Origin of the sequence: Okeania sp. KiyG1 (genome assembly GCF_014132355.1) — a bacterium.
Classification (GTDB): domain Bacteria; phylum Cyanobacteriota; class Cyanobacteriia; order Cyanobacteriales; family Microcoleaceae; genus Okeania.
The window spans coordinates 1-57,671 of record NZ_BLZO01000042.1; the positions used below are offsets into that span (position 1 = coordinate 1).

A 57,671-nucleotide genomic window follows, 5' to 3' on the forward strand; every position below is an offset into this window, starting at 1 on the left:
ACTTCATAAACATTAATTGGTTCATCTCTACCTTTAACAGATGCTCGGTCTAAAAACCTAATTTGATATTTTTCTGGATTTTTTAAACCCTGAAAAGCTGATTCAGAAATTAACAAAGAAACTCCATAATATTTAGTTAAGCCTTCCAAACGAGCTGTCAAATTGACATTATCAGAAAGTGCGTCTCCCGACATCCGAGTTTTCTCTCCCACTATACCCACCATCATGTGACCCCAATGAATACCTACCCCAATTTTAATGGGAAATAAACCTTGATCTTGTAGAGTTTGATTATATTTATGTAATTTATGAAGCTGAGAAATAGTTGATTGTAGAGCATCATCAACACCATTCGGAAATACTGCCATAATGCCATCTCCCATAAACTTAATAATCAAACCATTGCGATCGCGAATTTCTGGGGCAACTTGTTGTAAATAACCGTTAACAAAAGCAAAAGTTTCTTGAGCTGTCATCTTCTCAGATAGGGTAGTAAAAGAACGAATATCAGAAAAGAAAATTGCCATTTCTTTACAAACTCGATCGCCTAAATTAACATCAATAATATTTTCTTTAGAAAGTAATTTTACATATTCGTGGGGGACAAAACGTCCGTAAGCATTAGTAATTTTTGATAATTGAAGATGAGTTTTAAGTCTAGTTAATAATTCATCTTTGGCAAAAGGTTTAGTCAAATAATCATTGGCACCAAATTGAAAACCCATGACTAAATCAGCTACTTGATTTTTAGCTGTTAACATTAAAATTGGCAAAGTTTGGGCAGGATATTTTTCCCGAATTTTAGCGCAAACTTCATAACCAGACATATTAGGCATCATTACATCTAGCAAAATTAAGTCTATATTTTCTTCTTTATCTAAAGCAGCTAAAGCACTTTTTCCATTTAATGCTTGGGTAACTTTGTAGTTATTTGCTGTTAAGTGATTTTTGAGAACTTGAATATTTATTGGTTCATCATCAACAATTAAAATGTGGAAATTACCATTAGCAAGCTCGGTTTTAACAGAAGTAATTTCTTGAGGTGTTTCTACTAGCTCTACAAGATGAGGAGTAATTTCTTGAGGTGTTTCTACTGGATCTTCTACAAAATAACGAATACTATTGATGGTGGCAGTAGTGGAGGTCTCTGCTACAGATTCTTCTGAAATTGGTAAGGTAAAGTAAAATTTGGAACCAACACCAACTTCAGACTCCACCCAGATATGACCGCCGTGGAGTTCGACTAATTGTTTTGTGACTGCTAACCCTAAACCTGTACCGCCATATTTTCTACCTGTGGAACCTTCTGCTTGTTCAAAAGAGTTAAAGATGCGGTTTAGTTTATCAGCGGGAATACCGATACCACTATCTGAGACGACGATCCTGACTTCTTGAGATTCCTCTATATTTTGATTGGAGTATTCTCGGGCCTGAATTTGCTGATGGGGGTTTATAGAATTTTTGCTAATTACTTCTGCCAAAATTTCGACCTTACCAGACTCAGTAAATTTAATAGCATTGCCAATTAAGTTATAGAGAATTTGTTGTAAACGGTTTTCATCGGCATAGACGGGGGGTAAGTCTTTGGGAATATTATTTACTAACTGTAGATATTTATTTTTGCTGACCAAAAATTTATTTAAGCTAACTACTGTCTCTACTACTCCATAAACATTAATAGCCCTAGTTTGTAATTCTAGTGTCTGGTGTCTGATTTTAGAGAAGTCAAGAATGTCGTTAACAAGATTAGATAGACGACGAGCACTAGAAACTATCATGCTTAAGTTAGATTGAATGAGTGAATTTAGTTGTGCTTTATCTCCTTCCAAAAGAAATTCGCCAATACCAATAATGCCATTGAGGGGGGTTCGGAGTTCGTGGGAGGTGTTAGCTAAAAATTCGTCTTTGAGGCGGTCTAGTTGTTTGAGTTGTTCATTTTTTGCTTCTAAGCTTTCAAAGGAATTTTTGAGTTGGTTTGCCATAAGGTCGAAAGAGTTGGCAAGTTCGCCTACTTCATCGTGACGGTGAATATTGAGAGGGTTTTCCCATTGGCCTGCAGCAATTTCTTTCGCAGCAGTATTAAGTTGTAAAATTGGTTGAGTAACCCAGTGAGTAGTGGCTATTCCTACCAATATAGATATCATCAAAGCGCTAAAACTTAATAAAATAGTGGTCTTGGTATTGGCGTTTATTTGTCCCATGAAGTCATTTTCAGGAACGACTACAACTATTAACCAATCAAGACCTTTACCATCTTTAACTGGCATAACTCTGGTATAATACCAAGATCCATCAATTAGAAATTTAAGCTTGCGATCGCTATGAATATTTTTAAAATCACCAAAATGTTCTTTTAACTTTTCGACAGTAGCGCTGAGTGTAGGGTCATTACTTTCAATGGCAGGTAGACGTTCGATCTTCCGCTTTTTGCCCTCTTCCGTAATGATAAATGGTGTCTTAATTTGAGAACTGACGACTAAATCTCCCGATCGCTCCATAATAAAACTCTGTCCGTTAGCACTAATATATAAGTTACTCAGGAAACTTGTGACTTGCACCAGGGTTGTTTTATTTGAGAGGACTCCCACAAACTGCCCACTTGAGTTGAAAATAGGTCTGACTGCTGATATGTCTAAGGAAGTATTTTCACGGGAAAAGGAAGCAAAAATTGGACTCCAGGTTGGTTCGCCTAGCTCCTTTGCTGCTTTATACCATGGGCGATCGCGAGGATCGTAAGCTTTTCCTTTTAAATATTCGCTGATATTACCTTGATTATTAAGTAAGTAAGTTTCCCGAATAGGTTGAGTCGCAAAGTTACGAATTTTAAAAAGAATATCTCCATTTTCTAAACGTTCAACCCCGATAAATTCTCCTTCTTCATTGCCAAAGAAGAGATAATCTTCTAAATCTTGTTCTTTTACAACTTGCCAAAAGTAAAGTCTCAGAGCAGCAAAATCATCAACATCTAAATTTTCACTTTCTATGGCATCATTAGTTACTCTTAAAACTTGATGGGATTTGTTTAGATATCCTAAAACGTGCTGTTCAATACCACTGCTAATTTTGTGGGTTAACTGGTTAGCAAGGTTATCAACAGTTTGTCGCCCATTGATCAAAGAAAAATATCCCACTAATCCCACAGCACCAAAGATTTGTAGAACAAAAGGGACAATGAGGACAGTTTTCAGGGGAAGTTTGCTAAACATTTTGCCCAGGTTAAAGGATAAAGTTTTAAATATAAAAAAGTTTTGGAATATTCTATAAACTTTTATATAAAGTTAAACAGTTAAAAAGTTAAAAGTAATACAAAATTCAAGCCAAGGTAGTTACATCTTAATTTGTGATTTATTCCTACCATAAAAAATCTATATTTCATAAAATCTAAAAATTCAACCTTTTTTGTTATGTTTTTATTTTCCTGTTCCCAGTTAAGTTTTCCCTGTATCGTGACTGTAGCAATATTTTATGAAATTTGTCTAACATGGTTAATTTTGGATTAAACACTAGCCTTTAAGGTGAGAATATCTTCAGCAATTATACTGAAAAAAATTTAAAACTTCCACTTTGTATAGACCACCAATTAGGGTTTGCTGAATAAATTGGTTGGTGGGAGTAGGACACGGAGACGCACCAGACGCGGGGACACGGAGACGGCGGAACAGGCAATGGTTTCGCCATTTTATGTGAAGAAATTTTCTTGAATTTCAGCAGAAAATTTCAGCATTTTGAGGTAAATAAGAGCCAATAACTCAGGAGATAAATTGAATATAAAAAGCTCCATTACCTTAACTAAGCTGACTTTTAGCTTTATTCAGCAAACCCTAATTACAGTCTTGAATAAGAAAATAGTGCCGCTACCCAGAAGTTAAAAGTCATGCATTTAAAAGCGAGTGCTAATTTGCGAGGTTTCCTAAAGTGTGAATATTCATCAAAAAGGAAGAAGGAAGAAGGAAAAAGCGATTTAGCTAAACCGCCGTTGAGCCTCACACCATAATTTTAAAGAGGAGTATGAGATGAATCAGCGGCCAATTGAATAGGTTCGATGCCCATTCAATTTGCACGCTATCCCAGCAGAAGCTTTCGCCCTAGTTGAAAAACTTGTATGATTATATTGCAATAACCCCGGAAATTTTCCACCATGGGGACTGCCTACCAATATAAATTAAGGCCCAATAAAAAACAGTTAGCCACAATAGAAATGTGGTTGGAATTGTTGCGTCGGCAGTACAACTATCGGTTAGGTGAAAGATTCTCATGGTGGTCAGAAAATCGCTGTCCAGTTAATGCTTGCCCCAAGGTAGATGCCAATTCCTCAACTAAGAGACCATCCAGATTATTACTCTCAAAAAAAAGATTTAGTCAATACCAAAGACAAATTTCCAGAATATAAGCTAATTCATTCTCAGGTATGCCACGACTGCATAAAACGGGTAAAACTTGCCTTTGATAGATGGTTGAAAGCAGACAAAAATGGACATAAATTAGGGAAACCAAGGTTTAAGGGAAAAGGTCGTTATCGTAGTTTTACTTATCCTCAAATCAAGCAAGACTGCATTCAAGAAAACAAGATCAACTTGCCAAAAATAGGCAATATAAAGTTAATTCAACATCGGCCGTTACCTGATGGTTTTCACTCTTAAACTGTGACGATTAGTCGTAAAGCTGATGGTTATTATATTACTTTATCCCTAGAAGATAAATCAGTTCCAGCTTTAACAACTAAAGTTGAACCTACATTAAAAAATACTCTCTTGATTGATATGGGGCTTCATGAATTCTTAGTAACAAGGGTCGGAGAATCTGTCCCTATACCTCAATACTATCGCTCTTCTCAGAAGCGATTAAAGACCCTTTAGATAGTTATTTATATTGTTTTTCCCTTTTTTTCAATATTTATCCCTTCTTCCTTCTTTCCTCTTCCTTCTTTCATACGGACGCCCTTATGCAACGTCCCTACCATTTGTAACAAACATTTATCACGCTTGGTATTAGAAACTTGATGGGTAAAGATAAAATTTGTTATGGCAGAAGGAAGGACTGAAAGACCAAAAAATCTTGTGTTGTCTGAGTTTTAAGTTTTCGATCTGTCCTCACCTTTCCTTTGACTACCAGATCATTTTTTGACTTTTATTGAATAAAGTGTTATTTATAGTATTTCCAAAATTTCACCCTCAAGCTGATAAGCTTTTGACTTTAAAATTTTGACTTTTGACCGGAATATTTAGGGCTTGCTGATTAAATCTCAAAGTACTGGTAAATAAAGGTATTGGCCTTTTGATCGTAGAAAAAACTGTGCCTGTTTCAATTCACTTACCCTCAAAAAGTGAGTATGCGTGGGGTGAGTATGGCAGGAAAATCTCCCGAACAATTATTCCTTCTACTTTCGAGCGTCTTCCCACCCTTACCACACGAACCAACTCCCCACATTCCCCTCCACCGGAGGGGTTAGGGGTGGGTCCCCACCCACCCACGCTTCGCTTTTTTCAGCAAACCCTATTTATGGGATTTCCAAAATTTCACCCTCAAGCTGATAAAATTTTAACTTTATAACTTTTGACTTTTGACTTTTGACTTTTGACTTTCATCCCTGCATAACCATTAAAAAAATTGATCTTTAGTTTTGATCCCAAGAAAGTCTGTGTAAGAATTCCCTAGAAGGTTTGTTCCAGCTCTTGGCCCGACATTGTTGGTCGCTAGTCATTTACGCGATCGCGAAAGCAACTCAATGGCCTTGCAATATTGAAGGACCTTATCGATGGCCAATGGAATTGTTCACCTGGGGTAGCGATCGCTGATTCAACGTTAGTCTGTAAAAAAGTCAAACTCAGTAACTTAAAGATTAAATCTGGATATTTATGAAGGTTAGCGCGGTAAAAAATTAACAGTAACTGTTAATAATCAAATAGAACGAATTTAACATTAAATTATTAACAGACAAAAAATATCTCAGCGGAGTAAAATCTATAGTCTTTCTAGTTGCTATAGTTGGAATTATTTCTTTTCCTTGACTTGTGACTAATTGCTTCCAAGGTTAGCCTTGTTTTTTCTTTTATCTGATAAATAATTCCTTGATAATAAGCGGCTATTTTAGATTTATCGGCATCAGATGAAAAAACTTCACTGGTATTCTCGCTAGACTCACATATTATTTGAATTGACTTTAATTCTTCTGTGCAACATTGCAGCTTTTCTTCTATTTTTTCGTAGTGGTCGATTTTCTTTCTGAGGTTAGAAACCCTATTCTCGCTCTGCTTAAATATCAGAGGAACAGCCACAAAAGATAAATTAGCTAACAAGCTGAGAGATAAAGCTGCAAGTCGTAAAAAGTTGGATTGACTGAATTAACTGACTGTCACTACCCGAAAAAACCACAGAACTTTCAGGTTTTGCCGTACCTTCAGGAAAATATTCAATAGTCCGGAGTTTTTTATTTTGCTTCGGGTGTTCCCATTCGTTGTATTCCGGCCTTGATTTCTTCTCTTCTCTCCAACCTTTACGGTCTTGAGTAGACACGATAGGATAGTTAGTTTTGAGCTTAGAATTACTGCCTTTCCGGTTAATCAACGACGGATAACCTGTTTGCCATTCCTCAAACCATTCATCAAAGGTGACAGCATATCCTAACCTTAAAGACAGTTCATCATGCAGCGCTTTGATAGCTGAAGCTTGCACTGCCACAAGTGGAGCTGTGCCTGACAAATACCTAGGATGATTTCCATAAGGCTCGTCGAGGCGAGCGCTACTGCTGTATCTCCAAACCTCAAAATTAGGCAGTTCTTCAGGATTATCATTGCTTAACAATCCTTGCTGTAATTTCAATTTAGCCATGCTCTCCTCCATCTTCTCAATTGTGGAGCGAGTATAACTCTTAGGGATTCCTGTAGCCATTTGCGACCTCTTAGTAATAAACGTATTCAACAGATTGACGGAACTGTTCCCAAAACCCTGACAGTAATCCTTCTACCAAGTCTTGCAATTTTTGATCATTAAGCTCCTCAATCCGTTTTTCTACCACACCTTGAATAGACCAAGGTTTGCTTCCCTTAGCTCCCCAGTTAGTGATTGCATTATCCAACTGAGGAAACTTCCCCTTAACCTCCTTCGGTAAACCTTGCCAAAAATTCTTAATTCCTTGCCTCCCCTTCATAAAAGCTTGCTTAATAGCAATAGTCCGAAAATCTGATAATAAGGAAAATCTGGATTTCCGGGGAAACTCATCCATGCACCGACTTTTAGTGTAAACTGCTCTATCCTTTTCCTTATATCCGGACCCCAACCTATTAATACTATTGGAGGTCTAAGACCTTGCGCCCCTGTCGGCATGGTCATAATCGTTGTCGCCAACTCAATTCCGACTCCAGGGATACTTGGGCGTCGATAAACTGATTCGTACCGACTTTGGGGCCTGTAGTCGTGAACTTCATCTGTTCCAGGAGCGTAGTGCCCCGATGCATTGGCAGTGCGCCCTGTGCTAAATGTACTGGAATGCGAGGGAATAGTTTTAGCGCCTTAGAGAAATTACTCAAAACATGGTGGGATATGCCAAAAGCGGTGGATGGATTGCCAACCTTCCTCCGACAGTCTGGATGGTCAGCTCTCCGGTGGTAACGTTGGTGCGCTCTACCTCAAATTTTTGGCCTTTGAGTTTGACCTTGTGGGAGTCGTACTTATTTGTAGTTACTTCGATCCATTCCCCGGCCCTGACTGGTGTGGCCATCTACTCTTCCTCCTCGGTGTCGCGATCGCAATTCCACCGAACCAAATCAAGAGTTATGAAACAGGATTGTTTGAAGCGTCAAATTATGAGGTTTAGCAGTTTGGGATTTATTCGGCCAAACCTCTAATTAATTCCAAAAGCTAACATGGCTAAAATCTCCTTGGCAGTTAAATTTAACGTTAACTGACAAAAATCTGACATAGAGTATCCATCTAGAGCGCGTGGGGGTTTCTATTATGCTGTCCCCCCCGCTTCCTTAAAGATATTTGGAGGTAATTAATGACTGAAAATGACTCAGTGGAAAATTTTGTGACCATTGATAAAGATTCTATAGCTATTTCAGCTAGTTATCTGGCTAAACAATTAAGTCTTGTTGAGGGCAGTCGCAATCATAGAGCTTGGGATATTTATAAAGAGATTGTCGCAAATTCAGGAGTTCACCATAATTTCGATGGGTCAGTCGGACAACAAAAGGACTTGATACAAATTGCCACCTTTGCTTTATCAGCAGTGGAGTGTTTTGAAGAAGCAGTAGAGGACTATGACAGTTGATGGCGATCGGGAGGTTTTGGGACTCAAATTATTTTGCACTCGAATAGACGTACCCGATTCTTTTCTCGATCTAGAAATATTGCTGAAGTCTCAAGATTACAGGAGGACGATGTCAAGGATAGTCCCTTATTGTCTCAACAATATTTACGGATGTGTAGTTGAACAGCGATGGGAGAAAACGAAGAAAACATACCGCAAACAGAACCTTTGACACCACCGCAGGAAGACAATACACTTCCTGGCGATGGCAGACGGACAAAGTGGCGATCGCTACCACAGGAACACCTTTATTTAGCTCTTGTTGCTTCTGCTAGATTGCTGCAATTTTTCTGGTTCTAGCCGTGCAAAAACTCGCGCAAATGTATCATGAGATGGAATGCCATTAGGGAGTTCTAAAAAACTTTTTAGCCATTCATATTTAGACTCACCATAAGCTTCTATATCTACCCATGTATCCGCGCCACAAATTACAGCACAAATCGTAATTATCATAATCTCAATTAATTTATGACCTTTAGTTCTATCTACCCTTGGGTATTCTAGTTTATTAAAATACTCATAAATACTCTTTTTGGGCTGGAGTTTCATTGTGAAACTTTTCTATTATTACTAGAATAATTCTCCTCAATAAAACTCTAATATTCAGTTTTAATTAGTTTGTTTTCAGTATTAATTATGAAATTTATTTGATAGTTTTGACGGTTGAAAGTTTGGGTATTTTTTGATGGTGATTTGAGAAGCGATAGACTGGAAGTCCGCTTTCCTACGGAATGCTACGCAAACGCGTTGGCGGAGCCTAGCGGCAGCTATATCGCATAGTCTCCATTTGAAATTATCTCCTTGGTCATTTGTCAAAAAAATTAGATGCGTTTTCCGTGCTAACCCTTCCTGGGAGGGGAACTCAGGAGTAAACCCACCCCTAACCCAACCCACCCCCACCCCTCCCAGGAGGGGATCTAGGAGGGAAGTCAGGAGGGAAGAAGAAGGAAGAGGATAAGAAATTTTTTCCTGAACGCTATTAAAAGGATATTAGACTTGTCGCTAAATAAAACCTGAAAAGTGGCGATCGCAAAATTGTCAAATCGTGGGTTGCACCCATCAATCTATGCTACCATCAAGTAGAAATTCCAGAGTCCTACAGCAGTTAACATGGTAGCGATCGTCTAAATCTTTGATCCGATTTCTGTAGATTGCTGTTGTTGCATTGTATCTTTTGACACCTGATATCGTGTGTTCACACTTGACACGAACTCTACTTTTTTCTCTGGGGGAATTGTTTCTGTTTGTCTGTTAATTCTTTCTTTCTCGGCTTTTTCGTGGGTCAGCTTGATGTTAACAAATTCTTTCTGTAATCCCGCGATTGCCTGAATCAACATGAATTGTCACTTCCAAAACGCACAAATTCTACCAGTTTTTCTTCCAGAAAGTTGCCGAATGCCCATGCACCTTACCCTCTCGTGATGAGTGAAAGCACTAAGACTCTCTTATTCTCGTCTGTCATAATTAAATGTTGACTCGTATGACGCAAATTTTTACCTGAGTAATGATTTTTTTGCTTCTGTTGCTCTTTTGGACGTTGAATTGGCCGTTCTGTGCCATCAATCATTACTTATGCAGGCAGATGGAAATCTGGTAATGAATTCTCCGACGCTTTCCAATTTACGTTCTGGTAAGGCCATTTTTTTTACCAATGACTTCTCCAGTATTGGTTGTAGCCTTAACATCCAACGATGTGCTCGACTGCGGTGTAAGTCAAACAATACTCCGGCCACATCAAAGGTAGGATAGCATTTAAAATAGAACAAAATAAAAAATAGCAATTTTATGAAGCTTGTAGCAATCTGGCTTTTCTACCTCCCCCTCAGGCTCGGAGTCGAGGCTTTTGGGTGGTGGCGTTCGCGGAGCGTGGCGTCAGCCGTATCGCTTCGCTGTTAAGTTGGACAGAAAAAGCTGGCAACAATTCATCAAATGCCTTACGGTTTAGTCCAGTTAATGCCCTTAACAGTCGGTCTTCTTTAAGCACTCGATTGATGTCTAGCATTTTTCCATCTCATCTAGTAATACCAATTCTTACTTTACCTTATTAAGCGACAAGTCTATTATAGAATACTATGTCCAGATGATTACAGCGCTTTTGCTCATTGATGAACCACATCTTCACACATCAAACGTTGTGGGGACGTTCCATGGAACGTCCCTACTCTGGTCTACCCAAATGAAAACCGCTGTAAGTATAGCAACCGCCTGGTTGGTGTTTGACAATTAGTGCGAGCATCTTGCTCGCGTCATAAATCATCATAATTACCCAATGTCCTAACTATAGAACCCCTAACCGTATCTTTGCATGGGGTATGTACTTTTAGCTGCGGTCCTGAGTCTGAGCAAGCTGTGGAAATTCAGGAACGAGAATAGAGGAAAAAGCGGATGCGACCCCGCGCCGCCCGATAGCTTCCCTTGCAGGTAGAAAATGCTCCCATCTCCCCATCCCCCCATCTCCCCATCCCCCATCTCTTTTTAAATAGATCTCAAATGGGTTCTATAGTGGTGACTGCTATATATTGACATCCTCCCGATGCTGCTCTACGAGACAGCGCGGGATTCCCGCTCCATCACTGCTAGAGACTTTCTGTTTCTGCCGCACCCGCCTTCCGAGACTTACTCCCTTCTGGTCTAAAAGCGCGCTCCACAGACTGACACTGCTCCTCCCGCAGCCAAAATATTTACCGAAGCGTTTATATCCATCTAAGAACCGCTATTAAACGGAGATGATATAACGCACTATCTATTAATGTGTGACAGCTCAATTAATGATGCCGTCACACAACCCTACTATAAATAGAGTAAAAGAGAAAAATTAAACGTTGGAATATTCAGGAAATTTAAGAATTAGAACTACATCGTTTCATATATTCCCATCCACGTTGGGGAGAAACGCGATCGCGTCCAATAGTTTTCGCAATCCATTCTGCCACTTTTGGTCCAGTCCAGGTTTCTTGGTCTCTGGGTGGATTTTTAAGTGCTATGCGTAATTGTTCTTGTTGTTCTAGAGTCAGTAAAGCATGAGAAGGATAAAATTTTCGGGTTTTCCGTCGATTTAAAATGGCATTTGGTCCTTGTTGATTGTAATTTTTTACTATATCTTTAGCGTAATCATAGTTAAAACCCAAAGCTTTAGCTGCTTCTTTTATCGTCCAATTTTGAGACACTAACCACAAAAGGTGCCAGCGTCGAGATTCGACTCTATCTCTAGTTTGGAGATAACGTGTTTTGATTTCTATTTCGCTCAGATGAGATTTGAGATAGGCTTTTTTAGGCATCTTTTTCTACTTTATCAGGGAGTAATAAATATTAGTAGCTCGACTCTGGGAAGCAGTAGAACTCTGTTCTGCTCAACGCAATGGCTATCCCAGAAATAGATGACCCTGTAAAGTTTAAATTCACCGTTACAACTGGAGATTATTTCTTTGTTAAGGTAGTAAACCTTTTTGAGCAGTTTAACCGTAATTTTTAATTTACGGACTAACACTTAATCTGAGAAATATCTATTAGTTTTATTAACTTTGCAGTTGTATTATTTACGGTTTAGTTATTTATCTATATATACTATATCATTTTATAATATATGTGTAAATACATAAAAGACTTTATTCAGATAAATTTTTCACTTCACAAAATCTTTACTTTTTTGATGAAAATCTTTATAAAATCTTTATAATGTTCAAATCTGGAAAAGAGGGATTAGGTAGGGACGTTGCATGCAACGTCCCTACAGAGTAGGGGGAAATAATTGATGATTTATGGGCGATAATTGATTGAATTTTTGAAGATCGCGCCTATGTCTAATAGGAATAGCCTTATTTTGAGGAATTGGTAAACTCCTAACTCCTGTAAGTCGTAAATTAAACTTCTCCCTTACCGAATAATTAAGGTAAAAATCCTCTCACTCGCCATGGAGAAACAAGAAAATATTTTCCTTTTATTCAATCCTATCCGTTTTAGGGAGAGGTAATTATCAATTATCCATTATCAATTATCAATTATTGAACTGACTTTACTCATCATACAATAAATAATTATCCAGATTTTATATGAGTAGATTAACCTATCCCACTATTTTTAATAGGTTTATTTGTTTAAGCAAAATGTGCTTAAAAAGCTGAATTTTTCGTTTTTAACTCTCAAAATATTTAGGGTTTTTAGCAAAAATCTGATTATATCAAGCCCGGTAGCATCAGTATTTTCAAGAATTTAGAATTTAGAATGCGCGAATTTAGAATTACCTCTCCTTGAAAAGAAGAGGATTGACTAATCATGAAAATTTTTATTTATTATCCCCTTAAAAGGGGAGGCTTTAAAGCACAATATTTCGGTAAAGGTTCTGGACTGCGACGCAAACCCTGTGGGTCGCTTCGGACGAAAATACGTTTTACTGCGTAATATCATGTCCGGATAATTAGTGATCAAAAAACTTTTTCTTTCTTCCTCTTTCTTCCTCTTTCTTCCCTCCTGACTTCCCCTCCTGGATCCCCTCCTGGGAGGGGTGGGGGTGGGTTGGGTTAGGGGTGGGTTGACTCCTGACTCCTGACTCCTTCATCATCTATTTATAACTGTTCAACCGGACATGATATAAGTCCTAATTAATATTGATAAAAACACTATTCGATTATCATTATATTTTCCCTTTTTCTTTACTCTTTCTTACTTTTTCAAGTTTAAAATATCATCATTATATTTTTTTGGAGATATCTAATACATTCTTAACATGAATAGTTCAACACAAAAATCCTATTATCAAGTCGGTGGTTGTCTCCCCAAAAATTCACCCAACTACGTCAAGCGACAAGCAGATGAAGACTTATATAAAAATCTCAAAATAAGTGAGTTTTGTTATGTTCTAAATTCTCGTCAAATGGGAAAATCTAGCTTGCAGGTTAGAACGATTAAAAGATTACAGCAAGAAGGTATTTCTTGTGTGGCAATAGATATTTCAGAAATAGGTAATAGGGGGGTTACTCCTGAGCAGTGGTATGCAGGTATTCTCCGCATTTTGGAAAATAATTTTAACCTCTCAGAATATGTGAATATTCGTACCTGGTGGCGAGAACGAAATTATTTAGCACCCGTACAACGATTAAGTGAATTTATTGAAACGATATTACTGACAAAAATCCAGAATAATATTGCGATTTTTATTGATGAAATTGATAGTATTCTAGCTCTGGATTTTCCGGTAGATGATTTTTTTGGATTTATTCGGTCTTGTTATAATAAACGTGCCAATAATCAAGAATATAATCGCTTAACTTTTGCTTTGTTAGGAGTTAGTACGCCTCAAGATTTATGTCAAGACCAAAATAGTACGCCTTTTAATATTGGTAGAGCTATTGAGTTAAGTGGTTTTAAATTTGATGAAGCCTTATCTTTGGTGGATGGATTAGTCGAAATTTGTCAGCAACCAGAGGAAGTTTTAAAAGAGATTTTATCCTGGACGAATGGACAACCGTTTTTAACTCAAAAAGTGTGTAAAATTATCATTGAAAATGGAACTGTAATTGTTAATCCCAAAATCGAATTAGAGGAGATAATTAAATCTCAAATTATTCATCATTGGGAGACAAAAGATATACCAGAACATTTGAAAACTATTCGCGATCGCCTTTTCAGAAAGGATGAAAGAATAGTCAGAAGATTAGGGTTATATCAGCAAGTTTTACAGAATGATTGGGCTGGAATAGTTGCCGATGATAGTCCTGAACAAATGGAACTGAGGTTATCTGGATTGGTAGTTAGACGAGATAGTAAATTAACTGTGGCTAATCCTATATATGCTGCAGTTTTTCACGAAGAAATGATTAATGAAGAGTTAGAAAAACTACCTCCTTATTCTACAAAAATTAAAGCATGGCTTCATTCAAACTGTGAAGATAAATCTTATTTATTGCAAGGGGAAGATTTACAATCTGCTTTAGTTTGGGCAGCGGGAAAAAGTTTAAGAAATCAAGATTTTCAGTTTTTGACTACTAGCCAAAGATTAGTTTTAGATGCTCAAATAGAAGCTTTAGAATTAACAAAAATAGAAACTAAAAAAGCTCAGGCAGAAGTTGTCAAAGCACAACAAAAAGCTAAACGTTGGATTTCCATAGGTTCTGCTATCCTTGGCACATCTTTAGTTTTATCAATAGGTTTTTCGCTATTAGCTTATCAAAGATTTCGATTAGCACAATCTAGTCGAGAAATTGAACAAACTGGCACTGATGCTTTGTTATTAGCAATGTTCAAAAAGTCAACAACAAATCAAGCATTGTTGGAAGCTTTACCCAAGGCGATATCTGCGGGACAAAGGTTAAAAGATTTAGTTAATAACAATATTCCTCTAGCAGAATATCCTGCGACTCGACCGATATTAGCATTACAAATGATTCTGGATAAACTTGACGAACAAAAACAATTTGAAGATAGTTTTCTTCAAAAAAGAAAGATTATTCTGCAAGGTCATGAAGGTGCTGTTACCAGTGTTAAATTTAGACCGAATCGAGATATTTTAGCTTCAGCAGGAGTAGATGGAAAAGTAATTATTTGGAATTTTGAGGGCGAAAAAATTGCAGAATGGCAAACGGAGCAAAAATCAGTTAATAGTTTAATTTTTCATCCGAATGGTCAATATTTAGCAACTGCTGGTAGTGATGGTACTGTGAAAATCTGGAATTTATTAGGGGAAAATTTATATGTATTAGAGATATCTCAAACTGAGGTTAATAGTATTAGTTTTAGTGCTGATGGTAAGTATTTAGCAACTTCTGGCATAGATATTCCTATTCAAATTTGGAATGTATCATCGTCTCCTATGACTATATTATCTGATTCAATTTTGAATGATAATGGTTTGATTAGAGCGGTTAGTTTTAGTCCTAATGGAAATTTTCTAGCAACATTAGATGGAAAGTCTACAATAAGATTATGGAGTATATCTGAAAATCAATTCAAAACTCTAGATGTGCAAGCTATTAGTATGAATTTTAGCGTTTCTCAACCCCAGCTTTTACTAACAGCAACATCAAATGGAGTAGTAGAATTGTGGCAGCTTTCTACAGGAAAGTTAATGAACAATTTTCAAAGTTTACATCTGGATACTAAGTTAGTTAGTTTTAGTCCTGATGGAGAGTTAATAGCTACTGTTGGAATTGATAGTATTGTGCGACTTTGGAATTTATCAGGACGGCAAATTAGTCAATTTGAATTTATGGAGAATGTAATTAGTATTAGTTTTAGTTCAGATAGTAAAAAAATTGCTGTTGCTGGTAGTAATGGTAAGGTTTGGCTCAGGTCTGTGGAAGATTTAGATGAACTTTTGAGTAAAGGTTGTCGTTTTTTAGTAGGAAAACCTAACTATTTTATGAGAGTAATTGAATTTTGTCAGAACTAAAATAAAAGGGTGCATCTCAATTTTGAATAAAGCCAAAAATTTATTGCTTTAGGGAACAGGGAACAGGGAACAGGGAACAGGGAACAGGGAACAGGGAATATATAGGAAAAAAGTATTTTTGCAAATATGAGATGTACCCAAATAAAAGGTGTTATACCAATTCTCATGCATTAATGCTATTAGGACTTACGCAAATTAACTTTAAAAACGCCATATGTAGGAGCGTTAGCGGCAGCTCTGCGTTAGCAAATGGCAAAACGCCCTCACTATATTTAGTTTCCATGCGTAAGTCCTGGCTATATTTAGGCAGCACTTCAGTTATTAAGTAATTAACACAGCTTGAATCACCTTTTTACTAATTTGAGCAAATTTAATGTTAATTATTCTTATGTTTACTTCTCCCCCACTCCCCTACTCCCCTACTCCCCTACTCCCCCACTCCCCTACTCCCCTACTCCCCTACTCAAGATACGGGTTGAAAAATTTTTGAGAAATGGTATTAGGTGTTGGATGTTATACAAATCTTATGTGAGGTGGTACAGAATTATAAAAATTACTAAACACTATTATAGATATCTCCAATAATAAAATATAAAATCAATTATCGCAGTCTTATTTATCAATTCTTTCTCCCTACTCCCTCTTTCCTGGAGATGTCTAATTATGTAAAATCAACCGAGCTTGAGATGAGATATAATTGAACCAATATCGAAAATATAAAATACCTACAATTTTCTTTCTTCCTTCTTCCTTCTTATACCAATTCCCATGCATTATTGCTATACTTGGGCAATACTTCAGTTGTCAATTAGTCAGCACAAGCAAAATCACTTTGCATACTAATTTCAGCTAAGTTAATGTTAATTATTCTTATGTTTGCTTCCCCTCCTGGCAGGGGTTAGGGGTGGGTTCACTCCCCCACTCCCCTACTCCCCTGCTAAACAAAATGTAGAAAAATTTTTGAGAAATGGTATTACTTCTTCCCTCTTCCTTCTGCTGAAAAAATCATTCAAAAATAAGCCGAATGGCGGATGTAAAATTGGTAGAGAATGTGCTGAGAAACAAAGAGTTTGAGTCAATATTGAGTTAGTTATTACATGGAGTAATGATAAATTGAATACAAAAACCTTTTTACCACTGTTGAGTGTTTCTTGCTACAAATAAATCAAAAAAAATCCGAGAAAACCCCGATATCTCAGTACAATTATTAAAAAACTCAGTATAAAAAGCGATGACATCATGAAGGAAATATGAAATAATAAAAACCATGTGTATATAGTACTACTCTACTGCTTAATACTGCAAAATTAAATATTATTATTTGAAAGGTTTAATAATTATGTCAGCACCCACTATTGGTTATATTAAGCTAGCAAATACCCTGAGTATAGTCAGTCAAAAGCAAGTTACTGGAAAGTTGAGCGTAGCTCATGGCAATCAAGAATGGCAACTTTATTTCCTATTTGGTCATCTTTTATATGCAAGTGGTGGACTACACCCTACCAGACGTTGGTATAGAGCTGTTAAGAAACATTGTCCTAACTTGAAATTTGAAGTTAATCAGTTCACAAATGTTCAACTATGGGAATATAAATTGTTGCAAACAGCTATTAGTAATAATCAGATAACTTTAAGTCAAGCTAAGACAATTTTGCGCACTATTACTGAAGAAGTTTTCTTTGCTATTATTAGTCAACCAGGTTTAACAAGAAGGTGGCATCCACAGAAACATTCAACTTCTCAAACAACTTTAAATTTACTTTTATCAAGGCGAGAAATTAAAGAAGTTCTTGCTTCAGCAAAAATACTTTCACAATCTTTACAAGATGAAGGTTTATCCCATATTAATCCCGATTTGGTTCCAGTTATCAAAAATAGAGATAAGTTATTAAATCAAGAACACTCAGAGTCTGTTTTGAAGATTGATAAGTTACTCAATGGTAAACTAACAATTTGGGATATTAGATTAGAAATGAAAATGTCATTACAGGTAGTTACTCGTAGTTTATATAGCTTTGAAAAACTCGGCTTAATTTATTTTATGAATGTAGAAGATTTGCTTCCACCTTCGGAAAAAAATCACTTGCCAGCGAGAGAAAAGAGTGTTAAACAAGCAAAAATTGCTTGTATTGATGATAGTTATAGTACTGGTTTTTTATTGGGTAAAATTCTCAAACCACTGGGATATGAAATTTTGCAAATTCAAGATCCAATTAAAGGATTAGTTCTTTTGGAAGAATGTAAACCCGATCTAATTTTTTTGGATTTAATTATGCCTAAAGTTAGTGGTTATACAATATGTGAATTTTTACGAAAAACTACTACATTTCAAGGTATACCAATTGTCTTTTTATCAACTCAAGATAGTATTATCGACCGGACTAGAGCTAGAATTGTAGGTGCTAATGATTACCTGTGTAAATCTTCTTGTCCAGAAAAAATTGTAGAAGTTGTAGAAAAGTATGTCAATCCTAAACATTCTATAAATGAGTCAAAAAGCAGTTTAGAACCAACATATAATTTGACTTTGATGGCTGTAGGAAGCTAAAACTAAATTGCGATAAATTATCAGTTGATTATCCATTAATGGTGATTTCGATCCAAGATTTTGCGGTTGTAAAATCTAGTGTCTCTATATAAACTAGAACGCAACTATCTACCTAATAATAACATTTTCAACAAATATTGCTACATAGGCTATTCAAGGTATTAGGTGGCACAGTGGTAGGTATAAGAAATAAAAAGTGAAGATTTTTCAATTCCGTTAAGCATCTATATTTTACTGTAACAATTTTTCTGGAATTTAGTATAATTTTGCTATATATCGTAAAAATCTTAAAAATTTAATAGCAATAAAGTCATTAAATCAACATTATTAACCTCGATTTTTCTAGTAAAATTTTCAGATACATTAATTTTTTAATAATACATGGCGAATGAAATAGTCTGTAGAGGGTTAAACCCTATAGAAAAAGTTTTATTTTATGATTAAAATAGAAATCAAATTATATAGTAAATATAAAATCTAATAAATATGTTAATAACTGATATAGGATGTAACAAAGTATGGAATGCTTTAGCTGCACTTAGTTACAAGCAAGCAACAGGTAAACTAATATTAGATAATGGCGAACAAAAATGGCAGATTTACTTTTGTCGAGGACAAATGTTGTATGCCACAGGAGGATTACATCAAACTAGGCGTTGGTACAGAACAATTAGTCAACATTGTCAGCATCTAAAATTTAACGCTAGTTTACTATCTACTGAAGAATTATGGGAATATAAGCTTCTTCAACAAGGTCTTACTGAAGAACAAATAACTTTAAAACAAGCTAAAACAATTATCCGTAGTAGCAGCTATGAAATTTTCTTTGCTTTAGCAAGTCAGTCAATTTTAAACCTCGACTGGCAATTAGACCGGGAATTAACATCAGAACTTTGTCCCAATTTAGTATTATCTCCATTAGAATTAAAGGAAGTTATAGAGGCAGCACAAAAACTTTGGGAACGTTGGCAAAAAATAGGTGTTAATGATATTGTTCCAGAACAAGCTCCGGTAGTTAAAAAATCTATAAAATTACAAAGTCGTCTTAGTGAAGAATCTATAGAGGTTCTTACTAATAAATTTAATGGTGAAAATACCCTGTGGGATATTACAACTAAAAAAAGGCAATGTCTAGCCTTAACAACCCGTACTATGTATCACTTTTTTAAACAAGGTTTAATAGAAGTTCGAGCTGTACCAGATTTACCTTCTCCATTGGAACAATTACGCCTAGCTTATTGTTCAACAAATCGTTATAGACCTCTCATAGCTTGTATAGATTCTACACCAACAACAGGTAAATTTTTAGAGCAAATTTTGATGCCTAAAGGTTATAAAATTGAGAAAATTACTGACCCAATGCAAGGAGTAGGATTAATGGCTAAAAAAAATCCAGAATTAATATTTATGGATTTATTTATGCCCGAAGTTGATGGTTATGCACTCTGTAATTTTTTACGGAAAGCTTCAATGTATAAACAAACTCCTATTATTATTTATACTGGACAGGATAATTATATAAATCGGGCTAGGGGATTATTAGTAGGAGCTACAGATTTTTTAAGAAAACCAGCAACCGCAACAAAAATCTTAGAAACAGTAGAAAAGTATTTAAAGTTAAAAAAACAGGAATATCAAAATAAAAATAACCTTTCGCAATCTTTAGCTTTGGCACCTGAATTCTGAAGATACTAATGCCGCTACGGAGAAATTAAAAGTCAAAAGTTAAAAGTTAAAAGTTAAAAGTATTGATTTGTAATTGTTTTAGGATTTTGTAACCAGTTATTTCCGCCATCCTGTACTAATACCAAATTCAAAAAAGTTCGTTACATCTTACAGCAGTTTCCGAAGCTATGAGGTACAGTTGTTTTTATTCTTTTATGTTCCCTGTTCCCTGTTCCCTCAAACCTAAAATTTTGTACCTCATAACAACAGGAAACGCTGTAATTTGTGATTTATTTGAAATAATTTTTTGAGCGTTGCTGAATTGAAGTATGAATGCGCCATTGTTTGGTTCTGGTCAATCCCCCTAAATCCCCCATTTAACAAAAAGCGCAGCATCCTCTGGATTCCCCCTTTCTAAGGGGGACGGGAGGGGGATAAAACGGGGGACTTTTAGAGTTTGATTCCCCCCAAAATTGGGGGGCAAAATAATACTCAGAATTAGCAACGCCATTTTTTGAAATTACTGTAGCGTCAAAGTTTTGAGCCTGTAAAATATTACTTTTGACTTTTGACTTTTGACTTTTGACTTCTAATAACTTTTGACTTCCGTGAAACGTTATAGGTAAATAGAAGGATACACCAGATCATAAAAATACTAATGATAGAATTAATGTCGTCAAAAATGCGCATTGAAAGCGATAGTATGGGAAAAATAGAAGTACCAACAAATCGTTATTGGGGCGCTCAAACTCAGCGATCGCTCATCTACTTCTCTATTGGGCAAGACTACATCCCACCAGAAGTCATCAAAGCATTCGCTATTCTCAAAAAGGCAGTTGCCCAAACCAACCATGAACTAGGCAAACTTCCTGAAGACAAAACAAAATTAATTGTTCAAGCAGCAGAAGAAATAATTGCTGGAAAACTAGATGGTAACTTTCCCCTGCGAGTCTGGATGACAGGAAGCGGCACCCAGTGCAATATGAATGTCAACGAAGTCATCTCCAACCGGGCGATCGAAATTGCTGGTGGAGAAATGGGAAGCAAAATACCAATACATCCCAACGACCACGTTAATATGTCGCAGTCATCTAACGATACTTTTCCCACTGCTATGCACATCGCCTCAGCAATAGCATTACAGGAAAAGTTGTTGCCGAAAGTCAAGAAAATGCGCGATGCACTCCAGGAAAAATCAGAAGTATTTTCCGACATTGTTAAAATAGGGCGTACTCATTTGCAAGATGCAGTACCGTTAACATTGGGGCAGGAATTTTCTGGATATGTGGCACAACTGGATGCAAATATGCAACACATCACTAATGTCTTGCCAAGTTTGTATGAATTAGCTCTAGGTGGTACTGCAGTGGGAACTGGGTTAAATACAGTTAGTGGTTTTGCCGAACTTGCTGCAAAATATATTAGTGAAATAACTGGGTTGCCTTTTGTGTCCGCACCTAATAAATTTGCTGCGTTAGCTGCTCACGATCCAATAGTTATGGCGAGTGGCATTCTGAAGACTTTAGCTTGTTCGTTGCTGAAAATTGCTAATGATATTCGGTGGTTGGGAAGTGGACCCAGGTGTGGGTTTGGGGAGTTGATTTTACCTGCAAATGAACCAGGGTCTTCAATTATGCCAGGAAAAGTTAATCCCACTCAGTGTGAGGCGATGACGATGGTGGCAACTCAAGTAATGGGGTATGATGCAGCGATCGCTTTTGCTGGCGCTCAGGGAAGTTTTGAGTTAAATACTTATAAACCGATGATGATATTTAATTTAATTCAGTCGATTAATTTGATTGCTGATAGTTGCAATAATTTTACTGATTTTCTATTAGTTGACTTGCAGGCAAATCAGAAAAAAATTGAGTTTTATTTGGAACAGTCTTTGATGTTAGTGACAGCTTTGAGTCCGAAAATTGGGTATGATAATGCGGCGAAAGTTGCTAAAGTTGCCCATGAGAAAGAGTTGACTTTGAAGGAAGCTTGTTTGGAATTGGGTTATGTTTCTGCGGAAGAATTTGACGAGATTGTTATTCCTAAAAATATGACTCATCCTGGGAGTTAGGAAGATTTGTAGGTTGGGTAGAACGGAGTGTTAGCGGAGCTTATCCGTTAGGATAAACCCAACACATATTTTATTAATAGATATAGATTTTTGTTGGGTTGCGCTGCCGCTTAACCCAACCTACCAAATTACTGAGAAGTCCTATTTGCTAAATCCAAGCCCCCTAAATCCCCCAAAATTGGGGGACTTAAAGATAGCAAATTGACTCTTGTTCCCCCCAAAGTTGGGGGGCTAGGGGGGCATTCAGTTAGCCGTAACTGAGCGAAAATTAACCGATATAGATGGTGCGTTACATTTCATTAACTACCCTACTGGACTATACTTTAGACCAGAATTTCTCGGTAATTGGTGTTTCCATACACCATTTAATTCAAAAATAAATAATATGACACTTAATGAACTACTCCCTGTTGTTCGGATGCTTTCTTCTAGGGATAAACTCAAGCGAATTCGGATTTTAGCTGAAGAGCTAGAAGCATCTGAAAATATTGCACCTTTAGAACCTTTCAAAACTTATAACTTGCCTACTCCATACAATTCTTTTGGTGTTGGTGAAACTCTCATGGAAGCACTTACTGAAGATAATATAGATTGAAAAATATGCGATTCAAATACTCAACTACTGACCCATCTCAGATGGTAAGTTACATAAGTTCTAATAATAAAAAATAACCATTTCACAGGTTGGGTAGAACGGAGTGTTAGCGGAGCTTATCCGTTAGGATAAACCCAACATATATCTTTATGTTAACAGATACAGGTTTTTGTTGGGTTGCGCTGTCGCTTAACCCAACCTACTAGACTGAAATATTAATGACTGAAACACTGATATTTTATAGTCCACAAGTATCTACATAAGAGAAGAATAGGCCATTAATCGCAGGATACCCAATATCGTAAGGTAAGTGCCCTCTGTAATGCGTGCCCAAATCAAAAGTTAATTCGTTGTAGGTCAACTTTTCATCTCCTTTTCTCCATCCTACTTTCTTGTCAAACTCTTCCACTATCTTTGGATTATACTCTTCTGTTCCATCCAAACTCTGATAAATTTCCTTCTGCACAGAAAAGCCAAATTTACCATCACTATGTTCTACCCAAAGCTGGTCAATTGCGCGGAGAACTGGACACGGAATATTTTTAATTGACTGTTCATCGAGCCAATCTTCATCTTTTCTACTACCAGCTTTTACCATAATTTCGCGAGTTTCCTTATCAGCTTCTTTCCATTTCTTTTGCTTTAGTAGATTTTCTAGGGTAGAGTACCTTAAATTTTGCTGTTTTTCTGGTGGTAGTTTTAGACTTGGTAAAAAAGGGGACAAAATAGTTAGCAAAACTACTATACCTAGTATTAAATAACCTACCTGGATTTTAGATAGGGGATTAAACGACTTTGGACTTTCCTGTTTAGGTATTTTGTCTTTATTAGGTGACTCTGATAAATCTATTTTGCCATCATCATTTATAGGCACTGTTTCTTGTCCTCCTCCACGATACTTCAACTTTGGCGAACGCGCTAACAAAATTGGCTCTCCCTCCATAATTGCAAAAAATTGAGGAGTCATTGTCGGAGATTCTAGCGATACATTTTGACTCGCATATTGATGCAATTCACTAACTGAAATTTTACCGTCACCATCGATATCTGCTTCCCCAGTTTTAATCCCTTTGACTATATATTTTGTATAAATAGATAATTCCGAACTTTCCGACTCAAAAGAACTTTGAGTAGAACTAGAAGACATTAAAATCGCCCTACCTTCACCTCCTAATTCTGCTTTAATATCTATTATATTTTTATCCCCTTTAGAAGTCATTCCATTAGTAAATGCGCCACTATTACAACAATCCAGAATAACAACAATACGTTGAGAGTAACTATCACTCATTTCATCTTGTAAGAAATTAGCCGCAACAGCAGTCCGTTTACTAAATTCGCTCTGTTTTTTGGCAGTGTCAGGAGTCGCTAAATATAGATGGCCTTTTTTACTTAAAACTCCGTGACCAGAAAAATAAAATAGTAAAATATCATCCTTATTACGGTCATCAAATAATTTTTCTATTGCCTCTTCTATATTATTACGATTTATATTATCACCATTGGAGTCGTTCAACACCATAATTTCATCAAAATATCCCATTTTGGGATTACCTAAAACTTCCTTCATTGCCTCAACATCTTTCAGGGTACTAGGCAAATCTGTAAAGTCTGAGGAGTATTTACTAACTCCAACTAATAGAGCTATTTTTGCCATGAAAAAATCTCCTTAAGCATTAAAAATTTTTTCTATTGTTGGTTTGACTTTCTCATACTCCTTATCTAATTCTTCAGCATTACGACCTTCGATGTTCAATTTTATCTCTTTACCGTTTTCTTTAATTTTAATTTCAATATTAATTGTCTTACCATAGAGGCGGTTACTCAAATATCCAACCAAAGCTTTGAGATTTTTAGCATTAATTTGTGCGGTAAGAATGCCTAGTAAAAAACCGCCAAGACTTTTAGCCCCAGGTTCAGCGGTTTCTATTGGTATTAAATCTGGATTTTGTACTCCATTAAACTTTTTTATCTCTGACAAAATATTCCGGGTATCTGTTTGGAGTCTTTCTGGTGTTAATTTTGGATCGGATAGAGTAATTGTTAGTTGAATATTTTCTAATGACATAATGTTTAATTGTTAGTTCTCAGGAATAAAATTACTAATTCAAAGGAGAAATAAACTAGGACAGCAGTTTTCAGGTCTATGAACCACATTACAAAAATGATAATCCAGGACGTTGTCTGCAACCTCCTTACTGTGGTCTACCCAAAATGAAAACCGCTGTAAACAGATAATTAGGATGATTATAACCTTAAATTAGTTCTTTAAGCAAAAATCGTAAATTTTAGGGGTTCTCCAAACCGCCACGATAAAATATTACAACCTAATTTAGGATTACTATATTCTCTGATTAAGATTCTTGAAATTGAGACAATAGGGAGGCAATAACTTGATTTTGATTGATACTTCGACTCTGTTGTAAAGCCTCTTTTAAAACATCTATTACTAATCCTGGTAAAACTATAGATTCTGTAATCCTTTTACTACCACCATCAACCATAGTAAAAGCAATAAGATCTACATTTTTTACATCAACTATCCAATATTCTTTGACTTTTAAATCTTCATAAATTAGCCTTTTTTCACCTTTATCATCAGACAGTGAAGTATTGGCTATTTCTATGACTAAATCTGGGGGTGGATATGTATCTAAATCTACAATAGAAGTTCCCCAGGGAATAATATTGGCATTGTCACCTATATGGTAGGAAATATCTGGTTGTACTTCTTGAAATCCGATTTTTCTATAACTACAATTAGTTAGACCTTTATTGTCAATATTTTTGAGACTACAGAAAATACCAATAGCTATAGAAATAAGTGTATTATCGCTGGCATGGTCGTGACTTACTGGTGACATTTCTATTCTGAATTTTCCTTGAAAATAATAAGATTTTGCTTTAGAGTAAATGGGATTTTCAATAGTTTGAAGATATTCATCCCAAGTAGCTGAAACCCATGTATCTGTTGGAGTTTTTACTTGTAAATTTGTCATTTCAGTTATCAGTTATTAGTTATCAGTACCTCCTACTAAAGTAGGAAACTTCAAATACTGAATTTTATTTTCTCTTGGTCATATCAATTCCATTTTAAATTAGGTTTGAAGACCAAACCTCTACTATAAAATTTTATAACATACTTTTCCTTCCCTATTTAACGTAAGCATTTTCTGCGGAATGCTGCGCAGACAGGTATTAGCTGATGGCTGATGGCTGACGGCTGAATGCTTACTATTTCACAGCTTGCCATAATACACCCAAAATTTGCTCGACATCCCGAATATAAAAATTACTTAAATCAATCTTTAATTCATTTCCTTCTAACAACAAGAACTTCCAAATATCCCCAGTTGTCACCGCACCATAAATTCTATTAATTGCTTGATTTTCCTGTTGATTAAATAATTGTGCTGCTAACATTGTGGCTGCACATTGACCTAAACCGCCCTTAATATCTTCATTTTTAGCCTCAACAATAATTGCTACAGGAGCATTAATTATTAACTGTTCTGGAGAACGACTAATTAGAAAATCACAATACCCATTTAAACTCCGGTCAAAGTCAATATTAAATTCAATTCCTGAGAATAAACTAACTGAATAATTTGCCTGCCTTCTGATTTCTAATAACAAGGGAGTAATAATCATTTCGGAACGAGCTTTTTCAGTATTAATTGCTAAAGCAAGTTCTACAGTTTCTGCCAAAGTTTGAGTGAGAAAATCACTAGATTTGAGGGATTCTACTTGAGCAAATAAATTTACTTGCTCGTGAATATGTAAATCAAATTCTTTTTGGAATTTACTTAAGGTTTTAAAATCACTATATGCCATTTTTTTAAGGAAGAAGGAGGAAGGAAGAGGGAAGAAGGAAGAGGCAAATAATGGTTTGCAATTTTCATCCAGAAGCACAAAGAGAAATGCAAGAATTAGTGAGATATACCCATCGCGGGCAAGATGCCCGCACTACAAGCATTTTATTGTTAATCTCTGTACTTCATATACAACCGAATCTGCTGTATTTACCTCCAATAACTAACTTCTCAAATCTGCCAAAGATGCAGACAAATATAGCATTTATCATAAAGATAAACTACATTTACAATCCCCCTAAATACCTCTTAAAAAGGGGGACTTTCAAAGTTCCCCCCTTATTAAGGGGGGTTAGGGGGGATCTAAAGCTGTACCTCATAAATTAGAGAAGTGCTATATTACATTTTAACTACTTCAGCTTCAGTCTTCTCTGTTGATGATAATATTGAACTAACCTTAACCGCGCGGAACATTCCGAAACGACAAAGACCACTCCCGAATGCCAAACGCATCAATAACAAGGTAGGTACTTCTCGTATAGACTTAATTATCCCTGATAAACCAAAACGAATCATTCCTTGAGGTCTAATTACACCTTGCCAAATAGAATCCAACCAAGAAGGAATAGTCTCCTGCGTCCAATCTGCTGTTACTACCTCCCCTTCCACTAATCCAGTTTCTGCTATCAGTTCCGAAAAACCCTCAATACTAGAAAAAGCAGGATGAGACCACTGCTCTAATAACTGTCGCATTACAGGTTTTTCCCAGAAATTGAGTGGTTTTTGGCGATCGTCTCGCTGATTCCAGTCAGCTACAACCAATATTCCACCAGGTTTTAATACCCGCATCATTTCTTCAGCATATTTAGCTTTATCTGGCATATGAGGTCCTGCTTCAATAGACCAAACTACATCAAAACTATTATCTGGAAAAGAAAGTGCTAGAGCGTCATCTACCTGAAATTTAGCATCAACTCCTTCCGGGGTTAATTCCTGAGCGCGTTGTACTTGTTTAGGACTAATAGTAATCCCTGTAACGTCAAACCCATAATCTTTTGCTAAAATACGGGTGCTTCCACCAATGCCACAACCTACATCTAAAACAGTAGTACTGCGAAATAGTTTATCCAACCCTCCCCATTTCACCATTTCATGGACAAAGTCAGACTTGGCAGTCAAAAAATCTTTCTTCTGTGGTGGCGAACCATAATGACCTAAGTGAATGTGTTCGCCCCAGTAAAATTCTAGGATACCGTCTTGAGTCCATTCATCGTAGGAATTAGCTACCGTCTCAGACGACTCATAACTGCGAGGGGTGAGAAAATAAAGCGCAATACCTACCACCAAAAGTAAAAGTAGAAATCCCAGAAGGTAATATAAGTACATTGAGACCTTTGTATTTGTTTACGATTTTATTTGATTTACTGACTAGCTATTTTAGCAGCTCATCTGAACTCAAGGCAATACGATCGCGACACTTAGTAGAGCAAGAAAAATATCACCTTCTTCAAAATCTTACAGCAGTTTTCTAGTTGATGAGGTACAAAGTTTTATTGCTCTAGGGAACAGGGAACAGGGAACAGGGAATAGGAAATATAAGAATAGTTCTATAAGTGTACCTCACTATCCTCAAAAGTGCTGTAATCAACAAATTAGCTTAATCTTCGTCTTCATCTGGCGGTCTAGTAATAACATCAAACAATATTTTTGCTAAATCATTTTTATTATCAATCTCTTGAACTTCCTCACTTATGGCTTTAGCTTTTTCCAAATCTCCCATCTTGGCAATAATCAATCCCGAAGCAGCATAAGCAGTAATCAAAAGATTAATTTGTTGCTCTTTTTTGCGACTAGCTAATATAGTTTTTACCTCCTGCCAATCATCCGGTAAATTTTCCCGTTTTTTCACTTCAGCAATTACCTTATGTGCTAATTGAAGCGACATTTTCATATTATTTTTATAGAAAAAATAACGATAAGCACCTATCAAAATATCCAGATTTCCATCAGTCTTAGCCAAAGCTTGATTAATATAATTTTCTGATGTCTCAGTATCCTCCCAATTTTCCACCGCCAACATCAATAAACTTTTGACATCTTCAGGCACATCATACCAGGAAAACTTATTTTCTTGAGCTTGCATTTGTTGAACCTAATCACATTAATAATAATTACCTTAAACTAGGAAAAATTGAAAATCTGCTAATCTTAATAACATTTTTACTTCTGTAGGTTGGGTTGAGCTTGCGCCATTCAGAGCTTATCCGGAGGATAAACCCAACAGATATAGTTCAGATAGTAAGGGAGCAAGATGCTCCCACTGTTCTCTTGACCAAAATAATTACAATAGAACGCCATTAAAATGCACCACCACTCAAAAATCATCCTATGAACAATTGCGCTTTATGGGAGCAAGATATGGGAGCAAGATGCTCCCACTGTTCCCTTGACCAAAATAATTACAATAGACCGCCATTAAAATGCACCACCAGCCAAAAGTCCAGCTATACTGAAGATGTTTCCACATTAATCACAACTCTAAAATCTAAAATTACTATGTTTATCCCAGTAGGTTTTGAACAACAGTCGGTCGTCACCTCCCAAGGTAGAATGGTTTACTATACCAACGAAAAAGCACCCTGGAAAACTGACACTGACAACACTGACGACTTGCCAACCCTAGTATTCTTTCACGGTTTCGGCGGTGGGTCATCTGCCTACGAATGGTCAAAAGTTTACCCCGCCTTCGCCTCAGAATACCGTATTCTAGCTCCCGACTTAATCGGATGGGGGCGATCGGAACATCAGGCGCTAGATTACAAAGTAGACGACTATATCGCAACAATTATCGAATTTTTAGAACAAACCTGTCAACCTCCCACCAGAATTATTGCCTCTTCCTTGACTGCAGCAATGATGGTGAGAGTAGCGATCGCTCGTCCGGAATTATTCAAGTCTCTAATATTGACAACTCCCGCAGGTTTATCTGACTTCGGCGACAACTACACCCGTAGTTTTTTTGCTCAACTGGTAAGTACGCCAATACTAGATCGTTTTATTTATAGTGGTGGTGTTGCTACCCCAGGAGGAATTAGAACTTTCTTGGAAAACAGACAATTTGCTAATCCCAGGTTAGTTTATGATGAAATTGTGGAGGCATATTTAGAGTCAGCAACTCAACCTAATGCTGAATACGCTGCTTTATCTTTTGTGCGGGGAGATTTGTGTTTTGACCTATCTTTATATATGAGTCAATTAACAATTCCCACGGCAATTATTTGGGGTAAAAAATCAGAGTTTACAGGTCCAGAAATAGGTCAACGTTTAGCAGATTTAAACCGTGAAGCTGTGAAGATTTTTCAAACATTAGAAAATGTGGGTTTAACGCCTCAATTAGAAGTTCCGGCAGTGACTATTGGGTTGATTAAAAAGTTCTTGAAACAGTTAGATGAAGTTCCGGTTGGTGTAGTTTAGATATTGGGAAAAACCGGGTTTCCAGTAGGGGCGAATGGCATTCGCCCTTATACCAATTTGAAAAAGAATGTTACAAATAGTTTCAAACTTTAGATGTCGAATAATTTGCTGAAATTACTGAATAATCAAGGTTTTGAGCTATAAAATCTTACTTTTGACTTTTGACTTTTGACTTTTGAATTCTGTGCAAGTCCTGATAATTCTTCTTTAACTATATGATTCTTCATAATTATCAATTATCAATTATCCATTATCAATTAAATTCAAATTCCTGCTTGCTGAAAAACTTGTTCAACAGTTATTTCTAATTCTGGCAAAACTTCATCTGCTAAACCTTGTTGCCCACGTTTAGTTTTTGGGGGAGAATCAGGATAAAAAATAGTAATGCTTTTTGCTTGTGAATCAACTATCCAAACCCTCAAAGTTCCTGCATTTAAATAATCAGTGGCTTTTTCACTAAGATAGCCAAAAGATTGACCAGGAGAGATAATTTCAATGGCTAATTCGGGAGGAAACGGACAGAGTTCATCCTCAAATCTTTCTTGGGGTAATTTCTCATAAGAAATATATAATAGATCGGGTACGGGAACCCAATCTTTTCCATTTTTTTGTAGGGAGATTCCCCATTTTATTCCTACTTCTCCTTTTGATTGACTCCAGTTAGTCAGAAGTAGATAAAGAGTACCTGTTAAACGAGAATGAAATCTTTTAGGAGACATTTTAGATTGTATTTTTCCGTCTATTAATTCATAAGTCGTGTCTCTTTCTGGAAGAGCTAAAAACTGTTCTAAATTTATTTGTGTCTGTGTAATCATACATTTTATACCAATTCTTAAAAGCGAGTTTGGTGAGATTTGTCATCCGCCAAAAAATTTATTTCTTGACTTACAGCAGAACCCATCAGTTATCTAAAGATGAATCTAGTTAGCTATTATGGCTAATTAATTAGGATTTGCTAATTATTAATTATCCATTATCCATTATCCATTATCCATTATCCATTATCCATTATCCATTATCCATTATTAATAATATCATTGTAATTTTTTGAGTTGATCTAGAGACTTTTGATACCCCTCTTGATTTCCTTGTTGTTTGAATAAATCGGCAGCTTTTTTAAAGTCTGATCTGGCTTTTTCAATATTTTTGTTACGCTTGTGAATCAAACCCCTGTTATGGTAAGCTTTAGCATATTTGGGATTGAGTCGAATAGCTTGGTTAAAGTCAGCGAGCGCCTTTTCATTTTCTCCCTGCTTGCCGTAAACAAGACCCCTACCGTTGTAAGCTTTAGCATATTTGGGATTGAGTCGAATAGCTTGGTTAAAGTCAGCGAGCGCCTTTTGATTTTCTCCCTGTCTGCGGTAAACAATACCCCTGTTATTGTAAGCTTGAGCATATTTGGGATTGAGTCGAATAGCTTGGTTATAGTCAGCGAGCGCCTTTTCATTTTTTTCTAGGAGAGTGTAAACAAGACCCCTACCGTTGTAAGCTTTAGCATATTTGGGATTGAGTCGAATAGCTTGGTTAAAGTCAGCGATCGCCTCTTCATATTTTCTTTCGCTATAGTGCTTAACAGCCTTTTCCAAGTAACTTTCAGCATCCTGATCGCTAGAATCTTTTTGACTAACGATCGCCTCTGAATTACCAGGAGTCAACCTATCGTCTCCAGTTGAAGAACTTGGAGTAACAATTTCTACTGTACTTATTTCTGCTTCAGATTTACTATAGCCAACTAGAGCTATTGTGATTAATCCAATTATTAGTTTAGTAATATGTTTCATTATGGTTATTTGGTTATTTGGTTATTTAAACATTTTGAGATAGCTTTGACGGAATGCTCCGCAAAGGTTTCTAGAGTTATACCAAATCCGCTTAGAAAAAGGTAGTTTATCCAAATCCTTCTAATCCTTTGGCTTTGAGTATTCAATAAATCTCCTATCTAAACCGGATTTAGTATTATTGTAACTCTCTGAGTTGATCTAGAGAGTCTTGATAATCCTCTTGATTTCCTTGTTGTTTGTATAAGTCGGCAGCTTTTTTAAAGTCTGATCTGGCTTTTTCAATATTCCTTTTACGCTTGTGAATCAAACCCCTGTTATAGTAAGCATCAGCATTTTTGGGATTGAGTCGAATAGCTTGGTTATAGTCAGCAATCGCCTTTTCATATTCTCCTTGGTTATCGTAAACAATACCCCTGTTATTGTAAGCTTCAGCATTATTTGGGATTGAGTTGAATAGCTTGGTTATAGTCAGCGATCGCCTTTTCATATTCTCTCTGGTTACGGTAAAGATTACCCCTGTTATTGTAAGTCAGCCAAAGTTCGGGATTGTTTAGTCTGATAGATTCGTTGTAATCAGCGATCGCCTGTTCATACTCTCCCTGTCTGCGGTAAACAATACCCCTGTTATTGTAAGCTTCAGCATTTTTGGGATTGAGTCGAATAGCTTGGTTATAGTCAGCGATCGCCTGTTCATATTCTCCTCTATCATAGTGATCAACACCCTGATTAAAGTAATTTTTAGCTTCCTGGATTTGAGAAGGAGTAGCATTACCAGAATTTCTAACAGTCCGATTTTCTCCCTGCCTTTGTCTTTCAACTTCTAGCTCTTGCGCTCGCCGTTCAGCCTCCTCACGCTTCCGTCGTTCTTCCTCCAGTTGTTGTCGTTGCCTTTGTAGTTCAACTTCCCGTTCTTGTTTTGCTCTCTGTTCTGCCGCTTGAAGTTGCTTTTGCCTATCAGCTTCTAGCTGTTGCGCTCGCCGTTCTGCCTCCTCACGCTTCCTTCGCTCCTCCTCCAATTGTTGCTGTAATTTAACTTCCTCTCCGTTTAATTCGGCACGTAAAAAATGTTCCATCTTCAACGATTACCAAATATTTCTCCCCTCCAGGGAGGGGTTAGGGGTGGGTCCCCATCCCCACATTCCCCTCCAGGGAGGGGTTAGGGTGGGTCCCCCTCCAGGGAGGGGTTAGGGGTGGGTCCCCTCCAGGGAGGGGTTAGGGTGGGTCCCCCATCCCCACATTCCCCTCCAGGGAGGGGTTAGGGGTGGGTCCCCCATCTCCCCATCTCCCCATCTAATTACACCGATGCTACCGGATTTGATATTATTTCCCCTCCACGGTCGGGGGAGGGGCGAGGGGTGGGTTCCCTATTCCCTATTCCGTCTTTTCTGGAGATGCCTATTTGGACTATTTCATCTCATTTAAACGAAGATCTTGCTGAGGAACAGGAATCTCTATTCCTTCTTGAACAAATCTTTCCTTAATCTGATGAAGAGCTTCATTATATACCCGCCAGTAATCTGAAGTTTTAGTCCATCCTCCTACATACAGATCGACGAAATATTCTTCAAATTTCCATGCAAATGTACTCGGTCCTGGTTGCTCTAATACTAAAGGATGAGATTTAAAAATATCCAAAAGTAATTGCTCAACCTTAGACAAATTCTCACTATAACCAACCCGAATTTGCAAACTAACGCGACGAGTATCTCTGGCACTATGATTAATGACCACACTACCCAAAACTGAGTTATTGGGAATTGTAATAATCTGACCAGTCCAACCTTTTACTTTTGTATGAGCGAGACTGATGGAATCAATGTAACCCCATGTTCCACATAATTCTACTTCATCACCCACATTAAATGGGTTATAGATCATAATCATTAAACCACTAGCCAAATTTCCAATATTGGTTTGCAAAGCAAATGCCAAGATGAAGCTAGTACCACCAACTAAAGCGAGAATTGGACCAAGATTTATTTCCAAAGCAGTCAATGCCAATAAGACACCAACACCAACAGTTGTTTGCCACACAGTTCTGACCAATAATTGACGCAAAGGGTCGGAAACTCCCCCTACAACTCGCAGACTCCTATTAGTAACAAAGCCTAAAATCCCAGCAACAATTACAGAAGTAACCACAATTGCGGAAAAGATACCAATATTTGTGCTCCAACGTAAACCACCTTCTTCTGATTTTATCCAACCAGCTATCCTTAACCACAAACCTTCAGTATCGCTCACATCAATCTCGACACCACTAACAGATTGAATATATTGTCGGAAAGATTCAGCTTTGCCACCTTTACTCTCAAATTCATCCAAAACAGTATCAAAGCGATCGGCAAGAGCAGTTTGTTCCTGTTGAAGCTCAGTGACACCAACTACCAATTGAGTCTTGACTTCCGATGCTTCTTCACTAGAATCTTCGAGTTGCTCAGATAATGCTTCTAATTGTTTTTCTTTCTCTGCTAATTCCTGTTGACTATCGATATCACCTGTATTACTGACTTCATCTTCGATCGCTTCTGCTACTATTTCTAGATTTTGGGTAGCTTCTTCAGTTCCTTCACTTTGTTTTTTAACCTCAACAGCTTCCTCAATAGCTTCTTGAGCTTTGGCGAGTTCTTGTTGTGCCACTTCTAGATTGTTTTCAGCTTCTTCTGCTTCTGGAGAACTAGGAGATGCACTCTTTTTTCTTTCCTCTGCTGCCTCAAGAGATTTTTGAGCTTTTCTATAGCATCAACAGCTTCTTCAGATTTTCGGGTTTCTCTATTTTTGCGTTTGATTGCAATTTCAGCATCGCTAATTTCCTGAACTTTGGCTTTTAGCAAATTCTGCCAAGCTTTGGCTTCGACTTCTAATTCCTCCTGAGTCAGAGGTTTGAGCAAAAGCTTCAGCTCATCCACAGGAATTTCCGGTTCTTCAGTAGTAATTGCTGTTATTGTTGCTAAAGTTTCTGATTCTTGGGAACTAGCTGGAGAAACCCATAACGTTAGAGTGCAAGCAATTACTGTTAGGCAAAATACTTGCCATTGATGCCTAAAAATAGATTTTTCTTTTTCTTCATTAATTAAAATTACGCTTTTTTGAAATATTTACTTTCTCATCAAGCAGCATTATTAGTATTATTCATAATAATTACGATATAACAGGAAAATCCATACTATATTATTTTTAATATTATCTTCCACTACTAGATCTGTGCATTAGGTTTTAACTTGAAAATTCTTACTTTTGACTGTCTTGAGTGCGTCTTGCATTCTGAGAAACCTCAGAATTACGCACTCGATGAATGACTTTTGAATTGAATCTAAACTGACACAGCTAAAACTGTGCATTAGCTTTTCATACCAAGCGTGATAAATGTTTGTTACAAATGGTAGGGACGTTGCATAAGGGTGTCCCTATGAAAGAAGGAAGAAGGGATAAATATTGAAAAAAGAGAAAAAAGATAGATATAACTATCTAAAACGAACTGGAGCAGCTATTTTTAAGCATATCCGAGCAATATCTACCTTTTTGTAGCATTCTTTTTTCACGCTTGGTATAACTTGAAAATTCTTACTTTTGACTGTCTTGAGTGCGTCTTGCATTCTGAGGAAACCTCAGAATTACGCACTCGATGAATGACTTTTGAATTGAATCTAAACTGACACAGCTAAAACTGTGCATTAGGTTTTAACTTGAAAATTCTTACTTTTGACTGTCTTGAGTGCGTCTTGCATTCTGAGGAAACCTCAGAATTACGCACTCGATGAATGACTTTTGACTTTTGAATTGAATCTAAACTGACACAGCTAATACCAAATTGATAAATGTTTGCTACAAATAGTTATGGCATTTTTTATAATTCATGATTTAGGTTTTAGAATGGATTATAGATATATTTAATACTATTTTTAATGTTTAAAATCATTTTTTTAGTGAAATATATTTTATTTAAAAGTCTTTTTATAGTGCTTATTATTCGTAACATTATTTTTAAAAAATGGTATAAAATTGTGCATTAGCTTTTAATACCAAGCGTGATAAATGTTTGTTACAAATGGTAGGGACGTTGCATAAGGGCGTCCCTATGAAAGAAGGAAGAAGGGATAAATATTGAAAAAAAGGGAAAAAAGATAGATATAACTATCTAAAATGAACTGGAGCAGCTATTTTTAAGCATATCCGAGCAATATCTACCTTTTTGTAGCATTCTTTTTTCACGCTTGATATAACTTGAAAATTCTTACTTTTGACTGTCTTGAGTGCGTCTTGCATTCTGAGGTTTCCTCATAATTACGCACTCGCTTTTGACTTTTGAATTTTGAATTGAATCTATAGGTCGAAACGCTATTACTCCATAAGCATCAACAGACAAATATTTTGATGCCGCCTGTTGAATATCTGATGAGTCTAGTGCCTGAATATGTTGAGGATAATTTAGCGCTGGTGCTAAGTCTCCCACTATTGAGTGATAGTAACCATATAAATTAGCTCGATCGCTTGGTGTCTCATTGGCAAAAACAAACCTGTTGGCAACTAATGTCCGAATACGTTGAATTTCTGTTTCTGTCACTGACTCTTGTTGGATAGTATGTATGTGGTGAGCGATCGCTGCTTCTACTTCAGCTAAATTTTCTTCTGGAAGTCTAGCAGAAATATAGAAAACTCCTTGATGACGATGACTCATATTACTCACACCAATAGAATAAACTAAACCTCGCTCTTCTCGTAAGTCACGCACCAGGCGAGATGTTTTCCCTCGACTCAAAATAGTCGCCAATACATCCAAGGTATAAGTTTCATGTAATTGAGTTAACCCAGGTACTCGCCAAAGCATGATTAACCGAGGTTGCTGAAGAGCTTCGTCAACGACTTCATGGCGGACTATTTTTGTAAAAGGTGGTTCTGGGGTTAAATTATTTCTGGGTGGTAGTGGAGGTATTTCTGGAATATTTTGTCTGTTTTCAGCTTCGGTAAATGAGTTGGCAACGATATCAATCAATTCTTCTACTGGTAAATTTCCGACTACAGTGGCAGTCATGGAAGTAGGTTGATACCAGGTATGGTGAAAGTCGCGCATTTGTTGGGGTTGCAGTTGAGAAACAACTTCAACAGGACCTAATACCGGACGACGATAGGGTAATTTTTCAAAGGCGGTTTCAATAGCTTTTCGGTAACAACGACGGTTAGGGTTATCATTTGAGCGCCGAATTTCTTCCAGTACAACAGACCGCTCTCTTTCAAAAGGGTCATCAGCAATACTAGCATTGAGGAGTACTTCCCACTGCAAAGGTGCTAATTTGGCAAAGTCTTTAGGAGCAGTGGTAATGTAAAAGTGGGTGTAGTCTTGGCTAGTGGCGGCGTTCATTACAGCACCTTGTTGTTCCACTAAGCGTTCAAATTCACCACCAGGGAGTTTGGGAGTGCCTTTGAAAATTAGATGCTCGAGAAAATGGGCCATACCATTAATTGGTTCAGACTCAACTGCAGAGCCAACGTTTAACCAAATATTGAGATTAACTGCTTCAACTGGTAAGTGTTCGGCAATGATAGTAAGTCCATTGGGTAATTGGTGGATAGTAGGGGCGTTGAGAGATTCGAGGGTTGGTTGGACTAGGGTTGAGGTCATTCTTGATTTTTTCTGTGGTTTACTTTTCTCAATATATTTCAATATATTAGACATCTCTAGAAAAGAGGGAACAGGGAACAGGGAACAGGGAACAGGGAGAAATAATTCAGGACTCACGCATGAACGCTATTGGTAGGGTGTGTTAGCGGTAGCTTCAAGAATTTAGAATTTAGAATTTAGAATTTAGAATTTAGAATTTAGAATTTAGAATTTAGAATTTAGAATTACCTCTCCTTTAAAACGGATAGGATTGAATAATCATGAAAATTTTTCTTCTCTTGGTCGATTGGATATGGTTAGGAAACCCATCCATCCCTCGACCGCTTTTTATCCTCTTAAAAGAGGAGGCTTTCAACCACAATTTTTCGGTAACGCACAAAGGACTATATCTATTGTTAATGCCTAAGTCCTGGCAAATTTTTGGCGATTTTAGTTGATTTTTATAGCAGAAGGAAGAGGCAAGAAGGAAAAATATTGTTTTGTCTTAGTTTTAGACTTTTGATCTGTCCGCACCTTTTCCTTCGAATACTATCAATATAGTTATACCGATTCCAAAAAATAATCCTATACTTCATTAGAACTTCAGTTATTAAGTAATTAACTTATATCGAATAACTTTTTTGCTACTTTAAGGCAAGTTAATGTTAATTCTTATTATTTTTAATCCCCCTCCTGGGAGGGGTTAGGAGTGAGTTTTATTCCTGTACGGGTAATAGCTTTATAAAAAAACCTTCTCCCTTTGAACCAATATTCCCTTCTGACTTCTGCCCTCTGCCTTCTGCCTTCCTTCCATCAAGGTATAATAGCATTTATCAAAAACTTTTCTACATTTTTTTGAGCAGGGGACCCACCCCTAACCCCTCCCAGGAGGGAGTAGGGGAGTGGGGGAGTAGGGGAGAAGTAAAAGTAAGAATAATTAACATTAATTGGGCTATTTTTAGCAAAAAGGTGATTTTACCTGTTTTGATTAATTAATAACTGAAGTTTGACCCAAGTATAGCGTTACTTTGAGGAATTAGTATAAGTATTCAAGTGAACATGATACTACAACCAAATATTAGGAAATATTGATTTCCCTATCTCTCTGAAAGACTTATTAATTTTCCTGGCAAATTGAATATGCTCTTCATCTTTTTCCACGGGAATAATATTAGCTTTCTGTCCTACCTTAAACTTATCTACTACTAAATTAGCTGCTTCTAAACCCGTCACATAAGCTTTTTCTTGAGACCATGAACCGTGACGGTTAACAATCCAATCTCCACTCATAAATACATTGTCAAAACTTGTTTTAGCAGGGAGTAAATATTGATAACTTCCAGGAAAAAAGTGAGTGACTGCTTCTCTAACTCTAACCACACTTTGGTCAATAATTTCTGCTTCTATAAATTCTGGAATACAAGTTGCTAAATAAGTCTGTACCATTTTAATAATTTCCCCATCACTCAAAGGTAAAAACTGATTAGCATGATAAAAATCTACCTCTACAACTGTTCCTGGTTCATGGCGAAATTCGTCATGTAAAGTATTCAAATCAAAAAATGTCCAACCTGTAGTTGTATCAAATCCAAAACAAGCATTAGAAGCACGAGGAATTGAAATTTTTCGGTCGAACCATAATCTGGTTCCTAATACATCAACTCCACCTAAATTATTAATATTCCTAAATTCTTGACGACTTTGTAGAGCCTCACTCCCTGCCAGAATCTTTTTCATTCCACTAATACCAACAGCAAAAATTACCGCATCTGCCTCAAATATTTGGTCTTCACAAACAACCTTTGTCGCTTTGCCATTATCATCAACAATTAAGTCAGTAACTCGCTGTTTTGTCAGAACTTTTCCACCTAGATTTTCGATATTTTCTACCCAAGGTTTAAATATCATTTCTCCTACAGTACCGCGACACCAAACTACATCAAAATCTGGTTGGTGAGCTAGGATAAAATAATATAACATTCCCAATGCAGCAGCAGCCGAACATTGTTCGCCCGGAGCAAATAAACCAACTAATAACATGGCATTAAAAGCATCATCATATAATCTTTTTGTCACGCCATATTGTTTGAATAATTCTCTTGCTGTTACTGAGTCATATCTTCGCCAAGCTTCATCCGAATTATCAAAATCTATTACAGAATAAAGCAGTGGAAGAGCAGAAAGGCGATCGCTCAAGGGCAATCGTTTAAATTGAGTATAAATAAAAGTACCAAGAGGTGTTGGTAAAAGTGGTAAGTCTTGAAAAATAGGTGATTCTACCTCTAACCCAGCAGGAGAATATTGAGCTGAACGAGTCCAGGGAGTGAATGGATCGAGGTTTAATTTCTTGACAAGAGAAAATATGTTATGGTAGGGATACCAAAAACCATGTATGCCCACTTCTACAGAACGGCCTCCGGGAGTTTTCCAACCAGCGACTAAACCACCGGGATAAGGGCCAGCTTCTAGAAGTGTAACGTCATAGCCATTTTTGGCTAGGTGGTGAGTGGCTCCTAAACCAGCCCAACCAGCCCCAACTACTACTATTTTTGGAGTTTTAATTTCTGTTGTCATACTACTTTTTTAAGTCAAAAATTACTGAATTTTTTAGATTTTCTAGAGCCAATTTTCAGCCTAGTTTTCCAATTTGCTTAATTTTATAGTAGTTGTCAAGGCTGTGCATAAATAACATTTTGAAAGAGAAAGGATATTTCAATAATTGATAATTAATAATTGATAATTACCTCTCTCTAAATTGAATAAGATTGATGCGCTAGGAAAAATTTTTTATTGTTTTTCCTTTAAAAGAGAGGGTTGAAAGCTTAATTATTCGGTAAAAGTATTAGTTAAAAATATCTTAAAATTAATCTCTAGAATAAAAAATTATTCTATGTCATTAAGATATTCAATTTTGTTTAAGTCAAAAATTAATTGTACTAATCTTCCTCTTGAAAACCCTCTATTGAATGATTTCTAACCTCAAGCCTGCGAACTCTACTTCGAGAGATGTAGTTAAAATTAAAAGATAAAGTCTATTTTTTACCTAAATAACACGGGAGCATGAAAGCCATCGTCTTTTAAGCGATGGATGAAAGGCGAGGAGTCGGATTTTAAGGAGATGTGTTTTATTTGACCGAAAAGCCACGTTGAAAGCCCCCATGTTTTAACCGGGGGATGAAAACAACCGAGTCGTTTAGACTAGACAACTAAAGTAGTCCTGTGCTACAATTACTTAGGTGTAAGCCGTCTATACCTCCTTTCAAATGTACTCTTGTCAGCAAGTTTTAGTAGGTAAAAATCCCGAATTAATTGCTATCTTAACATTCTTGTGTGAACAGTCTCACAAGCTCACTAACATGGGAATATATTATGGTCGGCAATTATTTTTTAAGTCTCACAAAACTCTGGGTAAGTATGACTTAGAAAAGGTCTACAAAAAGAACAATCACTATAAAATTTTATATTCTCAAGCAGCACAACAAATATTGAGAACTGTAGCTGAATCATTTCGCTCTTATTATGGTCTTATTATTGCCTATCGTGAAGGAAAAATCTCAGACAGACCAAAGATTCCTAACTACAGAAAAAAAGGGGGAATGGCTACAGTAAGTTACCCCAAGCAAGCACTAAAGCTTAAAGATAATCAAATTAGAATACCACTAGGAAATACCTGTAAACGCTGGTTTGGAGTAGATAGCTTTTTAATTCCAATGCCTAGTAATCTAGAATTTTCATCTCTGAAAGAACTGAGAATATTACCGAGAAATAGATGTTTTTATTGGGAATTTGTTTATGAAAAAGAAGTAATAGTTAAACCTCTATTAAATCAAGAAAATGTCTTAGGAATAGACCATGGTGTCAATAATTGGCTGACCTGTGTATCCAATGTAAATACTAGCTTAATAGTAGATGGGAAACAGATTAAATCAATGAATCGTTGGTACAATAAACAAGTATCAACCATTAAAGAAAATCAGCCTCAAGGATTTTGGTCAAATAAACTAGCTGCCATTACTGAAATTCGTAACCGCCAAATGCGTGACGGTATTAATAAAGCAGCCAGGATAGTCATTAATCATTGTTTAGAAAATTCTATTGGTACAATTGTTTTTGGTTGGAATAAAGGTCAGAAAAATCAAATAGAATTAGGAAAAAAAGTAATTCAGAATTTGTACCAATTCCTACAGCTAGACTCAAAGAAAGAATAGCTCAATTATGTGATGAGTATGGGATTATATTTATAGAAACTGAGGAAAGTTATACAAGTATTGCTTCATTTTTAGATGGTGACTATCTACCTAATTATGGTGAAAAACCCGATGATTGGAAACCGTCAGGAAAGAGAATAAAGCGTGGTTTGTATAGAAGTAGTAATAATTGGTTAATTAATGCAGACTGTAACGGGGCTGCAAATATAATCACAAAAGTAAGCAGAAAGCTAAGGTTAAACTTAAGCCGACTGTGTAGGGGCACTTTGACTTGTCCCCAGAGAGCGTATCTTTGGTCAGCTAAGAAAAAACGAAGCAACACGGATTTATCCTGTAGCGTAGTATCTGCTTAGAATCCCCGTGACTTGAGTCCGGGGAGTAGTCAATCGTTAATTAAAAAAAATAGATAATATCATAAAACCTGTATAAAGTCAAGAAAATAAACATTAGTGTCATACTCAACCCAGAACAGCCGAGAGCTGGATCTGAAGACCTTATTTCCATTTGAACTAGACAACTTCCAGAAAGAGGCGATCGTCGCCGTAAACGCTGGAAAATCCGTAGTTGTTTGTACCCCTACTGGCTCAGGCAAAACCCTAATTGGAGAATACGCTATCTACCGTGCCCTAAGTCGCGGGCGACGAGTATTCTACACCACACCCCTCAAAGCTCTGTCAAACCAAAAATTGCGGGACTTCCGCGACAAATTTGGAGCAGACAAAGTAGGGTTAGTCACCGGAGATACCTCCGTTAACAGGGAAGCATCAGTCCTAGTAATGACTACAGAAGTATTCCGCAATATGCTCTATGGCACTCCCATAGGAGAAATAGGCACATCTCTAGAAAAAGTAGAAGCCGTAGTCCTGGACGAATGCCACTACATGAACGATCGCCAACGAGGCACAGTATGGGAAGAATTAATAATTTATTGTCCACCAGAAATTCAACTATTAGCTCTCTCGGCTACAGTGGCCAACAGCGACCAGCTTACAGATTGGATTAATAAAGTACATGGGCCAACTGAACTTATTTATTCTGACTTTCGGCCAGTACCTCTCCAATTTAATTTTTCTAATAGTAAAGGTCTATTTCCTCTACTGAGCAACAACCAAAAAAGAGTAAATCCTTTGCTCAAGCCTAAAAATCGACATATAGGTAGAGATAGAAGAGAAAAACAATTAGAGCCAATATTGCCGGCAGTATTATCTCAACTCAAAGAGCGGGATATGTTACCAGCTATCTACTTCATATTTAGTCGCCGAGGTTGCGATCGCGCAGTGGCAGAAATAGCACAAGTCAGCAATCTTACTTTGCTGGACGAAACAGAAACTATTCAACTGCAAAATTTAATTCAAAAATTCCTCAATAGTAACCCAGACCTAACTCGCTCTAAAAAACTCGAACCCCTAAGTAAAGGTATAGCATCCCACCATGCTGGAATGTTACCAGTGTGGAAAGGATTAGTCGAGGAATTATTTCAGCTAGGTTTAATCAAAGTAGTATTTGCCACTGAAACCTTAGCTGCTGGAATAAATATGCCAGCTCGTACTACTGTAATCTCTAGCCTCTCTAAACGCACGGATGAAGGTCACAGACTGCTAAAACCATCAGAATTTCTGCAAATGGCAGGTAGAGCTGGACGACGGGGGATGGATGTTCAAGGTTACGTTTTAACTGTCCAAACTAGGTTTGAGGGTGCGAAGGAGGCGTCTTATTTAGCAACTTCAGAAGCTGACCCCCTGGTTAGTCAGTTTACTCCTAGTTATGGTATGGTGCTGAATTTGCTACAAACCCATACTTTGGAGGAAGCAAAGGAGTTAGTCGAACGTAGTTTTGGTCAATATTTATCTACCCTTTCTTTGGAAGCAGAACGCATAGAGATTGAGCAAAAAGAGGCAGAGTTAACTTCTTTGCAAAATAAATTGGGGATTTATGAACAGAATGATTTGGTAAATTTAGAGCAGTTGCTGAGAGATTATGAGAAGATACGAGAAAGAGTAAAGGAAGAAAAACGACTGCTGAAAATTTTGCAAAGGCAAGCGGATGAAAATCGCATTAAGGAGATGTCTTTGTCTTTGTCTTTTGCTCTATCGGGAACTATTATGAGTTTGAAAGGAAAGCACGTTCCTACTGCGAAGAGGTCTGATGCTAAACCTATTGCTGCTGCTTTAGTTACTAAAGTTCCTGGTTCTGGTCAGTCTTCTTATTATGTGTGTTTGGGTAAGGATAATCGATGGTATGTGGTGGCAGCTATGGATGTTGTCGGTTTACACCCAGATGTACCCCGCTTAGTGGCAGTAGAACAGATGGAATTGCCTGCTGAGATAGATTTTAGGTTGGGGCAATGTCGAAAAGCAGATGAAATTTATCTGAGTTTATCTGAACAAATTCCAGAGGTACCTCCACCAATAGATGCTCCTGAAGTTTTGGTACAAATGCAGAAAGTAGCAACGGTGGAAGCAAAGATTCAGGAACATCCGCTCAAGGAATGGGGAAGTCCTCGTATTTTGTTGAAGGGTTGGCGACGAATGGGTATATTGCAGATGGAAATAGGCGATCGCCAAACTGAGTTGGAGGATAAGTTGGCTCGTCATTGGCAGGAGTTTCTCAATCTCATTGAAATTTTGCAATATTTTGCTTGTCTGCATGAAGTTGTCCCTACGGAAATTGGTCAAGCTTGTGCGGCGATCCGAGGTGATAATGAATTGTGGCTTGGTTTGGCGTTGATGTCTGGTGTTCTTGATGAACTGGACCCTCATCATTTGGCTGCTGCTTGTGCTGCTCTGGTGACTGAGATTAGCAGACCTGATAGTTGGTCGCGTTATGATTTGTCTATGGAGGTGGACGATGCTTTGGGTGGTTTGCGTAGTTTACGACATCAGTTATTTCAGGTGCAGCGTCGCTATCGGGTAAGTTTACCTGTTTGGTTAGAGAGGGATTTGATTAGTTTGGTTGAACAGTGGGCACTGGAGGTGGAATGGCAGGTGTTGGTGGACAATACGAGTCTGGATGAGGGTGATGTTGTCCGGATTTTACGTCGGACTCTGGATTTTCTTTCTCAGATTCCTCATGTGCCTCATTTACCTGATGTTTTGCGCCGGAATGCTTATCGGGCTATGCAGTTGATAGACCGTTTTCCTGTTAATGAGGAGGTTAAGTAATTGTTGCAGTTTCTAGTGTCGCTACGCGGAAGTCAAAAGTCGTAGGGGCGTTAACGATAGTTATGCGAAGCAAATGCCATTGGCTAGCGCCAAGCTCCGAATGGCGCCCTCAAAAGTATTGATTGGTAAGGCTTTTAGGATTTTGTAACCAGTTATTTCCGTTATCCTGTACTAGGAGTTTAAATTACCTAGATTTTAAGAAGGAAGAGGCAAGAGAGAAGAATTTTGTGTTGTCTGAGTTTTCAGCTTTTGATATGTCTGTGCCTTTTCCTTCGACTGCTGTTTATATTTTTGTGTATTGGTTGAATAAAAAGTCATGCGTAGGGGCGAACAACTCCCAATGATTACATATTACCATGATTTTTTTCGGGATGCAAGGGGAAATACCTCGTCGTTTTTTTGGAGCTTCACAGAATGCAGATTCTATATTTTGATGAGCGATCGCGGAGCGTTTAGCGGAGCTATGCGTCAGCAAAACGTAGTTTTATCGCGACGGGGGAAGGGAGTTTTATCTCTTTATTTGCCTATGCTAGAAAATTTGGTGGTGGTGCATTTTCAGAGGAAATACCTTGCCGTTTTTTGAAGCTTAACAGAATGCAGATTAATCATCCGTGTATCCGTGACCAAATCCTTGTCTGGCTGATGGGGTGAAAATTTTGCCTGTTGTTATTTCTTTATTTTAATGCTTCACAAAATGAGATTTTTTCTGATGTTTTGATGGTGCGAGTATCTCTTCTATATATATTCAGTAACGATATGCTGTTTTGCCGTTGAATAAAAAGTCATGCGTAGGGGCGAACAGCCCCCAATAATTAAATCCTATCATAATTTTTTTGGGGATGCAAGAGAAATATCCTTGCCGATTTTTTTGAGCTTCACAAAATGAGAATTTTCTTTGTTTGTGAATATTGAATATAGCGTTGGCGGAGCAAGTGCGTTAGCTACATCGCTTCTACATGAGTAATATATTGATGTGTTGATGGGGTGAAAATTTGCTGGTGTCGCCACTTCTTTTCTTAGTAGTGCTTCACAGGATGATAAGTTTTCTGGTGCTTTGATTGTGCAAGTATCTCTTCTATATATATTCAGTGGCGATATGCTGTTTTGCCGTTGAATAAAAAGTCATGCGTAGGGGCGAACGACTCCCAATAATTAAATCCTATCATAATTTTTTTGGGGATGCAAGAGAAATATCCTTGCCGATTTTTTTGAGCTTCACAAAATGATGATTTTTCTTTGTTTGTGAATATTGAATATAGCGATCGCTTTCGCTTATACATGAGTAAATATATTTATGTGTTGGTGGGGTGAAAAATTTTCCTGCTGTTACTTCTTTTTTTTTGAGTGCTTCACTAGATGAGATTTTCCTCTACTTTGATGGTGTGAGTTTCTCTTCTATATATATTCAGTAGCGATATGCTGTTTTTGCGTTGAATAAAAAGTCATGCGTAGGGGCGAACGACTCCCAATGATTAAATCCTATCATAATTTTTTTGGGGATGCAAGAGAAATATCCTTGCCGATTTTTTTGAGCTTCACAAAATGATGATTCTCTTTGTTTGTGAATATTGAATATAGCGATCGCTTCTACATGAGTAAATAAAATATATTGGTGTGTTGATGGAGTAAAAGTTTTTCCACTTCTTTTTTTTAAAGCTTCACAGGATGATATTTTTCTGGTGCTTTGATGGTGTGAGTATCTCTTCTATATATTCAGTGGCGATATGCTGTTTTTGTGTTGAATAAAAAGTCATGCGTATGGGCGAACAACTCCCAATAATTAAATCCTATCATAATTTTTTTGGGGATGCAAGAGAAATATCCTTGCCGATTTTTTTGAGCTTCACAAAATGATGATTCTCTTTGTTTGTGAATATTGAATATAGCGTTGGCGGAGCAAGTGCGTTAGCTACATCGCTTCTACATGAGTAATATATTGATGTGTTGATGAGGTGAAAATTTGCTGGTGTCGCCACTTCTTTTCTTAGTAGTGCTTCACAGGATGATAAGTTTTCTGGTGCTTTGATGGTGTGAGTATCTCTTCTATATATATTCAGTGGCGATATGCTGTTTTTTTGTTGAATAAAAAGTCATGTATAGGGGCGAGCGACTCCCAATGATTAAATCCTATCATAATTTTTTTGGGGATGCAAGGGGAATATCCTTGCCGATTTTTTTGTAGCTCCACAAAATGATGATTTTCTTTGTTTGTGGATATTCAATACTAGCGTTGGCGGAGCAAGTGCGTTAGCTACATCGCTTCTACATGAGTAAATAAAATATATTGGTGTGTTGATGGAGTAAAAGTTTTTCCACTTCTTTTTTTGAAAGCTTCACAGGATGAGATTTTTCTGATGTTTTGATAGTGTGAGTATCTCTTCTATATATGTTCAGTGGCGAAATGCTGTTTTTGCATTGAATAAAAAGTCATGCGTAGGGGCGAGTAACCACCAATGATTACATACTACTATGATTTTTTTGGGGATGCAACAGGAAATTCCTTGCCGATTTTTTTGAGCTTCATAAAATGATGATTTTTATTTGTAAATATACAGCACTGGGTAAATAGGTTAGGGTAATTATCAAAACTCAAACTCACTCAGGGATTACTTCTAATTTCGCGCCTTCTAACTTTTGACTTTTGACTTTTGACTTGAGGGTAGCGATCGCTTCTACATGAGTAAATAAAATATATTGATGTGTTGATGGTAGAAAATTTGGTGGTGGTGCATTGTGATTATTTTTTACGAGGCGCGGCAGTAACAGTCGGAGCATCTTGCTCCCGTGCCAGATATTCTTTTTTCCTGTCGCTACTTCTTTTCTTAGTAGTGCTTCACAAGATGAGATTTTTTCTGATGTTTTGATGGTGTGAGTTTCTCTTCTATATATATTCAGTGGCGAAATGCTATTTTTGAGTTGAATAAAAAGTCATGCGCAGGGGCGAGTAACCCCCAATAATTACATACTACTATGATTTTTTTAGGAATGCAAGGGGAAATTCCTTCCCGCCCGACTTAATTTTTAGAGCTTCACAGAATGCAGATTAATCATCCCTACATCTGTAGCAAAATCCTTGTCTGACAATAACTTCTCTCGGTCTGAAGAAAAATTTACCCGCTCTGCAGGAGGGAAAAGAGAAAAGAAAAAGAGGGAAAAGGGAAAAAGAGGAAAAGAACAAAGGGGAAGAATTCTAGGAACCAGAGACAGGCAAGACAATCCGAAAACCCCCATTGCTGACGACTTTATCGGCATCGTGGTTGTAACGCACGGCACTCCGACAATCCCTAGAATTGTTGACCCAGCTACCGCCACGGAGCAGTCTTCTATTACTATTACCTCCAGTTTCCCAAGCACTACCATCATTAGGTGCTCCATTATAATTATCGTGCCAAACATCCTGACACCATTTCAGGACATTGCCGTGCATATCATACAAACCAAAGGCATTGGGTGGAAAAATTCCTACATCTGTTGTTTCTCCACGATATATTCCTTTCGGTGCATCAGCATAAGGATGATTACCATTGTAGTTAACTAACTCAGACGTTATAGTTTCACCAAAATAAAATGGTGTAGTTGTTCCTGCACGGGCGCGCATATTCCCACTGACTCTCACTGGGTAAACTATATTTTTTACCTGTCCTGTCTGAGAGTTTCTGACAAAATTCTGTCGCTTCGTACCAATTTACTTTTTCTACAGGACGGTTTGTACCTTTCAACTTAGAAGGATTATTTCCCATGACTGCTTGCCATTGTGCTTGAGTGACTGGATACTTCCCCATGAAAAATTCTGGCACATCTACATCATGTTGCGGACCTTCTCTATCCCATCTCCCTGCTTCCGTCTCTGGAGACCCCATGAGAAATCTACCTGCAGGAATTTTTACCATTTCCAGGGAGACTCCATTGCCGACATTTTCTATCATTACTTCTGCTTGACCTTCACTACTACTTATTTCTTCTCCTCTGCTGTTAACTGTGACGGTGGTAAATTTCTGAATGGGAACTCTTGGTTGTGGTGGAGGAGAAGGTTCTGGTATTGGTTGAGGAGTAGAAATTATTTCTGGAGATGGTTTCTTCTCGACACCTCTACTTAATATTGCTGCTACAAACCCACTTCCTGCTAAACCTCCTAATATTAATATTTGTCTTCTGTTTTTATGAGGTTGGGTTTGAGTTTTTGGTATAGATGAAGTTATTGGTTGTGGTGTGAGTATGGATTTTGTTTTTGGTGGAGTTTGAATTGTTGGTGCTGGTTTTGGTTGTGGTGGAGTTTGAATTGTTGGTGCTGGTTTTGGTTGTGGTGGAGTTTGAATCTTTAATGCTTCTAATACTTTCGTAGCATTTTCATAACGCTGTGGAAAATATTCATGTACCATCCTATCTAATATATTTGCTAGATAGTTACTTACTTGTGCTTCGTTTCGCCAGATAACATTTCCTGTATTTGGGTCTTTTGGTAAATTTCCTGGGTTTTTACCAGTCAGTGCTTTTATTCCTACCATTCCTACTGCATATATATCGCTACTCAGTTTTGGTTTACCGATCGCCTGTTCGCTTGGCATATATTCAGGGGTTCCAACTGCTACGGTTAAGGTTGTTGTTCCTGGTTGGTTTGCTGTGGTTAATACGTTTATTTCTTTTACTGCTCCAAAGTCGATTAATACTATTTTTTGTCTGACTTACGACGCATCAAGTTTTCTGGTTTGATGTCTCGATGAATAATATTATTTTTATGAGCTTTTTATAATGCTGATAATATTCCTTTGAGTAGGGTAATGGTGTAAGATTCGCTTAATTTTTTTCCTGGTGTTAGTTCTTTGCTTATATCGTGCCCTTCGATATATTCTTGTACTAGGTAAAATTCTGTTCTTTCTTGGAAGTGGGCAAATAGTTTTGGTATTTGGTCTGAGTCTTTGCCTAGTTTATATAAGGTTTCTGCTTCTGTTTCAAATAATTTTTGGGCAATAGCTAATGTTTCTGGGTCTGAGGTTTTGGGTGATAGATGTTTGACTACGCATTTTGGTTTGCCTGGTAAGTCTAAATCTTGAGCTAGGTAGGTATCTCCGAATCCTCCACTTCCTAGAGTGTCTATTATTTTGTAGTGGTTTCTCAGGATTTTTCCAGACTGCATTTTCAGTTATCAGTTATCAGTTATCAGTTATCAGCTTTTTTAGTTATTAGTTACCAGTTATTAGATTTCTTCTTATTCAGTTATCAGTTATCAGCTATTCTTCAACAATTAGCATTAAAGAATTAAACTCATTCATTACTAATTACTTTAGTGGGCAAGTATGGTTTTTTGGCCTAATTTTTTTGAGTCTATATGAGCGCACCTTTTCCATTCTATTTATAATATCATGTCAAGTTTTTTTGTCAATCCCCCTTTTTTCAGTTATCAGTTATCAGTTATCAGTTATCAGTATCCAGTTAGTAGTATCCAGTTAGTAGTAGGAGTTGAGAAATCAAATAAATATTTCATGACTTACACAAAGGCACTATTTATAGAGTCCTATAACTATTGGACAATAGTTATGAGCGCTATATATAGCGTATCTGCGTAAGTCCTATATTTAATGGGTTAAAACCCTACTACAAACAAAGGAGATTTCAGCAACGCCCAAAAATTAAATCAATTATTGTACACAAATCATCAATTATTTTCCCCTACTCTGTACGGACGTTGCATGCAATGTACCTACTACTCTCTCTTTTGTGGAGATATCTAAATTGAAATACTTTTTTTGATGAGCGATCGCCTGTCGTTAAGATTTTGTACTAGAAATTGTTTTTCCCAATCTGATTTTGTATTAGTTCCTACTCTGTTCCCTATTCTCTAGAATTATCAATTCTGTTATCGGTTATTAGACTGCCTAGTAGAGGAATATAGCTTTTTTGGCCTAATTTTTTTGAGTATATATGAGCGCATCTTTCCCATTATATTTATGATATCATGTCAAGTTTTTTTGTCAATCCCCCTTTTTTCAGTTATCAGTTATCAGTTATCAGTATCCAGTTAGTAGTAGGAGTTGAGAAATAGAATAAATATTTAATGGGCTAAAACCCTACTACAAACAAAGGAGATTTCAGTAACGCCCAAAAATTAAATCAATTATTGTACACAAATCATCAATTATTTCCCCCTGTTCTGTACGGACGTTGTATGCAACTACTACTCCCTCTTTTCTGGAGATATCTAAATAATCAGAATAATTAAAATGCTTTTTTTTGATGAGCGATCGCCTCTCATCAAGATTTTGCACTAGAAGTTGTTTTTCCCCACCTAGTTTTGTATTTGTTCCTACTCTCTTCCCTATTCCCTAAGCTCCTAAATTTTGTGCCTTATCCAAGTAAAAAAGGCGATCTATCTATAAAATTATTGATCGGCAATAATCTTTAATTTTTATTTTACAAACTAGCTAAAACTTATATCTGTAAAGCTATTTAGATTTATATATATATTTTTTGTACCTATCGATACTAAAAATAGTCATAGTAATTATCTATTAATTATCAACAGTAGTTTTGATTCTATAGGAGTTTACTTTGTCTCAGACTGTATCTTTAAACACTTGGAAAGTTTTAAGTTTTTTCTGAGTTCAGCCTTTCTTTAATTACAAGATATTTTCTGCATCATTCAAATCAAACTACTAAATTACTCACACAAAACTTTCATTTATTGCAATAGTTTAGTAAGTTATATCAAAATACTTAAGGAAAATTATGGAAAATTAAATATAATTTTCTCCTGAAAGTTAGTTGTATTTATTGATAAAGAATAAATAGACACTACTTAATTTTCACCTGTAGATTGATTAAATAAATTATGAGACAATTTTGAAAATCTAGTAAGTACTTATATTATTTATATTCTGTGAATATTCTTGTTTGACATAAAAGCTTGAATATGTTAAAAAAATAATTGATCATTGCCACCATATTTTGAGGAAATGAGAATAGATTAAACTGGCCTCAAGTCAGCTAAATAAATTAGTTTTTAAGATTAAATCAAAATGCCTAATATTTATAAATATAAAATTTATGAAGTTAACTAAAGTAGAGAATTGCAATTAATTTTATAGATAAATATGAGTTTCTCAACCATTTTATGCGAATAAAACTTATCTGAACGAAATAACTTGTGAAATAAAATAACTATTAGAGGTTGTCTGAGAAGTCCCATGTGCTACATCTAAGCCCTCTAAATCCCCCAAAATTGGGGGAATTTTAGAAGCAAATTTACTCTTGTTCCCCCCAAAGTTGGGGGGCTAGGGGGGCAAAATTCAGTATCAAAAAACTTTTCAGATATCCTCTTAATTCAAGCAATTATTAATGAATTTTATTTGAATACTTATTTAATTAAATCAAGAGGAGTAATGAGTAAAAAAAAGCCTATATATAAACAACTTTTACCACAACTAACAAGTGCCTTACTAAGTTTAATTGTACTGTTACCGACCCCAAGTAGAGCTGATGCTTTATTAGGAATAATTCGAGATGATGGAAATACAGATGAATGGAATAACATCATTACACGAATACGCAATCTAGGTATCAGTTATGAACCTATTGATTTAAGACAAATTAATACAGTAGCTGACCTATCTGGGGTGAAAGTTATCTTTTTACCAAACATTGAAACCTTAACTGAAACTCAAGTAGACATTATAGAAGAGTGGGTAAAACAGGGAGGGAAATTAATAGCTAGTGGCCAGGTAGGGAGAAAATCTAAACCAGGAGTAAGGCAAGAATTGCGATCGCTCCTTGGGTCTTATTGGGCGTTTCCTTTGAGTCAACCTGCAATACCGGAGGCAAGATATCGTTGTTTAGATATTGCTTGCAAAAAGTCTACCAGTTGGGCACCGATGGGAAATGACCAAGATACTGTTGAGGGTGGAGTATTAATTCCGGCAGGGTTAAGCAGTACAACTGCAGCTATTTGGAAAGGAAGTTCGGGTTCTTCAGCGGTAGTAATTACTCCTCAAGCAACCTACTTCGGTTGGAACTGGGGTAGTAATACCTCTGCAACGTTAGATAGTGCTTGGTTGCAAGCTGTGTTAAATCGTTATCAGAGTCAGCCACAATTTACAGCTAGAAATAATAATCCATTACCCACAGCGAATAGTAGACCGACTGCTCCCATTACTCCTAGCACTAACCCGGTTAAAATTAGACCCCGTATTTCCTCTGCACCAACAACGACTGAAAATAGGAATCAAGTTAGAGTTCAACCTAGAACTGCACCAGTAAATTCAAATACAAGTCAACCACCGACTACAACTCAAAATTCGACTGAAAATACCAATCAAGTTAAAGTTCAACCTCAAACTGCACCAGTAAATTCAAATCAACCTCCGACGACAACTCAAAATTCGACTGAAAATACCAATCAAGTTAGAGTTCAACCTCAAACTGCACCAGTAAATTCAAATCAACCTCCGACGACAACTCAAAACTCGACTGAAAATACCAATCAAGTTAGAGTTCAACCTCAAACTGCACCAGTAAATTCAAATATAAATCAACCTCCGACGACAACTCAAAATTCGACTACGGAGCAAGATAATATTTGGCTCAGAAGTCAGCAACAGAAGACAACCACCGAACAAAAACCACCACAACAAAATCAACCACCAGGAACACTAGGTAGTCAAAATAATAATTTAACCTCACAGACAAATACAGCTCCCAAGAGTAACAACATTTGGAACAGATATCGAGAACAGATAGACCGACAAAACCAGCAAGCTGAAAATATCAGTACTAAGGAAAGAGTCGTTAATTCACTAGAAAACTCTAGTTCAGAAACCGCAAATAATAGAGACAATATTTGGAACAGAGCTAGACAGCAAACTGAGCAACAAAATCAACCAACTGAAAATATCAGTACCAAGGAAACCGATAACCCTACTCCAGAAACCGCAAATAATAGAGACAATATTTGGAATAGATCCAGACAACAAACAACGACACCATCCTCTCGCCGTAATCCCCTAGCTGCCATACTCCGACCTTTACCCCCACCAGAGGTACAAGTACCAAACTCCCAAACAGACCCTTCATCAGAATCAGCACCTGCGGGTTTGGAAGTCAGACAGGGAAACTATCCAATTAGTAGAGCAGAAGCTAATGCAATGTTGCAAGAGTTAAATAATCTCTTGGGTAGATTTGAAAGTGCTTTAGTTGCAGCAAAATCAGCAAATGTAGAAGTTAATTTGTCAGCAGATAAAGGTAGTTTGGTAGCTACCAATAGCGATCGTAGTACATTTATTGCTCAAAGAAATCGAGAAATAAGTAATGCTCAACAAATAGTCGAACGAGCACGCTTGACAATTCAAAGATTCCCCCAACAAGTGGCATCCAAACAATATGCTACTGCTAGAAATCAATGGCTGCAAACAAGGCAAATGTTGTGGCAGAATTATCCCACTGATGGAGAAAGAGCAGGGGCTGAAATTAGAGCTGTGTGGTTAGACAGGGGTACAATTGTTAGGGCGCGGTCAGAACGTGGTTTGGCAATGGTTTTTGACCGACTTGCTGCTGCTGGTATTAATACTGTTTTCTTTGAAACTCTTAATGCTGGTTACACAATTTATCCCAGTAATGTTGCTCCCAGACAGAATCCTTTGACAATTTCCTGGGACCCACTTGAGTCTGCTGTTAAATTAGCTCGCGAGCGGAATATGGAGATACACGCTTGGATATGGACGTTTGCGACGGGGAATAAAGCTCATAATCGCGCTCTTGGTCAGCCAGATAGTTATTTAGGTCCGGTGATTTCGGCTCATCCTGATTGGGTGATGACTGATAAAAGGGGTCGGAAAAGACATCCTTCTGATGGGAAGGTATATATGGACCCTGCTAATCCTTATGTTCGGCAATATTTGCTGAGGATAATAGATGAAATTGCTAGTCGTTATCAGGTTGATGGGATTCAACTTGACTATATTCGCTATCCTTTTCAAAATCCTGGTCGGAATTTTTCTTATGGTTACAGCACCATAGCTCGTCAACAGTTTCAGCGGTTGCATGGTGTAGACCCGATGAAGATTTCTTCACGCGATCGCCAAAATAGGTGGAAGTGGACTGAGTTTAAGATTAATCAAGTTAATAGTTTTGTGGCGGATACTTCGAGATTTCTCAAACAGAAATATCCAAGGATAATTTTGTCGGCGGCGGTGTTTCCTTTTCCACGTCATGAGCGGTTTGATAAAATTCAGCAAGATTGGGATACTTGGGTTCTCAGGGGTGATATTGATTTGTTGACTCCGATGACTTATGCTTTGGATACGAATCGTTTTCAGCAAATTACGCAACCGCTGACAAGTACGCGAGTATTAGGTAGTACTTTGATAACGCCTGCAGTTAAGCTTTTGAATATTCCTGAAATTGTTGCGGTTGACCAAATTCAAGCGGCGAGGGATTTGCCTACAGGGGGTTATATTATTTTTGCTGCGGAAAGAATTACTGGGGGGTTACATGGATTTTTGACTCGTACTCAGGGAGGACCGGAAACAGGGAAGAATAGTAGAGCTTCATTGAATGCTTTTGCGAACCCTTCTCATGTTGTGGAGGGTCCTATTCCGTATCGACAACCGTTTGCAGCAGCAGCAGATCGTTTTCAAGCTTTGAAAAAGGAATGGAGTTTTTTGTTGGCAAATGAGCAACTTTCTATGAGGAAGTCTGAGCTTGAGAGTTGGCGGAATCAAGCTGAGGAGTTGGCAGCAGATTTGAATCAATTGGCTGAAAATCCGGATAATAGTAATTTGAATCAAGCTAGAAATAGTTTGAGAAGATTTCAGTTACAGTTTAGGAGTTCTATGAGTGTTCATGGGAGGGAAAATGCTTATCAAGTTCAGACTTGGCAAAATCGTTTAGCTGCTTTGGAAATGTTGTTAAATTATGGGGAGCGGGTGCGGTTAAAAAGTGGGAGATTTTGACAGGAATTACGCAAATTAACTTTGAAAACGCTAATGTAGGGGCGAATGGCATTCGCCCTTAGTCTATTTAGTGTCCGTGCGTAAGTCCTGTTTAAGTTTGCTAGTTATGTTGGTAGTGATATTTGTTGGTATACTCTTTTAATTATTACAGTGGTGTTAGCTCAGTTGTAACTGAGCGTACAGGTAGAGTTTATGCCTAAATTTAATTACAATTAATTATTCAGTTGATTTTTCTGTTCAGGAGTTAAGTAAAGGTCAATTAGTAGCTTGAGTTGCTTGAAATTTTGATTGCTACTCCCTAGTTTCTCTCGAAAAGATAACAAGTAAGGCTGTACAGATTTATTGTTTAACTCTAAAGACTTCTCAACTAATCTTTGAAAAACTGGTAAACGACTGTATGATAGAGAACTGTATGATTGATAAAGGCATGATTGATCGCTGTATGATTTATATATATTGGGATTTTGTAAAAATGCTCTTAGAATATCCTTCCACTGCTCATTATTTAGTTCTTCAGCAACCATTATTAGAAGCTGTGTATTGTCAGAAGCTTCATTATAATTACCAGTGTTGGCAAATTTGTTTATTATAGCTGAAATATCAGTTTTCAAAATAGATATAAGTAATTTTTCAGGAATTACTTTCCTATCATATACGCTATACGTTAGAACATCATTCAAGGATACCTCTTTAATTTTTTCTGCAATACAATTATCAAATATTTCAATAATTTCAGGCACTGAATCTTTTAAGAAATTGTATTTGAATTTAGCTGAAACTAATTCATTAAAATTAACTATTTTGGGTACAAAATTTTGAAAACTTAGTATTAATTTTTCTTGATCAATTTCACACAAATATCTTGAAGGTCTAGGAAAATTACCCAAATCAATCTCGAATACTCTCTGATTAATATAACTATTAAAAATTTCAATAATTTCAGGTTTTGACTTTCCTGATGAATTATATTTCGATTTAGCTGAAAGTAATTCTATAAAATCGGCATTGATAATTTTCTCTTCTAGTATATCCTTAATAAAATCTTGCCAAAATTCGTAATTATAATTTGACATAACATCAGCTAAATCATTCAAAGGTGAAGACTTCACTCTCTCATTGATACAAGATACAATAGTTTCATCAGATGCTAAGGAAGTCTTGGATATTATTAAAAATAAATCATTTAAATTTGCCTTTAAAGCAGATTTTTTCAGACTAGGTAAAATTATTTTTGTTTGGAACAAATTATCTCCACAAGTATCATTTAATGACAAAATATCTTGTACAGGAATGTTATCAAACTTCTTAATTACATAGTCTCTTAAAAAATCTATATGAGCTGCTTTAATTAGAGTTTTAACATCAGAAAAATTTTCATTCTCATACACTTCCAGCTTTTCAACAAAATTTTGAGCTTTTAATTGGCATGGTGGGCTTAAACTTTCCCAAACTGTAATTTTTGCCAAGTAAATGATTACTTTATCCCAGTTATCATCATCTACTTTATTAATAATAATTCCAGACAACTTCTCATTTAATATTTTTCCTGTTTCTTGAACATACATTTTTGATACAGCAGTTAAAGCCGAAAATTGTCGTTCTCTTTCTAGTTCCGGCAAATTTTCTATTAGCAGACTTGTAGTTAAACCAATCACAATATCTTGAATTAAAGTAAACCTTGCACGAACTAATGGACTTGCTTGAAAATACTTAATAGCTTCTTCCGAGTCAACAGGAAAATATTCAGATTTAATATCTTGAAAAATCCTTTCCTTAGCAGCACGACCCTGAACAGGAGGACGTTGTAAAAGATGAGTTATTGCACTTCGCAAATGATAGCGAGCTAATTCTGCTGTAGCTTCAAAAGGTTCTTCTAAAGATGTCATTGAAGGGTGAGCACATCGACTTCTATCCTGAAATAACCTTTCAATATCTAACCTTTCTATAGGTGAAATTAATTCAAACTCTTCATGTGCTTTTTCTGGAATATTTGACTCAAATTGCCAAAGGTCTTTGAAATTTTCGTCTGAACGTAATTTCTCAAATTCTTGCAATAATTTCGGAGCTTTTTTATCTCCAAAAAGTTCTAGTTCCCTCAACTTATGGAGAAAATCAAATACTACTGCAT

General features: G+C 36.8%; 41 protein-coding genes and 2 pseudogenes (1 of these 43 running past the window's edge). 16 read left to right on the forward strand and 27 right to left on the reverse strand.

All coding sequences use genetic code 11. The features are described from left to right. On the reverse strand, window positions 1-3,206 hold a 3,206-nt coding region (locus SAGCYANO_RS07010; protein ID WP_202219424.1), incomplete at its 3' end, for a response regulator. 932 nt (window positions 3,207-4,138) lie between these two features. On the opposite strand from SAGCYANO_RS07010, the gene SAGCYANO_RS44270 reads away from it, so the two are divergent. From SAGCYANO_RS44270 to SAGCYANO_RS44280, 3 genes are read left to right on the forward strand one after another with little or no spacing between them, the layout of a single operon-like run. Next, window positions 4,139-4,390, forward strand: coding sequence for a helix-turn-helix domain-containing protein (locus tag SAGCYANO_RS44270; RefSeq protein ID WP_237395900.1), 252 nt, complete (start codon window positions 4,139-4,141; stop codon window positions 4,388-4,390). Beyond that, on the forward strand, window positions 4,302-4,640 hold the full coding sequence (locus SAGCYANO_RS44275; protein WP_237395902.1) for a hypothetical protein: 339 nt from the start codon (window positions 4,302-4,304) through the stop codon (window positions 4,638-4,640). Before SAGCYANO_RS44270 ends, SAGCYANO_RS44275 begins: the two co-directional genes overlap by 89 nt. A gap of 3 nt (window positions 4,641-4,643) precedes the next feature. Further along, window positions 4,644-4,856, forward strand: a complete 213-nt coding sequence (locus SAGCYANO_RS44280) for a hypothetical protein (RefSeq protein WP_237395904.1) — start codon at window positions 4,644-4,646, stop codon at window positions 4,854-4,856. Between the two features lie 1,116 nt (window positions 4,857-5,972). Here the strand turns inward: SAGCYANO_RS44280 and SAGCYANO_RS07020 are convergent. Genes SAGCYANO_RS07020 through SAGCYANO_RS07030 form a run of 3 tightly spaced genes read right to left on the reverse strand, consistent with a single transcriptional unit; the run spans window position 5,973 to window position 7,222 of the window. Further along, the gene (locus tag SAGCYANO_RS07020; RefSeq protein WP_202219425.1) at window positions 5,973-6,296 is read right to left on the reverse strand and encodes a hypothetical protein; all 324 of its coding nucleotides are present in this window, start codon (window positions 6,294-6,296) and stop codon (window positions 5,973-5,975) included. Next, a complete protein-coding gene (locus tag SAGCYANO_RS07025) occupies window positions 6,286-6,888 on the reverse strand; it encodes a hypothetical protein (protein ID WP_202219426.1) in 603 nt (200 codons plus the stop codon). Before SAGCYANO_RS07025 ends, SAGCYANO_RS07020 begins: the two co-directional genes overlap by 11 nt. A gap of 10 nt (window positions 6,889-6,898) precedes the next feature. Further along, window positions 6,899-7,222: a hypothetical protein gene (locus tag SAGCYANO_RS07030; protein ID WP_202219427.1), complete on the reverse strand. Its 324-nt coding sequence runs from the start codon at window positions 7,220-7,222 to the stop codon at window positions 6,899-6,901. 218 nt (window positions 7,223-7,440) lie between these two features. Between SAGCYANO_RS07030 and SAGCYANO_RS07035 the strand changes: the two genes are divergently transcribed. The 3 genes from SAGCYANO_RS07035 (at window position 7,441) to SAGCYANO_RS07045 (ending at window position 8,608) form a co-directional block, all read left to right on the forward strand. Further along, window positions 7,441-7,608, forward strand: coding sequence for a hypothetical protein (locus SAGCYANO_RS07035; RefSeq protein ID WP_202219428.1), 168 nt, complete (start codon window positions 7,441-7,443; stop codon window positions 7,606-7,608). A gap of 388 nt (window positions 7,609-7,996) precedes the next feature. Next, complete coding sequence (locus SAGCYANO_RS07040; protein ID WP_202219429.1) at window positions 7,997-8,269, forward strand: hypothetical protein; 273 nt, start codon at window positions 7,997-7,999, stop codon at window positions 8,267-8,269. A 168-nt stretch (window positions 8,270-8,437) separates the two neighbouring features. Next, window positions 8,438-8,608: a hypothetical protein gene (locus tag SAGCYANO_RS07045; protein ID WP_202219430.1), complete on the forward strand. Its 171-nt coding sequence runs from the start codon at window positions 8,438-8,440 to the stop codon at window positions 8,606-8,608. Here the strand turns inward: SAGCYANO_RS07045 and SAGCYANO_RS07050 are convergent. The 5 genes and pseudogenes from SAGCYANO_RS07050 to SAGCYANO_RS07060 all read right to left on the reverse strand — a co-directional run. Continuing rightward, a pseudogene (locus SAGCYANO_RS07050) lies at window positions 8,588-8,857 on the reverse strand (ISAs1 family transposase); the annotation flags it as partial. The gene SAGCYANO_RS07045 and the pseudogene SAGCYANO_RS07050 overlap by 21 nt on opposite strands. 575 nt (window positions 8,858-9,432) lie before the next feature. Beyond that, window positions 9,433-9,645: a hypothetical protein gene (locus tag SAGCYANO_RS44285; protein ID WP_237395906.1), complete on the reverse strand. Its 213-nt coding sequence runs from the start codon at window positions 9,643-9,645 to the stop codon at window positions 9,433-9,435. Window positions 9,646-9,716: 71 nt separating this feature from the next. Next, entirely contained in the window at window positions 9,717-9,875 is a 159-nt protein-coding gene (locus tag SAGCYANO_RS44290) for a transposase family protein (protein WP_237395907.1), read from the reverse strand. Next, window positions 9,868-10,074 carry a transposase family protein gene (locus tag SAGCYANO_RS44295; RefSeq protein ID WP_237395908.1) on the reverse strand — a complete coding sequence of 69 codons (207 nt, stop codon included), beginning with the start codon at window positions 10,072-10,074 and terminating at the stop codon, window positions 9,868-9,870. Before SAGCYANO_RS44295 ends, SAGCYANO_RS44290 begins: the two co-directional genes overlap by 8 nt. Before the next feature lie 1,074 nt (window positions 10,075-11,148). Continuing rightward, window positions 11,149-11,586, reverse strand: a complete 438-nt coding sequence (locus SAGCYANO_RS07060) for a helix-turn-helix domain-containing protein (RefSeq protein WP_202219431.1) — start codon at window positions 11,584-11,586, stop codon at window positions 11,149-11,151. Window positions 11,587-13,031: 1,445 nt separating this feature from the next. Between SAGCYANO_RS07060 and SAGCYANO_RS07065 the strand changes: the two genes are divergently transcribed. The 5 genes from SAGCYANO_RS07065 to SAGCYANO_RS07090 all read left to right on the forward strand — a co-directional run bounded on the left by SAGCYANO_RS07065 (window position 13,032) and on the right by SAGCYANO_RS07090 (window position 22,568). Continuing rightward, window positions 13,032-15,692: an AAA-like domain-containing protein gene (locus SAGCYANO_RS07065; RefSeq protein WP_202219432.1), complete on the forward strand. Its 2,661-nt coding sequence runs from the start codon at window positions 13,032-13,034 to the stop codon at window positions 15,690-15,692. Between the two features lie 1,339 nt (window positions 15,693-17,031). Continuing rightward, window positions 17,032-18,240 (forward strand): response regulator, encoded by a 1,209-nt coding sequence (locus SAGCYANO_RS07075; RefSeq protein ID WP_202219434.1) that lies wholly within the window; start codon window positions 17,032-17,034, stop codon window positions 18,238-18,240. Between the two features lie 486 nt (window positions 18,241-18,726). Then, window positions 18,727-19,926, forward strand: coding sequence for a response regulator (locus tag SAGCYANO_RS07080; RefSeq protein WP_202219435.1), 1,200 nt, complete (start codon window positions 18,727-18,729; stop codon window positions 19,924-19,926). 661 nt (window positions 19,927-20,587) lie between these two features. After that, the gene (fumC, locus tag SAGCYANO_RS07085) at window positions 20,588-21,973 is read left to right on the forward strand and encodes a class II fumarate hydratase (protein WP_237395909.1); all 1,386 of its coding nucleotides are present in this window, start codon (window positions 20,588-20,590) and stop codon (window positions 21,971-21,973) included. 385 nt (window positions 21,974-22,358) lie between these two features. Next, window positions 22,359-22,568: a hypothetical protein gene (locus SAGCYANO_RS07090; protein WP_202219437.1), complete on the forward strand. Its 210-nt coding sequence runs from the start codon at window positions 22,359-22,361 to the stop codon at window positions 22,566-22,568. Window positions 22,569-22,806: 238 nt separating this feature from the next. Here SAGCYANO_RS07090 and SAGCYANO_RS07095 read toward each other — a convergent pair whose 3' ends face one another. From SAGCYANO_RS07095 to SAGCYANO_RS07120, 6 genes are all read right to left on the reverse strand, one after another. Beyond that, window positions 22,807-24,225 (reverse strand): GUN4 domain-containing protein, encoded by a 1,419-nt coding sequence (locus tag SAGCYANO_RS07095; RefSeq protein WP_202219438.1) that lies wholly within the window; start codon window positions 24,223-24,225, stop codon window positions 22,807-22,809. Between the two features lie 12 nt (window positions 24,226-24,237). Further along, complete coding sequence (locus SAGCYANO_RS07100) at window positions 24,238-24,636, reverse strand: hypothetical protein (protein WP_202219439.1); 399 nt, start codon at window positions 24,634-24,636, stop codon at window positions 24,238-24,240. 286 nt (window positions 24,637-24,922) lie between these two features. Then, window positions 24,923-25,567: a Uma2 family endonuclease gene (locus tag SAGCYANO_RS07105; protein ID WP_202219440.1), complete on the reverse strand. Its 645-nt coding sequence runs from the start codon at window positions 25,565-25,567 to the stop codon at window positions 24,923-24,925. Window positions 25,568-25,802: 235 nt separating this feature from the next. Then, on the reverse strand, window positions 25,803-26,402 hold the full coding sequence (locus SAGCYANO_RS07110; RefSeq protein WP_202219441.1) for a hypothetical protein: 600 nt from the start codon (window positions 26,400-26,402) through the stop codon (window positions 25,803-25,805). A 377-nt stretch (window positions 26,403-26,779) separates the two neighbouring features. Continuing rightward, entirely contained in the window at window positions 26,780-27,766 is a 987-nt protein-coding gene (locus SAGCYANO_RS07115; protein WP_202219442.1) for a methyltransferase domain-containing protein, read from the reverse strand. Window positions 27,767-28,037: 271 nt separating this feature from the next. Next, the gene (locus SAGCYANO_RS07120) at window positions 28,038-28,523 is read right to left on the reverse strand and encodes a hypothetical protein (protein ID WP_202219443.1); all 486 of its coding nucleotides are present in this window, start codon (window positions 28,521-28,523) and stop codon (window positions 28,038-28,040) included. Between the two features lie 413 nt (window positions 28,524-28,936). Here SAGCYANO_RS07120 and SAGCYANO_RS07125 point away from each other — a divergent pair, with 413 nt between their 5' ends. Then, the gene (locus SAGCYANO_RS07125) at window positions 28,937-29,854 is read left to right on the forward strand and encodes an alpha/beta fold hydrolase (RefSeq protein WP_202219482.1); all 918 of its coding nucleotides are present in this window, start codon (window positions 28,937-28,939) and stop codon (window positions 29,852-29,854) included. A 263-nt stretch (window positions 29,855-30,117) separates the two neighbouring features. On the opposite strand, the gene SAGCYANO_RS07130 is transcribed toward SAGCYANO_RS07125, so the two are convergent. The 6 genes from SAGCYANO_RS07130 to SAGCYANO_RS07155 all read right to left on the reverse strand — a co-directional run bounded on the left by SAGCYANO_RS07130 (window position 30,118) and on the right by SAGCYANO_RS07155 (window position 34,526). Next, window positions 30,118-30,669: a Uma2 family endonuclease gene (locus tag SAGCYANO_RS07130; protein WP_202219444.1), complete on the reverse strand. Its 552-nt coding sequence runs from the start codon at window positions 30,667-30,669 to the stop codon at window positions 30,118-30,120. 219 nt (window positions 30,670-30,888) lie between these two features. Next, on the reverse strand, window positions 30,889-31,635 hold the full coding sequence (locus SAGCYANO_RS07135; protein WP_202219445.1) for a tetratricopeptide repeat protein: 747 nt from the start codon (window positions 31,633-31,635) through the stop codon (window positions 30,889-30,891). Between the two features lie 175 nt (window positions 31,636-31,810). Further along, on the reverse strand, window positions 31,811-32,122 hold the full coding sequence (locus SAGCYANO_RS07140; protein WP_202219446.1) for a tetratricopeptide repeat protein: 312 nt from the start codon (window positions 32,120-32,122) through the stop codon (window positions 31,811-31,813). Further along, a complete protein-coding gene (locus tag SAGCYANO_RS07145) occupies window positions 32,070-32,708 on the reverse strand; it encodes a tetratricopeptide repeat protein (RefSeq protein WP_202219483.1) in 639 nt (212 codons plus the stop codon). The genes SAGCYANO_RS07140 and SAGCYANO_RS07145 overlap by 53 nt, the downstream gene beginning before the upstream one ends. A gap of 331 nt (window positions 32,709-33,039) precedes the next feature. Then, a complete protein-coding gene (locus SAGCYANO_RS07150; protein ID WP_202219447.1) occupies window positions 33,040-34,275 on the reverse strand; it encodes a mechanosensitive ion channel family protein in 1,236 nt (411 codons plus the stop codon). Window positions 34,276-34,277: 2 nt separating this feature from the next. Further along, window positions 34,278-34,526, reverse strand: coding sequence for a hypothetical protein (locus SAGCYANO_RS07155; RefSeq protein WP_202219448.1), 249 nt, complete (start codon window positions 34,524-34,526; stop codon window positions 34,278-34,280). On the opposite strand from SAGCYANO_RS07155, the gene SAGCYANO_RS07160 reads away from it, so the two are divergent. Next, the gene (locus SAGCYANO_RS07160; protein ID WP_202219449.1) at window positions 34,519-34,674 is read left to right on the forward strand and encodes a hypothetical protein; all 156 of its coding nucleotides are present in this window, start codon (window positions 34,519-34,521) and stop codon (window positions 34,672-34,674) included. The two genes, SAGCYANO_RS07155 and SAGCYANO_RS07160, sit on opposite strands and share 8 nt — an antisense overlap. A gap of 1,195 nt (window positions 34,675-35,869) precedes the next feature. Here the strand turns inward: SAGCYANO_RS07160 and SAGCYANO_RS07165 are convergent. Both SAGCYANO_RS07165 and SAGCYANO_RS07170 read right to left on the reverse strand, forming a co-directional pair. Next, window positions 35,870-37,255 (reverse strand): pitrilysin family protein, encoded by a 1,386-nt coding sequence (locus SAGCYANO_RS07165; RefSeq protein ID WP_202219450.1) that lies wholly within the window; start codon window positions 37,253-37,255, stop codon window positions 35,870-35,872. Between the two features lie 1,044 nt (window positions 37,256-38,299). Then, on the reverse strand, window positions 38,300-39,808 hold the full coding sequence (locus tag SAGCYANO_RS07170; RefSeq protein ID WP_202219451.1) for an FAD-dependent oxidoreductase: 1,509 nt from the start codon (window positions 39,806-39,808) through the stop codon (window positions 38,300-38,302). A 689-nt stretch (window positions 39,809-40,497) separates the two neighbouring features. Here SAGCYANO_RS07170 and SAGCYANO_RS07175 point away from each other — a divergent pair. After that, the gene (locus SAGCYANO_RS07175; RefSeq protein WP_237395910.1) at window positions 40,498-41,442 is read left to right on the forward strand and encodes an RNA-guided endonuclease TnpB family protein; all 945 of its coding nucleotides are present in this window, start codon (window positions 40,498-40,500) and stop codon (window positions 41,440-41,442) included. 449 nt (window positions 41,443-41,891) lie between these two features. Further along, entirely contained in the window at window positions 41,892-44,603 is a 2,712-nt protein-coding gene (locus tag SAGCYANO_RS07180; protein ID WP_202219452.1) for an RNA helicase, read from the forward strand. Window positions 44,604-47,198: 2,595 nt separating this feature from the next. Here SAGCYANO_RS07180 and SAGCYANO_RS07185 read toward each other — a convergent pair. From SAGCYANO_RS07185 to SAGCYANO_RS07200, 3 genes and pseudogenes are all read right to left on the reverse strand, one after another. Then, the gene (locus SAGCYANO_RS07185) at window positions 47,199-47,378 is read right to left on the reverse strand and encodes a hypothetical protein (RefSeq protein ID WP_202219453.1); all 180 of its coding nucleotides are present in this window, start codon (window positions 47,376-47,378) and stop codon (window positions 47,199-47,201) included. Between the two features lie 415 nt (window positions 47,379-47,793). Continuing rightward, window positions 47,794-49,737 (reverse strand): annotated as a pseudogene (locus tag SAGCYANO_RS49040) (SUMF1/EgtB/PvdO family nonheme iron enzyme). A gap of 952 nt (window positions 49,738-50,689) precedes the next feature. Continuing rightward, window positions 50,690-50,866, reverse strand: coding sequence for a hypothetical protein (locus SAGCYANO_RS07200; protein WP_202219455.1), 177 nt, complete (start codon window positions 50,864-50,866; stop codon window positions 50,690-50,692). Between the two features lie 1,113 nt (window positions 50,867-51,979). Between SAGCYANO_RS07200 and SAGCYANO_RS07205 the strand changes: the two genes are divergently transcribed. Continuing rightward, window positions 51,980-55,543 carry a family 10 glycosylhydrolase gene (locus tag SAGCYANO_RS07205; protein ID WP_237395911.1) on the forward strand — a complete coding sequence of 1,188 codons (3,564 nt, stop codon included), beginning with the start codon at window positions 51,980-51,982 and terminating at the stop codon, window positions 55,541-55,543. Between the two features lie 212 nt (window positions 55,544-55,755). Here the strand turns inward: SAGCYANO_RS07205 and SAGCYANO_RS07210 are convergent, their stop codons facing one another. Next, window positions 55,756-57,671 carry the 3' portion of a hypothetical protein gene (locus SAGCYANO_RS07210; protein WP_202219456.1) on the reverse strand. It continues 133 nt past the right edge of the window, so 1,916 of the gene's 2,049 nt are visible here — the last part of the coding sequence; its start codon lies beyond the right edge, outside the window; it ends in the stop codon at window positions 55,756-55,758.

Bases quoted from the DNA above. Each gene is read 5' to 3' on its own strand.
- SAGCYANO_RS07030 (WP_202219427.1), bottom strand. From the start codon at position 7,222: ATGGATGAGTTTCCCCGGAAATCCAGATTTTCCTTATTATCAGATTTT.
- SAGCYANO_RS07040 (WP_202219429.1), top strand. From the start codon at position 7,997: ATGACTGAAAATGACTCAGTGGAAAATTTTGTGACCATTGATAAAGAT.
- SAGCYANO_RS07145 (WP_202219483.1), bottom strand. From the start codon at position 32,708: ATGGAACATTTTTTACGTGCCGAATTAAACGGAGAGGAAGTTAAATTA.
- SAGCYANO_RS07025 (WP_202219426.1), bottom strand. From the start codon at position 6,888: ATGGCTACAGGAATCCCTAAGAGTTATACTCGCTCCACAATTGAGAAG.
- SAGCYANO_RS44270 (WP_237395900.1), top strand. From the start codon at position 4,139: ATGGGGACTGCCTACCAATATAAATTAAGGCCCAATAAAAAACAGTTA.
- SAGCYANO_RS07110 (WP_202219441.1), bottom strand. From the start codon at position 26,402: ATGGCATATAGTGATTTTAAAACCTTAAGTAAATTCCAAAAAGAATTT.
- SAGCYANO_RS44275 (WP_237395902.1), top strand. From the start codon at position 4,302: ATGCCAATTCCTCAACTAAGAGACCATCCAGATTATTACTCTCAAAAA.
- SAGCYANO_RS07140 (WP_202219446.1), bottom strand. From the start codon at position 32,122: ATGAAAAGGCGATCGCTGACTATAACCAAGCTATTCAACTCAATCCCA.
- SAGCYANO_RS07105 (WP_202219440.1), bottom strand. From the start codon at position 25,567: ATGACAAATTTACAAGTAAAAACTCCAACAGATACATGGGTTTCAGCT.
- SAGCYANO_RS07175 (WP_237395910.1), top strand. From the start codon at position 40,498: ATGTACTCTTGTCAGCAAGTTTTAGTAGGTAAAAATCCCGAATTAATT.
- SAGCYANO_RS07100 (WP_202219439.1), bottom strand. From the start codon at position 24,636: ATGTCATTAGAAAATATTCAACTAACAATTACTCTATCCGATCCAAAA.
- SAGCYANO_RS07185 (WP_202219453.1), bottom strand. From the start codon at position 47,378: ATGCTCCGACTGTTACTGCCGCGCCTCGTAAAAAATAATCACAATGCA.
- SAGCYANO_RS07120 (WP_202219443.1), bottom strand. From the start codon at position 28,523: ATGCAAGCTCAAGAAAATAAGTTTTCCTGGTATGATGTGCCTGAAGAT.
- SAGCYANO_RS07205 (WP_237395911.1), top strand. From the start codon at position 51,980: ATGAGTAAAAAAAAGCCTATATATAAACAACTTTTACCACAACTAACA.
- SAGCYANO_RS07130 (WP_202219444.1), bottom strand. From the start codon at position 30,669: ATGATTACACAGACACAAATAAATTTAGAACAGTTTTTAGCTCTTCCA.
- SAGCYANO_RS07115 (WP_202219442.1), bottom strand. From the start codon at position 27,766: ATGTACTTATATTACCTTCTGGGATTTCTACTTTTACTTTTGGTGGTA.
- SAGCYANO_RS07065 (WP_202219432.1), top strand. From the start codon at position 13,032: ATGAATAGTTCAACACAAAAATCCTATTATCAAGTCGGTGGTTGTCTC.
- SAGCYANO_RS07125 (WP_202219482.1), top strand. From the start codon at position 28,937: ATGTTTATCCCAGTAGGTTTTGAACAACAGTCGGTCGTCACCTCCCAA.
- SAGCYANO_RS07170 (WP_202219451.1), bottom strand. From the start codon at position 39,808: ATGACAACAGAAATTAAAACTCCAAAAATAGTAGTAGTTGGGGCTGGT.
- SAGCYANO_RS07060 (WP_202219431.1), bottom strand. From the start codon at position 11,586: ATGCCTAAAAAAGCCTATCTCAAATCTCATCTGAGCGAAATAGAAATC.
- SAGCYANO_RS07165 (WP_202219450.1), bottom strand. From the start codon at position 37,255: ATGACCTCAACCCTAGTCCAACCAACCCTCGAATCTCTCAACGCCCCT.
- SAGCYANO_RS07135 (WP_202219445.1), bottom strand. From the start codon at position 31,635: ATGAAACATATTACTAAACTAATAATTGGATTAATCACAATAGCTCTA.
- SAGCYANO_RS07095 (WP_202219438.1), bottom strand. From the start codon at position 24,225: ATGGCAAAAATAGCTCTATTAGTTGGAGTTAGTAAATACTCCTCAGAC.
- SAGCYANO_RS44285 (WP_237395906.1), bottom strand. From the start codon at position 9,645: ATGTTGATTCAGGCAATCGCGGGATTACAGAAAGAATTTGTTAACATC.
- SAGCYANO_RS07080 (WP_202219435.1), top strand. From the start codon at position 18,727: ATGTTAATAACTGATATAGGATGTAACAAAGTATGGAATGCTTTAGCT.
- SAGCYANO_RS07045 (WP_202219430.1), top strand. From the start codon at position 8,438: ATGGGAGAAAACGAAGAAAACATACCGCAAACAGAACCTTTGACACCA.
- SAGCYANO_RS07090 (WP_202219437.1), top strand. From the start codon at position 22,359: ATGACACTTAATGAACTACTCCCTGTTGTTCGGATGCTTTCTTCTAGG.
- SAGCYANO_RS44290 (WP_237395907.1), bottom strand. From the start codon at position 9,875: ATGATTGATGGCACAGAACGGCCAATTCAACGTCCAAAAGAGCAACAG.
- SAGCYANO_RS07075 (WP_202219434.1), top strand. From the start codon at position 17,032: ATGTCAGCACCCACTATTGGTTATATTAAGCTAGCAAATACCCTGAGT.
- fumC (WP_237395909.1), top strand. From the start codon at position 20,588: ATGCGCATTGAAAGCGATAGTATGGGAAAAATAGAAGTACCAACAAAT.